The following is a 47,008-nucleotide window of genomic DNA, read 5'->3' on the forward strand; positions in this document are numbered from 1 at the left end:
GTGGTGGGCCGTGCTGGATTCGAACCAGCGACCAATTGATTAAAAGTCAACTGCTCTACCAACTGAGCTAACGGCCCCTCTAAACATACTGCATATTGCCTAAATCTCTGACAGCGTTAGCCGTTTGGAGTTGTCTGGGCAACGGCGGCATATATTACTTATTTAACTTTTCAGTGCAACTTTAATTTTCAGAAAGAGTGCTAACTGATGGCGTTTCACACACTCAAGCCCAGAAAATGCACGATATGTACATTTTCCAGACCTGAATGAGGAACTACTTTGCAGATAAACGTTTTTGAGCTTGTTTTGCCGCATCGGTATTTGGGTACTGTTTTACAACCTGCGCGAAGACGGCTTTGGCTTTATCAGCCTGACCTTTCTCCTGCATGATCACCCCAACCTTGAACATCGCGTCAGAACTTTTTGGAGACTTAGGATAGTTTTTGACCACGACTGCAAAATAATACGCAGCGTCGTCTTTTTTACCCTTGTTGTAATACAACTGTCCTAACCAGTAGTTGGCGTTAGGCTGATAAGTTGAATCAGGATATTTTTTTACGAAACTCTGAAAGGCAACAATCGCCTCATCATACTGTTTCTTTTCCAGCGCCAGTGAAACCGCAGCATTGTAATCGCTGTTCACGTCACCGGTGCTTGCAGGCGCTTGTGCAGCACCCGCGTCCGGCGTTGCGGCAGCAGAACCGGATGCGTCACCGGTGGCTGCTGCAGCGCCCGTACTGGCGGCTCCGGCATTGCCCTGGCTTAAGCTGTCCAGTTGATTAAAAATTTGCTTCTGGCGATCACCAAGCTGACTCAACTGATACTGGTTCTCCTGGATTTGACCACGAAGAGTATCCATATCACGTTGGGTATCAGAAAGTTGTTGCTGGAGTTGAGTTAATAGCTGGCTGTGAGCGTTAGAAATACGCTCCAGAGAGGTGACCCGATCTTCTATCGAGCCTGAGCCGACATTACTGATTGGCGCTTGGGCAGTAGCGGCCCATGGGACCGCTACGCCAACCAGTAACGACAGACTCAACAGGTGAGTTCTGAAGTTACTGCTCATACTATTCTCTTAGTAAACCAGTACTGCACGACGGTTTTTAGCGTATGCCGCTTCGTCATGGCCCAGTACAGCTGGTTTTTCTTTACCGTAAGAAACGATAGAGATTTGATCAGCAGAAACGCCTTTGCCTTGCAGGTACATTTTAACAGCAGTAGCACGACGTTCGCCCAGGGCGATGTTGTACTCTGGAGTACCACGTTCGTCAGCATGACCTTCTACAGTCACTTTGTAAGACGGGTTGCTACGCAGGAATGCTGCGTGCGCGTCTAACATCTGAGCGAATTCAGAAGACACATCGTATTTGTCCAGGCCAAAGTAAACGATGTTGTTTTTCTGCAGTTCTTGCATCTGCAGACGAGCTTGCTCTTCTGAAGACATGTTAGCGTTTTCAGTGCTTGCGCCAGAGTTCAGACCCATACCGGATTGGTCGTTGTCTGCGTTCTTGTGAGAACTACAAGCAGCTACTGCCAGTACAGGCAATGCCAGCATCAGCCCTTTCAGCACTTTATTCAGTTGCATCTATTCGATCCTTTTATAATTTTTTGCCATACATAGTTTTTCTATGCATTACAGATACGGCGACCAGGCAGGGAATTTGACCTGTCCATCAGTTGCCGGAAGACGCGCTTTGAAGCGCCCATCAGTCGATACCAACTGCAATACGGAACCCAGACCCTGTGAAGAGCTGTAAATTACCATGGTGCCGTTTGGTGCGAGGCTAGGCGTTTCATCCAGGAACGTGTCCGTCAATGTTTGAACGGCTCCCGTTGCCAGATCTTGTTTAGCGATGTGCTGTGTACCGCTGGCGCTGCTCACCATCACCAGGAACTTACCATCTGCACTTACGTCAGAGTCCTGATTTTGAGAGCCTTCCCAGGTCAGACGCTGAGGCGCACCGCCATTAATATTGACTTTATAAACCTGCGGACGACCGCCCTGATCCGAAGTGAACGCCAGATTCTGGCTGTCCGGGTACCAGGTTGGTTCGGTGTTGTTGCTACGTCCGTTTGTCACCTGGCTAATCTGACCAGAAGACAGATTCATCACGTACAGGTTCAGACTGCCGTCTTTCGACAGAGCGAAAGCCAGTTTGCTGCCGTCCGGAGAGAATGCCGGCGCACCGTTGTGACGCGGGAATGAAGCAATCTGTTTGATCGCGCCATTGGCCAATGTCTGAACAACCAGTGCTGAACGACCGCTTTCAAATGTGACATATGCCAGTTTGCTGCCATCCGGAGACCAGGCCGGAGACATCAGCGGCTCGGGTGAACGGTGAACCACGAACTGGTTGTAACCGTCATAATCCGCTACGCGCAGTTCATACGGGAATTTACCGCCGTTGGTCTGCACGATATAGGCGATACGGGTACGGAATGCGCCTTTAACACCGGTCAGTTTTTCGAAAACTTCGTCACTGGCGGTATGGGCGGAATAACGTAACCATTGTTTGGTCACTTTGTACTGGTTTTGTGCCAGCACGGTACCTGGTGCGCCAGAGGTATCAACCAGCTGGTAAGACACCACGTAGCTGCCATCGGCGGCAGGCTGAACCTGACCGATAACAACCGCATCAATGCCCAGCGCAGTCCATGCAGCAGGAGTCACTTCTGCGGCAGAGGTCGGCTGTTGTGGCATACGTGATGCATCAATAGGATTGAATTTGCCGCTGTTACGTAAGTCAGCTGCAACAATACCACCCACATCTTCAGGTGGTGTACCCGGGCCAGCCCATTTGAATGGCACAACGCCAATCGGGCGAGCTGTATCTACCCCTTGGGTAATTTCAATGCGAACTTCTGCATGAACTACAGATGCCCACATCATCAAAAGGCCGAACGCTACTCGAAATGCCTGCTTCATTGTATCTCCCTTATCTGGACGTATCTGCCCGCGATAATTTAGCAGAATTTTAACAAACCAACGCATACAAAACTAGAATTACACCCTGCAATCTATCGTAAAATTCAGAAAAGAAATTATTTTCGTCTTTTACTGTGGTCTGAATGTCATTGGTGCATTTTTGAAGACTTCATACACTTCCTGACTTGGTGGCTTAGGAATGCGCGCCTGCTTCGCTGCCGTTATCGCAGCCTGACAAAGTGCCGGATCACCACCTTCAGGGGTTACACTAATCAGCATACCGTCGGGTGCCAACTTGATACGAAGGTCGCATTTGCGCCCCGCATACAAACCACTGTCATAGAATTTACTCTGGATAGCCGCTGTGACCTGACCAAGGTATCCATTAATCTCAGCCCCCGACGCTCCACTTTTCTTACTAGTCCCCTTCCCTGCCGGAGCAGAAGCGCCCCCCCCCGTTGCCCCTTTCGGTGCATTTTTGGAGTCAGCAAGGCCATCAAATAAATTATTGGCATCCGCGGCTTCTTTCGCAGCGGCGGCAGCGGCGGCTTTTTTATCAGCCGCGGCTTTCTTCGATGCTGCGGCAGCTTCCGCTTTTTCCTCAGCGGCAGCAGCAGCTTTCGCATCGGATGCGGCTTTTGCATCGGCATCAGCCTGTGCTTTTGCATCGGCTGCGGCCTGCGCTTTCGCTTCGGCAGCAGCTTGTTTTTTAGCTTCTGCTGCCGCTTCTTTCTTCGCGTCAGCTTCTGCTTGTTTCTTCGCCGCGGCAGCAGCGGCGGTGGCTTCAGCCTCTGCTTTTTTCTGAGCATCAGCAGTGGCTTTTTTCTGCGCGTCAGCTTGCGCTTTAGCCGCTTCTTTGGCGGCATCCGCTTTGGCTTGTGCAGCCGCTTTTGCTGCTTCGGACTTCGCCTGTGCAGCAGCAGCTTCAGCCTGCTTCTGTTGTTCCTTCGCCTGTTCCGCGGCTTGCTCAGCTTGTTTTTGCTGCTGAGCCTGATCCTGAGCCTGCTGCTTCGCATCTTCCTGCGCTTGCAGACGCTCTTTCTCGAGTTCTTTCAGGCGCTGTTGTTCTGCGGCCTGTTTCTGCTGAAGCTCTTCAGCCTGTTGTTCTGATTTTTTCTGACGCGCTGCGGCAGCACGTTGGGAATCAGCCTGTTGCTGCTGCTGACGATTGTATTGATCGACCACAGCACTGGGATCAACCATTACGGCAGAGATATCACTGCCGCCACCGCCACCACTCATGCTGGTATCTTCGTCCAGCGATCCCAAAATCAGCAGGCCTATAATGATGATATGCAGAACGACCGAAACAATAACGGCGCGTTTGAGCTTATCGTTTTGTTCAGTTGCAGTTGCCTTTACCAAAATAGATTTCCCAAGACAGGATTACTAAAAACCCGGTTTCCTGTACTGCCTGTCATACTTTTAACAAGCCAGAGAATGCCGGGTTTCAAATAAGTGTTACAAATTACCTATCCTCAGATAGGTTGTGTCATCAATCCGACAGACTTCACGCCAGCCTGATGCAGCATATTCAGCGCCTTGATGATTTCATCATAAGGCACATCTTTAGCGCCGCCGATCAGGAATACCGTCTTCGGATTGGCCTGAATACGGCTGGTCGCTTCCGCGATAACCTGCTGTTCAGGCAATTGCTCCATACGCTGATGATCCACCACAATGGTGTACTGACCCACGCCGGAGACTTCGACAATCACTGGCGGGTTATCATCGCTGGATACCGCTTTAGAATCTGTCGCGTCTGGCAGATCGACTTCCACGCTCTGGGTAATGATGGGGGCTGTTGCCATAAAAATCAGTAACAGAACCAGCAATACGTCCAGCAGCGGAACAATGTTGATCTCCGACTTACCTTCGCGACGGTTACGACGACCTCGTGAACGAGCCATACTCTCCCCCTTTAGTTACTGCTGGTTTCGCGAGAGAAAGCCTGACGGTGCAGGATGGCCGTAAATTCTTCCATGAAGTTATCGTAGTTTTGCTCAAGCTTGTTCACACGCTGGTTCAGGCGGTTATACGCCATAACCGCAGGGATAGCAGCAAACAAACCAATCGCGGTGGCGATCAGTGCTTCTGCGATACCTGGCGCAACCATTTGCAGGGTGGCTTGTTTGACAGAACCTAAACCGATAAAGGCGTGCATGATCCCCCAGACCGTACCGAACAGGCCGATATACGGGCTGATGGAACCGACTGTGCCAAGGAATGGAATGTGCATTTCAAGGGATTCGAGTTCACGGTTAAAGGAAATACGCATCGCACGTGAAGAACCTTCAATCACAGACTCTGGCGCATGACTGTTAGCACGATGAAGACGCGCAAACTCTTTAAAACCGGAATGGAAGATTTGCTCTGCCCCGCTCAGGGTTTCGCGACGGCCCTGGCTTTCCTGATACAAACGGGAAAGCTCAATACCGGACCAGAATTTATCTTCAAACGCTTCTGCCTCACGGGTGGCGGCATTCAGCACTTTCGTGCGTTGAATGATAATCGCCCAGGACGCGACAGAGAAGCACACCAGGATAAGCATAATCAGCTTAACCAGGATGCTGGCCTTTAAAAATAAATCAAGCATGTTCATGTCAGTCACTGCTTAAACTCCGCGACAATAGACTTAGGAAGCGCACGTGGCTTCATTTGGTGTGGGTCAATGCATGCAATTAACACTTCTGCAGAACTCAGAAGGTTTCCATGCGAATCAAGAATTCGTTGTGCAAAAGTAAGAGAAGCTCCGCGAATGGACGTAATCTCACTCTGAACATCCAGCAGGTCATCTAGGCGAGCTGGTGCAAAGTATTCGACCGTCATGCGGCGGACAGCAAAAGCGACATGTTCTCCCAGCAGTTGTTGCTGGTGAAAATTGCGTTGGCGCAACATCTCTGTGCGAGCCCTTTCAAAAAAGGCGACGTATCGGGCATGGTAGACCACACCTCCCGCGTCTGTGTCTTCGTAATAGACACGAACCGGCCATCGGAACAACGAATTACTCACTCTACATCCCGTAATGCAATTTGACGGCACTACTATACTCAAGTGAGTTGGGGTTGGGAATGGGTTGCATTGCTGGAACGAAAATAATTATGGGCCTGAGCGGCCCATGGGAAGAATAGTGTAAATTTGTCTTTTATTTCAGCAAAGAATCAGCTGAAAAAGTAAAAAAGTCCTGCGGCCAGCGCAATCATGGCAAGTATCGGAGAGAAGAACGCCTTCCATACCGATTTATATGGACGAAAGCCCAGACCGTGAACCACACCGGCGCAGACTGCCCATATCAGGATGATCCCGTGCCAGACTTCCAACTGACTGGTTGACGAGGCAAACATGCCCGGCTTCCAGAAGACGCAGCCGGCAAGCACCAGTGACATCACAAGCGAAAGGGCCCGCAAGGGGCCCTTGTCTGTGATGGCGTAGAGTTTATCCACGATCACACTCATTATTACTTCTCTTCTTTAGCCGCTTTATTGGCTTCGCTGTGTTCAAACGCCAGCGCGGTAATAATACCGAATGAGCAAGCCAGTAAGGTGCCGAGGATCCAGGCAAAATACCACATGGTGTTCTCCTTAATACAACGAATGCTTGTTGTTCTCGATGTAGTGCTTATCAAGGCGACCGAACATCTTGTAATACGCCCATGAGGTGTAAATCAGGATGATCGGTACAAAGATACAGGCAACAACGGTCATCACTCTGAGCGTCAGCAAGGTGGATGTCGCATCCCACATAGTTAGGCTGGCGTTCGGCTCAGTGATTGACGGCATCACGAACGGGAACATAGTGATACCCGCAGTCAGGATCACACAGGCGATAGTCAGTGAGTTACTGATGAATGCCAGCGCCGCTTTGTTCAGGCGAGAGAACAAAATGGTCAGCAGTGGCAGAATCACACCCAGTGCAGGAATTGCCCACAGGCCAGGGGTCTTGTTGAAGTTGGCCAGCCATGCACCTGCTTCATGAGACACCGTTTTGCGCAGCGGGTTAGACGGGCCAGCATGGTCCATCACAGACGTCACGGTGAAACCATCAATCCCTTTCACTAACCAGATACCTGCCAGCAGGAAGCACACCATCATCACCAGCGCAGAAATCTGCGACGCAGTGCGGGTACGCAGGTGCAGTTCACCCACAGTACGCATTTGCAGATAGGTAGCACCTTGCGTGATAAGCATGGTCAGGCTGACCAGACCGGCCAGAATGCCATACGGATTCAGCAGGCCCAGCAGATTACCGGTATAGAACAGACGCAGATCGTTGTCGATATGGAACGGAACACCCAGCAGCAGGTTACCGAACGCCACACCGAACACCAGTGCAGGCACGAAGCTACCGATAAAGATGCCCCAGTCCCACATGCCACGCCAGCGCGGGCTCTCGAGTTTTGAACGATAGTCAAAGCCCAGCGGACGGAAGAACAAGGCGCACAGCACCAGCACCATCGCCGCATAGAAGCCGGAGAATGCCGCTGCGTACACCATCGGCCATGCAGCGAATAATGCACCACCGGCCGTGATCAGCCAGACCTGGTTACCGTCCCAGTGCGGGGCGATGGCGTTGATCATCACGCGGCGATCAGTATCGGTTTTACCGATAATGCGCACCAGGATCCCTACGCCCATATCAAATCCATCGGTGACTGCGAAGCCGATAAACAGCACGCCAATCAGCACCCACCAGATGAACCGTAAAGTTTCATAATCAAACATAAGTGGACTCCCTATTACCGAGCTTGCTCAAGTGGCGCTGAAGTTTGTTCATAATGATAACGGCCAGTTTTCAGGCTGCTTGGGCCCAGGCGCGCATATTTGAACATCAGGAACATTTCAGCGATCAGGAACAGGGTGTACAGGCCACAGATAAGGATCATCGAGGAGAGTACATCACCCACCGTCAGGGAAGAGTGTGCAACCGCAGTCGGTAACACCTCACCAATCGCCCAGGGCTGACGGCCATATTCGGCCACGAACCAGCCCGCTTCGACAGCAATCCACGGCAGCGGAAGACCGATGAATATCGCGCGGTGTAACCAGCGTTTCTGACCAATCTTGCCGCGCAATACGGTGTAGAAGGCAAGCGCAATCAGCACGAACATCAGGATGCCGCAGGCAACCATGATGCGGAATGCGAAGTAAAGTGGCAGAACGCGCGGGATAGAATCTTTCGTCGCTTTCTGAATCTGTGCGTCAGTCGCGCCCGCCGGGTTGTCGGTATAGCGTTTAAGCAACATACCGTAGCCCAGATCCTGCTTAGCATTTTCGAAATCGCTGCGCACTTTCGGGTCAGTGTTGCCCGAACGCAGTTCTTCCAGCAGGGTGTACGCTTTCATACCATTGCGGATACGCACTTCGTGTTGCGCCATCAGGTCTTTCAGACCAGTGACCGGCGTATCAACAGAACGCGTCGCAATCAGACCGAGCAGGTATGGGATCTGAATAGAATATTCGTTTTCCATTTTGTCCTGATTCGGCATACCAAACAGCGTGAAGCTGGCCGGTGCAGGTTGGGTGTCCCACTCTGCTTCGATAGCCGCCAGTTTGGTTTTCTGCACGTCACCCATTTCGTAACCGGATTCATCACCCAGTACGATAACGGAAAGTACGGCAGCCAGACCAAAGCTTGCAGCAATCGCAAATGAGCGTTTCGCGAAACCGACGTCACGACCTTTAAGCAGGTAGTAAGAGCTGATAGCCAGAATGAACATCGCGCCAGTCACATAACCGGACGCTACGGTGTGAACGAATTTAACCTGCGCAACCGGGTTCAGGACCAGCTCAGAGAAGCTGACCATTTCCATACGCATGGTTTCGTAATTGAAGGTGGAAGCAATCGGGTTTTGCATCCAGCCGTTCGCCACCAGGATCCACAAGGCAGACAAGTTTGAGCCAAGAGCCACAAACCAGGTCACTGTCATGTGTTGAACTTTAGAAAGACGATCCCAACCGAAGAAGAACAGGCCGACTAAAGTGGATTCCAGGAAGAACGCCATCAAACCTTCGATTGCCAGAGGCGCACCGAAGATATCACCGACGTAATGTGAGAAATATGACCAGTTAGTACCGAACTGGAATTCCATGGTTAAACCGGTTGCAACGCCCAGTGCAAAGTTAATTGCAAAGAGTTTGCCCCAGAATTTGGTCATATCTTTATAGATTTGTTTGCCAGAAAGCACATAAACCGTTTCCATAATTGCCAGTAAAAACGCCATACCCAGCGTTAATGGGACAAATAGGAAATGGTACATGGCTGTTAAAGCAAACTGTAAACGCGACAGTTCAACGATATCAAACATCTTGACCCCTTGCTCCTCGGAGGAAGACCCCAAATTGCGATCTTTGACGAACCGGTTGCCGGAACGCCTCATGACTACCAGTATTCAAATGTGTGTAGAACAGAAATGCCAGCGGCAGGCATTCTGAACCCGGAATGCGCAAGGACAGTAAGCCTCTAACAGGCTGATGAACGGGCGAAATCGCGGGGAAAGTAAACATACATAAATCTGATGTTACAGGCCCAATATGTTACGCCAGTAATCCCACACATTAAATAGGTTTTTTAGTGACCCAAAGCGGATTCCCGTGTACAGGTCAATTTAAGAACAAAACAGTAAAAAACCCTGTAATTGATCTGCCGCAATTTAAGCCTATCTCCTTGTTTATTTCTATATTATCCGCATCAATTTCAAAAAAATATTTCAAAATGTTAACTATTAGTTTCATTGAGCTTTAACGGTGGTTTTAATGTTAATTAATTGTACTTTTATAGTTGCTGCAAATATCTATTTAGCTACCTATTGAGCCCTAATTATTAACCTTTTATTTCCAATGGACGTATCGTGCTGTGTTAATAAATATAGCTCAATTCGGCGAATGTTAAATATTTCACCTAAAATAAAAAAAGGCCACCCGAAGGCGGCCAACATGTCGAATCTGTTTCTTATATAAATCGACTTAAATCGCACCGGAATTTTGTTCCGGCGCGACCGGTAATGCTTATTGTGGCAGAAGAGATTTCACGGCTTCGCCGATGTCTGCCAGGCTGCGTACGGTTTTAACGCCGGCCGCTTCCAGTGCTGCAAATTTCTCGTCTGCGGTGCCTTTACCACCGGCAATGATGGCGCCTGCGTGGCCCATACGTTTGCCTTTAGGCGCAGTCACACCCGCGATGTAGCCCACAACCGGTTTGGTCACGTGTGCTTTGATGTACGCGGCAGCCTCTTCTTCTGCGTTACCACCGATTTCACCGATCATAACGATCACTTCAGTCTGTGGGTCTTCCTGGAACAGTTTCAGGATATCGATGAAGTTAGAGCCCGGGATCGGGTCACCGCCGATACCGACGCAGGTAGACTGGCCGTAACCGTAATCAGTGGTCTGTTTAACGGCTTCATAGGTCAGAGTACCGGAGCGGGAAACGATGCCCACTTTGCCTGGTAAGTGAATATGGCCAGGCATGATGCCGATTTTGCATTCGCCAGGAGTGATAACACCTGGGCAGTTTGGCCCGATCATCACTGCATCGCTTTGATCCAGTTTCACTTTAATCACCAGCATATCCAGCGTCGGGATACCTTCAGTGATACAGATGATCAGTTTGATGCCTGCATCCAGCGCTTCCAGAATGGAATCTTTACAGAACGGGGCCGGAACATAAATCACAGACGCGGTGGCGCCGGTGGTTTCTACCGCTTCACGCACGGTGTTGAACACTGGCAGACCCAGATGCTCGGTGCCGCCTTTGCCTGGCGTTACGCCGCCAACCATTTTTGTGCCGTAAGCGATGGCTTGTTCGGAGTGGAAAGTCCCCTGGCTACCGGTGAAACCCTGGCAGATAACTTTGGTGTTCTTGTTGATTAAAATCGACATTATTTCCCCTCCACTGCCGCGACAACTTGTTGAGCCGCATTCGTCAGGCTGGTCGCTGCAATGATGTTCAAACCGCTGTCTGCCAGTTTTTTGGCACCCAGCTCGGCATTGTTACCTTCAAGACGTACCACAACCGGTACGCTGACGCCCACTTCTTCCACCGCACCGATGATACCGTCGGCGATCAGGTCGCAACGTACGATACCGCCGAATATGTTAACGAAGACGGCTTTCACTTTTTCATCGGACAGGATGATTTTGAAGGCTTCGGTCACGCGTTCTTTGGTTGCACCACCGCCAACATCCAGGAAGTTAGCCGGATCGCCGCCGTGCAGTTTCACGATATCCATGGTACCCATTGCCAGACCGGCACCGTTCACCATGCAACCGATGTTGCCGTCGAGCGCAACGTAGTTCAGTTCCCACTGCGCTGCCTGAGATTCACGGGCATCTTCCTGGCTGTAATCGCGCATTTCACGCAATTCTGGCTGACGGAACAAGGCGTTACCGTCCGCACCCAGTTTGCCGTCGAGGCAGATCAGGTCACCAGCGGTCGTTACGACCAGCGGGTTAATTTCGATAAGCGCCAGGTCGCGCTCTAAGAAGATGTTCGCCAGACCCATGAAGATCTTGGTGAACTGCTGAACCTGCTTACCGGTAAGACCCAGTTTGAAGGCCAGTTCGCGACCCTGATAAGGCTGCGGACCTGCCAGCGGATCCAGTGCAACTTTATGGATCAGATGAGGCGTTTCTTCAGCCACTTTCTCAATTTCCACGCCGCCTTCAGTAGACGCCATGAACACTACGCGACGGGAGCTGCGATCGACTACCGCACCGAGGTACAGTTCCTGATCGATATCCGTTGCTGCTTCAACCAGGATCTGGTTAACCGGCTGACCGCTGGCGTCTGTCTGGTAAGTGACCAGACGTTTACCCAGCCAGTGCTCAGCAAAAGCGCGAATTTCTTCTTTGCTTTTAACCACTTTCACGCCGCCCGCTTTACCGCGGCCACCGGCATGAACCTGACATTTCACCACCCACGGACCGGCACCGATTTTCGATGCTGCCTCTTCCGCTTCACGCGGGGTGGAACAGGCGAAGCCTGATGGTGCTGGCAGGCCGTAGCGCAGGAACAGCTGTTTCGCCTGATACTCGTGTAAATTCATGATGTTCTATCCATTCTTAGTAGGAAGGCTTATCAGGGCACAGCGAACCGTGCCGCAGATTTTTCGATCTCTAATCTTTCGCTGTGCCGGGACTAAACGTCCAGCAGCAGGCGAGCCGGATCTTCCAGCATTTCTTTAATGGTCACCAGGAAGCCGACCGATTCACGGCCGTCCACCAGACGGTGATCGTAGGACAATGCCAGATACATCATTGGCAAAATCACTACCTGACCATTAACCGCCATAGGACGATCTTTAATGGCATGCATGCCCAGGATCGCACTCTGTGGTGGGTTGATGATTGGCGTGGACATCAGGGAGCCGAAGACGCCGCCGTTGGTCACGGTAAAGTTACCGCCGGTCAGTTCTTCCACTTTCAGTTTGCCGTCACGGCCTTTAATCGCCAGCTCTTTGATTTGCTTCTCGATATCAGCCATGCCCAGGGTATCTACGTCACGCAGAACCGGTGTTACCAGGCCACGTGGAGTCGATACAGCAATGCTGACGTCGAAGTAGTTGTGGTAAACCACATCTTCGCCATCAATAGACGCGTTCACTTCCGGATAACGTTTCAGCGCTTCAACAACGGCTTTCAGATAGAAAGACATGAAGCCCAGACGCACACCGTGACGTTTTTCGAAACCATCACCGTACTGCTTACGCAAGTCCATGATTGGCTTCATGTTGATTTCGTTGAAGGTCGTCAGCATCGCAGTGCTGTTCTTCGCTTCAAGCAGACGCTCAGCAACACGCTTACGCAGACGGGTCATAGGCACACGTTTTTCGCTACGTGAACCCAGAGCCGGAGCGGCGCTGGTGGCTGCCGGAGCTGCGGCTGCTGGTTTAGCATCTTTGGCTTTCGCCAGGTGCTGTTCGATGTCTTCACGGGTCAGACGACCGCCGACACCGCTGCCTTTAATGGCGCTGGCATCCAGAGAATGTTCAGCAATCAGACGACGGATAGCCGGGCTGAGTGCGTCATTGTTCTCTTCTTCCAGTGCTGCCGTGTGGCGTGCCGCAGGAGTCGCTTCTTTATCGGAGCTTTTCTCAGTGCTTGGCTTGCCAGTGCTGTTCCCCGGACGAATGCGCGCCAGGATCTGGCGGGAAATCACGGTGGCGCCTTCGTCTTCGATAATGCTGTCCAGAATACCGGCTTCACTTGCCGGGACTTCCAGAACCACTTTATCGGTTTCAATTTCTACCAGTACATCGTCACGCTCAACACTGTCGCCCGGCTTTTTGTGCCAGGTGGCAACCGTCGCATCCGCCACGGATTCAGGAAGGTCAGGGACCAGAATATCTACGCTACTCATTATAAATCCTTCTTATGTTCCATAGTGTTAACTCACACCAACGCGTTATTTAACGTTAAGCGCATCGTTAACCAGATCTTGCTGTTGCTTCTGGTGAACGGACATATAGCCGACTGCCGGAGAGGCAGAAGCAGGACGTCCGGCGTAACGTAAAGAAGCCCCGAAAGGAATCACTTCACGGAAATTGTGCTGGCTGCAATACCACGCGCCCTGGTTCAGCGGCTCTTCCTGACACCAGACGAAATCATGGACGTGTGAGAATTTCTCAAGCACTTCCTGAATCGCTTTGTGCGGGAATGGATACAGCTGCTCGATGCGGACAATCGCCACATCGGTTTGCTCGTTTTTGCGACGTTGTTCCAGCAGGTCGTAGTAAACCTTACCGGAGCACATCACCACGCGCTTAACCTGTTTTGAATCAAGTTCGTCAACTTCACCAATCGCTGGCAGGAAGCTGCCGTCGGCCAGTTCTTCCAGCGTAGAAACCGCCAGAGGATGACGCAACAGTGACTTCGGTGACATCACGATCAGCGGACGGCGCATACCGCGCAGTGCCTGACGACGGATCATGTGGTACACCTGCGCCGGGGTAGACGGGATACACACCTGCATGTTTTGCTCAGCACAAAGTTGCAGATAGCGTTCCAGACGCGCGGAGGAGTGCTCCGGCCCCTGCCCTTCGTAGCCGTGCGGCAGCAGCATCACCAGACCACACATGCGGCCCCATTTCTGTTCGCCGGAACTGATGAACTGGTCGATAACCACCTGCGCACCATTGGCGAAGTCACCGAACTGCGCTTCCCAGATGGTCAGGGTGCGGGGTTCAGCCGTGGCATAACCGTATTCAAACGCCAGTACCGCTTCTTCGGAAAGCACAGAATCCCAGACGTTGAACTCACCCTGGCTGTTATGGATATTAGCCAGCGGCACATACACGGAACCGTTTTTCTGATTGTGGACAACAGCATGACGGTGGAAGAAGGTGCCGCGACCGGTATCTTCACCGGAAAGACGAATCGGAATACCTTCGTCCACCAGCGTAGCGTACGCCAGATTTTCTGCGCCGCCCCAGTCGAATTTCTTATTACCTTCGGCCATCTCGTTACGGTCGCCATAAATCTTGGCAACGCGCGACTGCATTTCAATCGCATCCGGCACATGGCTGACGCGACGCGCCAGTTCCTGCAGACGTTTATGCTCAACCTTATTCGGATAAGGCTCGTCCCACTCATGATTCAGATACGGTGACCAGGTGAAAGTGTGCATGTCATTCTGACGCCACTCTTCCACTACGCACTCACCGGCATCCAGCGCATCACGGTACAGATTGACCATTTCCGTCGCATCTTCGAGGCTGGCAACATTCTGCTCAGTCAGGACGTCAGCGTAGATTTTGCGTGGCGTCGGGTGTTTCTTGATCTTGGTGTACATCAGCGGCTGGGTTGCGCTAGGTTCGTCGGCCTCGTTATGGCCGTGGCGACGGTAGCAAACCAGGTCGATCATGACGTCACGCTTAAAGGTATTGCGGAAATCCAGTGCCAGGCGGGTGACGAAAGCGACCGCTTCCGGATCATCAGCATTGACGTGGAAAATCGGGGCCTGCACCATTTTCGCGATATCGGTACAGTAATCGGTGGAACGCGCATCTTTTGGATTCGAGGTGGTGAAGCCCACCTGGTTATTGATGACGATACGCACAGTACCGCCCACTTCATAACCGCGTGCCAGCGACATGTTCAGGGTTTCCTGAACCACACCCTGACCGGTAATTGCCGCGTCACCGTGAATGGTGATAGGCAGAACCATGTTGCTGCGCGCTTCGTCCAGACGATCACGACGGGCACGAACAGAACCGATAACCACCGGGCTGACGATTTCCAGGTGCGACGGGTTAAACGCCAGCGCCAGGTGAACCATGCCGCCTTCGGTTTCCACATCAGACGAATAGCCCATGTGGTATTTCACGTCACCGGTACCCAGGTGTTCTTTATGCTTGCCGGAGAATTCGTCGAACAGGTCCTGAGGTTTTTTCCCCAGCACGTTGATCAGCACGTTCAGACGACCACGGTGCGCCATACCCAGCACCACTTCGCGAGTTCCGTTTTTGCCGGCATGACGGATCATGTCTTTAAGCATAGGAACCAGCGCGTCGCCACCTTCGAGAGAGAAGCGTTTTGCACCCGGGAATTTCGCCCCCAGATAACGCTCCAGACCTTCAGCTGCGGTCAGTTCTTTCAGGAAGGTTTTCTTCTCATCATTGGTGAAATTCGCACGACCTGCGACAGATTCGATACGCTGTTGGATCCAGCGTTTCTCTTCTGTGTTGGTGATGTGCATATATTCCGCACCAATGGATCCGCAATAGGTTTGCTTCAGGGCTTTATACAGCTCGCCGAGCTGCATGGTTTCCTTGCCAATGGCAAATGAACCGACGTTGAAGGTCTCCTGGAAATCAGCTTCAGTCAGATGATGGAACGCAGGATCCAGGTCAGGAACGTCGTCGAGTTTCCAAAGACCAAGGGGATCAAGGTTCGCGTTCTGATGGCCACGGAAGCGGAAGGCGTTAATTAACTGCAGCACCTTGACTTGCTTGGCATCCGTTTGCGGATCGCTGATGGAGGAGTTATAACGTGACGTGTCTTTCGCCAGGCGGCGGAAGTAGTCCCGTGTTTGAGAATGGAGTTGCTCTGGTTTCACACCCACTGTTGGTAGCTGTTTAAAAATCGAACGCCAGCTATCGTCAACGGAACCAGGATCGGTTAAGTAGTCTTCATAGAGTTGTTCTATGTAAGACTGGTTTGCACCCGCCAGATAGGAGGAATCCAGCCAGGCCTTCATTGCGCCGTTCTGCATCGTGATCCCTTAAGCTTTGAAGCTTTAGTTTTCGCCGTGGTTAATAATATTGACCGTGATACACCGCGGTAAAACGGTTTTCCTTACTAAAACAGTTCGCTGGTTGAGCGTTTGGCTCTTCAAGGAACCTTCAAAAATCATCCATCTGGCTGAGTGATTTTTGAAGTTGCCCTGCTTTTTCTTCCCTTCTTTTTACTGCCCCTTCATCTCCCTGATTTTGACCCGGCTATCTTACTCCAGTCAGGCGCAACTTTGTTGCACTTGTTGCTACTTTGTTATTAAAAAATTACTTATTTGCTATCCTCGCCTCAGTTACCGCATTTGTAACTAAAGAAAGTGCATAACAGTGGGTAACTAAATAACAGCGGGAACCTGAGTTCCCGCTGAATGCGTTACCTAAACCACTCAGGCACCACGCTGTAGAAGCATGGATTTGATATGGCCGATCGCCTTGGTCGGGTTCAGCCCCTTCGGACACACACTTACACAGTTCATGATGCTGTGGCAGCGGAATACGCTGAAAGCATCGTTCAGGTCGTCAAGGCGCGATTGTGTTTCAGTATCGCGGCTGTCGATCAGGAAGCGGTAAGCGGCCAGAAGACCTGCCGGACCGACAAATTTGTCCGGATTCCACCAGAACGAAGGACAGGACGTCGAGCAGCAGGCGCAGAGAATACATTCATATAATCCGTCCAGCTTTTCACGCTCATCCGGCATCTGTAAATGTTCACGCGCCGGAGGATTCTTCCCATCATTCAACAGGTAAGGCTTAATCTTCTCATACTGCTTATAGAATTGCCCCATGTCCACAACAAGGTCGCGAACAACTGGCAACCCCGGCAACGGACGGATAACAATTTTCTTGCTACCGTTACGCAGCGTCGATACCGGCGTGATACACGCCAGACCGTTTTTACCGTTCATGTTGACGCCGTCAGACCCGCAAACGCCTTCACGGCATGAGCGGCGGAAAGCCAGCGTCGGATCCTGTTCTTTCAGCAAAATCAGCGCGTCGAGCAACATCATGTCGCGTCCGTCTTTGGCTTCCAGCACGTAATCTTTCATGTACGGAACGTCATCAACGTCCGGGTTATAGCGATAAATCGAAAATTCAATTTTCATAGTTGTCTCCGCTTAGCCCTAGTAAGTACGCGCTTTCGGCGGGAACGCCGCGCGAAGCTTAGGCTGCATGTTCACCTCACGGCGGGTCATGCTTTCCGTTTCCGGCTGATACAGCGTATGGCACAACCAGTTCGCATCATCACGTTCAGGGAAGTCGAAGCGGCTGTGCGCGCCACGGCTTTCTGTACGGTAGTTTGCGGAGACGGCAGTAGAGAACGCAGTTTCCATCAGGTTATCCAGCTCCAGACACTCGACGCGCTGGGTGTTGAATTCTGAAGAAGTATCATCCAGACGCGCTGATTTCAGACGCTCGCGGATCACTTTCAGTTCTTCCAGACCTTTCGCCATCGCATCACCTTCGCGGAAGACCGAGAAGTTGTTCTGCATGCACGATTGCAGGTCTTTACGGATTGCCACCGGATCTTCACCAGAACGGGTGTTGTTCCAGCGGTTCAGACGTTCCAGAGACACATCGATATCATCCTGAGATGCATCGCGGCTTTCGCCCTGCTCGGTAATAGATTCCTGCAGATGCATGCCCGCTGCGCGACCAAACACCACCAGATCCAGCAGTGAGTTACCGCCCAGACGGTTCGCGCCGTGAACCGACACGCAGGCAATTTCGCCGACTGCGAACAGCCCGGGGATCACTTCATCCTGACCCTGTGCGTTTACACGCAGCGCCTGACCGGTCACTTTGGTCGGGATCCCGCCCATCATGTAGTGGCAGGTAGGGATAACAGGGATTGGCTCTTTCACCGGATCGACGTGTGCAAAGGTACGCGACAGTTCGAGGATACCCGGCAGGCGGGATTCCAGAACGTCTTTACCCAGATGATCAAGTTTGAGTTTAGCGTGCGGGCCCCACGGACCTTCACAGCCACGGCCTTCACGGATTTCGATCATGATGGAACGCGCCACCACATCACGACCCGCCAGGTCTTTCGCATTCGGCGCATAACGTTCCATGAAACGTTCGCCATCTTTATTAAGCAGATAACCGCCTTCACCACGACAGCCTTCTGTCACCAGAACCCCGGCACCGGCAATACCGGTCGGGTGGAACTGCCACATTTCCATGTCCTGTACCGGCACGCCTGCACGCAGCGCCATGCCGACACCGTCACCGGTATTAATGTGGGCGTTGGTAGTGGACTGATAAATCCGGCCCGCACCGCCGGTTGCCAGCACGGTCGCTTTGGCTTTGAAGTACACCACTTCACCGGTTTCGATACAGATAGCAGTACAGCCGACGATGGCGCCGTCCTGGTTTTTCACTAAATCCAGTGAATACCATTCGGAGAAAATCGTGGTGCCATTTTTCAGGTTCTGCTGATACAGCGTGTGCAGTAAGGCGTGACCGGTACGGTCAGCGGCTGCCGCAGTACGTGCCGCCTGCTCGCCGCCGAAGTTCTTCGACTGGCCGCCAAACGGACGCTGATAAATACGGCCGTCTTCAAGACGGGAGAAAGGCAGCCCCATGTGTTCCAGTTCCAGAATCGCTTCCGGGCCGGTCTTACACATATATTCAATGGCGTCCTGGTCACCGATATAGTCGGAACCTTTTACGGTGTCGTACATATGCCATTCCCAGTCATCCTCATGGGTGTTACCCAGCGCGACGGTAATACCGCCCTGCGCTGACACCGTATGGGAGCGGGTCGGGAAGACTTTAGAAATCAGGGCGCAAGACAGCCCCATTTGTGAAATTTGTAACGCGGCACGCATACCGGCGCCACCTGCGCCGATAACGACAGCATCAAACTCTCTGACTGGCAGATTCATTTACTACGCTCCCCAAACAACAATTGTTCCATAAAGTAGGTAAACCACCAGCGTCACGACAATGGCCAGTTGCAGCACAAGCCGGACAGCGACCGGTTTCACATAGTCCGTTAACACCTGCCACATGCCGATCCACGCGTGGATCAGAATCGACAGCAGCGCCAGCAGTGTGAATACTTTGGTGATGGAGGAAGAGAAGAAGCCATGCCAGACATCAAATGTCAGTTCCTGAGCCAGAACCACGAAGCCCAGAATATAGAGGATGTACAGGGTGAGGATAATTGCGGAAGCACGCAGTAACAGCCAGTCGTGCACACCATTGCGCCCTAACGCAGAAACGTTGCTTACCATACGAGGACTCCAGCCAGAATTGACAGCACGACGGTAAGACCGATTGCCACCTGGGCAGAACGGGTACCGGCAGCCAAACTCTCTTCGATAAAGCCAAAATCCATCAGCAAATGGCGAATGCCACCGCAAACGTGATAGGCCAGCGCAGTGAGTATTCCCCAAAAGATGAATTTGACGAAGAAGCTATTCATGATGGCGGCAGCATGTGCAAACCCTTCAGGAGAAGAGAGAGACAGGCCTAGTAGCCAGAGGAGGATACCGACGGCGACGAAGGTAATTACGCCAGAGACTCGGTGTAAGATGGACGCTATCGCAGTAACAGGAAACCGGATCGTTTGCAGATCCAGATTGACAGGTCTTTGTTTTTTCACGGTTTTGCCCACACAGCTCTTATTATTTTACTTCCTCCGGGCCCGGAGCAGTGTCAGACAGCATCTATCCTGCATTCTTTGCGCCGCTGGTGCGTTGGCTGCACTCATTCACCCTAATCACTGACGTGTGTCAGCTCATAGGGACTCACTCGCTTGCCGCCTTCCCGCAACGCAAATTACTTGGATATATCAGAGCTAAAGCTCAACTTTTCCCGCGCTCAAACAACGACATCCGATGTGCTCAAACGGCGCGATAGTCAATTTTCAAAGCCCTAAATGAGGGGCGAAGAAAATGATGCTGGGTGCTCCTACTTCGGATTGTCCGGAGACCTTGTAGGAGTATAGGTTGATCACATTCTTATTACAATTGCCCTACAAATGCTTTATTCACATTTCTTTGAAACAGTGAATTAGCTCTCACTTTTCATAAAAGGCACAAAATAAATTATCTGGTTTGACAATTGATCAACATTTCTATTACAAATGAGTTATTCCTACAGGACTGTGATACTGAGCACATACCGGCTTTCGCCTGACGCACCAAAATGGTGAAAGTTTCTGAAGAATCAGTGGATCACACAATCGCAACGACGGGTCTTCCCTGATGGCTCAAGTTATGCAAAAGTGGTGATTGTGTAAATCCTCATGCTTCTCACAGGTACTGAGTGACAGAACAGTAATGATTTACCGAATCTTTAACAACGATGAAACGCCGCTTGTTTGTCACAGAGCAGTCTGAGACTGCAATTCGACTCAGCTCTCCGTTCCCTTTTTTATTCGATCGAAGAGCTAAGGCTGACAATAATAATGACCTTACAAGGCGTCGCTTCCAGGCATTTCTGTTGTTAGGGATTTTTAAAAATAAGGCGCTAAGGAGACTGTAAATGGCTGATAAGAAAGCGACACTTACCCTACAAGGTCACGACCCGATCGAACTAGACGTGCTATCCGGCACACTGGGACAGGATGAAATTGATATCCGCCCGTTAGGCGCGAAAGGTTTTTTCACCTATGACCCCGGTTTTACGTCTACCGCATCTTGCGAATCTAAAATCACCTTTATCGACGGTGACGAAGGGATCCTGTTACATCGCGGCTTCCCGATTGATCAACTGGCGCAAGAATCCACTTTCCTGGAAGTGAGCTATCTGCTGCTCAACGGCGAAACCCCGACGCCAGAACAGTACGAAGAATTCAAAACCAATGTGACCCGTCACACGATGGTTCACGAGCAAATCACCCGCCTGTTCCACGGTTTCCGTCGTGACTCTCACCCGATGGCTGTGCTGTGCGGCGTGACCGGCGCGCTGGCCGCGTTTTATCACGACTCGATTGACGTCGAAAATGAACGTCACCGTGAAATCGCTGCTTACCGCCTGCTGTCCAAAATGCCGACCGTGGCAGCCATGTGTTACAAATACTCTATCGGCCAGCCGTTTGTGTATCCGCGCAACGACCTTTCGTATGCCGGTAACTTCCTGCACATGATGTTCTCCACGCCGTGCGAAGAATACAAAGTGAACCCGATTCTGGAACGCGCGATGGATCGTATTCTGATCCTGCACGCTGACCACGAGCAAAATGCCTCGACTTCTACCGTGCGTACCGCCGGTTCTTCTGGCGCTAACCCGTTCGCCTGTATCGCTGCGGGTATCGCTTCCCTGTGGGGACCGGCTCACGGCGGCGCCAACGAAGCTGCGCTGAAAATGCTGGAAGAGATCAGCAGCGTTGATCACATTCCTGAGTTCGTCAGGCGTGCGAAAGACAAAAATGATTCATTCCGCCTGATGGGCTTCGGTCACCGTGTTTACAAAAACTATGACCCGCGCGCCACCGTGATGCGTGAAACCTGTCATGAAGTGCTCAAAGAGCTGGATCTGAAAGACAACCTGCTGGAAGTGGCGATGGAACTTGAGCACATTGCGCTCAACGACCCGTACTTCATCGAGAAGAAACTGTACCCGAACGTCGATTTCTACTCCGGCATCATCCTGAAAGCGATGGGTATTCCGTCTTCCATGTTTACCGTTATCTTCGCGATGGCGCGTACTGTTGGCTGGATTGCTCACTGGAGCGAAATGCATCAGGAAGGCATCAAAATCGCCCGTCCTCGTCAGTTATACACCGGCTATGACAAACGTGATTTCCACTCTCAGCTTAAAAAATAATCTTTATTGATCAGACTGACAAAAAGGCTCCCGCGGGAGCCTTTTTCATTTCTGCGCTTCGGCTAAACCTGACAAACCGGACACCAGAAAAACGGTCGCGATGACACGCTGGTTTTCACGATCGGATCACCGCAGCGCTCGCAGGGTTGCCCTGTCCGGCCAAACACCTTAAAACGGAACAGTGCGCCGTGATGCACATTCTCATCCAGGGTCCCACGCGTCGCGTAAGACAGCCGGGCAACCGACAAACAGGCATCCGCCAGTGCATTGAGCTCCGTTTCGTTCAGCCCTTTGGGTTTATTATCCGGCAGCAGTTTCGCCAGCCAGAGAATTTCCGCGCGCAGATAGTTTCCCAGTCCCGCCAGAAATGCCTGATCCAGCAACATTCCGCCTAACTGACGTTTGCAGAATTTTGGCGAAAGTAACCGCTCACGTACCTGCGCGACCGTCAGCCGATCATCCAGAACATCCGGCCCGATACGTTGCAAAAACGGATGATTTTCTATTTCTGCCGTATCGTAAATACTGATTTCGGACGCGCTGTACAGCAGGATTGCGGCTTCTGTGGTTTCCAGTTTTACCCGCAGGGACCGTTTGGTTTCCTTCGCCACTTCACCGGCGTTGACCACCCGCCAGACTCCGTACAGCTGGTTGTGGCTGTAGAGCGTCAGACCATTGGAAAAGTGCGTCAGCAGCGCTTTGCCGCGCGTTTCAATGGAAGTGATTTTGGTGCCACGCAGTGCGGACTGATAAGGCTTGAGGGATCCAAACGCAAACCAGACATCCGTGAGTGGCTTATTAACGACCGCCGCCGCCAGTAAATCGGCGGCGCGGCGGATTTCAGGACCTTCAGGCATCAGTGAGTCGCACCCCCGGCAATTTTCAAATCCTGTTCGGTGTGCAGCGCAATCGCGATAGTCAGCTCAAGGGCGTTCAGGACAGTGTGTACTGACATACTTGGCGCGCCGGGATGTTTTGCCGCCTGCTCTGGCAGATACGGAATATGGATAAAACCGCCCTTCACCACTTTGCATGAAGGTTGCGCCAGCCGGTGCATCAGACCATACATCACGTGATTGCAGACATAGGTTCCGGCGGTTTGCGATACGCACGCAGGAATGCCGGATTCGCGTAATCCGCTGACAATCGTTTTGATCGGCAGTGAGGAAAAATAGGCCGCAGGTCCCCCGGCCACAATGGTTTCGTCCACCGGCTGATTGCCTTCGTTATCAGGAATTCGCGCATCATCGACATTGATCGCCACACGTTCGAGGCTGAAATCCACGCGTCCGCCCGCCTGTCCGACGCAAATCACCATTTCGGGCAGGATCTCGTCAATTGCCGCATTCAGCGTATCAATGGCTTTGCCAAACACGCACGGCAACTGGCGCACCACAATCTGCGCGCCGGACAATTCCAGGTCGCCCAGCTGTTTCACCACTTCCCATGACGGATTCACGCGTTCGCCGCCAAAAGGCTCAAAACCGGTTACCAGAACTTTACGCATCGATATTCCCTAAGATCAGCCCGCGCTGATCTGAATTTGTTGCTCACCAAACGCTTCCCGCAACCGGCGGGCGAAAGTTAGTGCGTGCTCACCGTCGCCGTGAAGGCAGACAGTATCCGCGCTGACCGCCACCCAGACGCCTTCGCGGCTGAGAACTTTACCCTGCTGGACCATCGCCAGCGTCTGGTCCAGCGCCAGCTCGTCGCTTTCAATCATCGCATCCGGCTGACTGCGCGGGACCAGCGTGCCGTCACTTTGATACCGCCGGTCAGCAAACACTTCCTGACGCGTTTGCAGCCCGAGCCGCTCACCCGCACGGATTAATTCACTGCCCGCCAGACCGACCAGACGCAGCGCCGGGTCGATAGTATGTACCGCACGGGCAATCGCATCAGCCAGAATAGCGTCAGTCGCCGCCTGGTTGTAAAGCATACCGTGTGGCTTCACGTGAACCATTTTCCCGCCTTCCGCACGGGTGATGGCGGCCAGCGCACCGAGCTGATACACCACCTGTGCGAACACCGTTTCAGGAGGCAGCCGCATCGCGGTGCGGCCAAAGTTTTCACGGTCGGGGAAGCCCGGATGCGCGCCAATCGCCACGCCGTATTTCAGCGCCCAGCGCACGGACTGGCGCATGGTTTGTGCGTCACCGGCATGAAATCCGCAGGCAATATTGGCGGAACTGACCAGTTGCAACAGCGCCTCATCGTTGGCGCAGCCTTCGCCTAAATCCGCATTGAGATCAACGATCATGCAGCCCCCTTTTGACCTGTTCTATAAACAGCGTCTGTTCGCGCAGCGCTTTCTGCGCCTCTGCCGGTGTGCATTGAATAAAATGCACCGGTTCACCCAGACGGATTTGCGCCAGATTATATAAATCCGCTTCAATTACACAGGCGATACGCGGATAGCCGCCAGTGGTTTGCGCATCGGCCATCAGCACAATCGGCTGCCCGCCGTGCGGCACCTGCACCACGCCCGGCAACAGGCCGTGCGATAACATTTCGCGGTCAGTTTCTCGCTTGAGTACATGCCCGTGCAGGCGATAGCCCATACGGTTACTTTGCGGACTGAGCTGCCACGAGGCACGCCAGAACTCTTCTCGCGACTGCGCGCTGAACTCCTGATATTCCGGCCCCGGCAAGGCACGAAGGCGGTTGCCGAACAGCAGTTGTTTAATGCCACCGGAATGTTTCGGCTGCTGGTATGAGTCACCAATAGGCAACTGATCGCCATCCTGCAACTGACGCCCCTGAAAACCGCCGAATTGGGCTTTCAAATCCGTACTGCGCGACCCCATGACTTGTGGCACATCAATCCCGCCGGAAATCGCCAGATAGCTGCGCATACCGCGCGTGGGCATTTTCATCGTCAGAATCTGCCCCGGTTTCACCGGATAGTTCCAGCCGGTCCAGATGTCTTTGTCATCAAGCTGCGCATGACAGCCCGCGCCGGTCAGCGCAATCCATCCTTCGCGATGGAACTGTGCGCTAAACTGGCCGAGTGTAATTTCCAGACCGGCGGCATTCTCATCATTGCCGACCAGCAGATTAGCAATCCGCAACGCCGGTGCATCCAGCGCACCGGACTGGCTGACGCCCTGCTGGCGGTAACCGTTACGCCCTGAATCCTGAACGGTGGTAAACATCCCTGCGCGTAAAACCTTCAGCATATGCCCTCCTTTTGTGGCACGAAGCGCACGCTGTCACCCGGCAGAAGTAATGTCGGTACTTCACGCAGCGGATCAAACATCGCCAGAGGCGTTTGCCCGATAAGCTGCCAGCCACCCGGCGTGGCCAGCGGATAAATGCCGGTCTGACTGCCGCCGATACCGACCGAGCCTGCGGGTACCGAAAGACGCGGTTCTCCGTGACGCGGTGTAGTCAGTTTCTCTGACATGCCGCCCAGATAAGGGAAACCTGGCTGGAAACCGAGAAAATAGACGGTGTAATCGATACCCGAATGGCATTCGACCACCTGACGCGGCGTCATACCGGTATGCTGCGCCACATGCTCTAAATCCGGCCCTTGCGCGCCGCCGTAAATCACCGGAATTTCAATCAGCCGGGAAGCAGGCTCAATCGCTTCGCTCTCTTCCCACCAGGTTTGCAGACGTTCAATCGCGTCCAGCGCCGAACTTTGCGCGTCGGTGAGTAACACTGTCAGATTATTCATACCGGGTATGACTTCGCGGACACCGGGATACATTGCCCGGTCCTGTAAACGCTGAGCCAGTCCCCAGATACGTTGCTGGCTCGCCAGCGAAACCGGGGGTTCCAGTTCCAGCACTACCGCGCGTTCACCCAGCAGGTAACATCGTGCTCGTTGCACTCAGGCACTCCTCAAAGAAGGGTTGTGGATCATCAGGTTATTCACTAAATCATTCGTGTGAGATTTGTTATCAGTTATGCGTGAAATCGAGTGGTGATGTCAACTTATCTGCCCGATTGCGCCGGACACTAAGGTTTCGCCCGCCGTCCGCAACTGGTACTCTCATAAGAGTTGCTGTTTTTTTTAGCGTTTGGATAACGCCTTCGTTACACAATAGGGATGGCCTGTGAGAAAACCATTAGCACTCTTTTTTCCGCTCTACACCACGACATTACTGATGCTGCTGGGCTCCGGCCTGCTGACCACCTACATTTCCCTGCGTCTGTCCGCTATCCACGTCAGCGGCGCGATGATCGGGGCGATTATCGCCGCTAACTACATCGGGCTGGTGATCGGCGGCAAAGTCGGCCATATCCTGATCGCCCGCGTCGGGCATATTCGCGCTTACGTCTCCTGTTCCGGCATCATTACCGCCGCAGTGCTCGGTCACGGCCTGACCGACATTATTCCGGTCTGGGTGGTGCTGCGCCTGATCATCGGCTTGTGCATGATGGTGCAATATATGGTGCTGGAAAGCTGGCTCAACGATCAGGCTGAAGCTAACCAGCGCGGCGTAGTGTTCGGCTTTTATATGGTGGCGTCTTATCTCGGGATGGCGCTCGGTCAGGTGGTGCTGATGCTCAACAGCGATTTAGGCGTCAGTACGCTTATCGTTATCGCGCTGTGTTTCGCGCTCTGTCTGGTGCCCATTGCCCTGACGACGCGCACCAACGTCGGCCATATGTCACCGGCACCGATGGAGCTGAAATTCTTTATCGGCGCGATCCCCAAAGTGCTGGCCATCACGCTGCTGATTGGCATGGTCGTCGGTTCGTTTTACGGACTGGCACCGATTTACACCAGCCAGCAATCGCTGAGCACACAACAAACCGGCCTGTTTATGGCGCTGGCGATTTTCGCCGGATTACTGGCGCAGTTCCCGCTGAGCTGGCTGTCCGATCACTATAACCGCAACATGCTGATGCGCATCAACGCCATTTTGCTGGCAGTGGCGGCATTGCCACTGGCGCTGCTGACGCATATTTCCTTCCCGCTGCTGCTCGGCATTGGTTTTATCGTCAGCCTGATGCAGTTCACGCTTTACCCGCTGGTCGTCGCGCTGGCTAATGACATGATTGAGCCGGAGCGTCGTGTTTCGCTTTCAGCCTGTCTGCTGATGGCGTTTGGCGTGGGGGCGTGTATTGGCCCGCTGGCGGTTGGCGCGCTGATAGAACCGCTCGGCGGTAATATTCTCTACGCCTTTTTTGCCCTGTGCGGCGGCGGAATTGTGGCGCTGAGCCGGACATCGAAAAAAGAAGAAGAAACGCAGATGGCGGTCGATGCGCCGGTTCCGCACATCGCCATGCCGGACAGTCTGAGCAGTTCGCCACTCTCTCCTGCGCTGAATCCGGCGTTTGATGAGCAGATGATTCAGGACACCATGCCAGCACCGGAAAACGTCGTCGAACCCCGGGTTGAGGAAAGCGAAACCGCAGAAGAACAGGAAGAGGAAAGCAAGTATCCCCCGCAGGGCGCAGACCCCGAAGTGGATACCGGATTACAGCGGGCGTTTACCCTGCTCGAAGACAGCGTTTCGGATGAGACGGCGGATAAAACGACACCCAAGTGAGGGGCGTCATCGTTGCAGGCAGTTGGGATTTGGCCAGCGCGCAGGGACAGGAGCGGACAATGCGTACGTGACTGTCACGAGCACTGCCGGGATCCAAAATGGCCAATAAGATAGCCTCTAAGCCGGGTTATCGATGTCGATAAACATGACATCCAGATTGTGTTCCGCTGCCAGCCATTCGCCCAGCGCTTTCACGCCGTAACGTTCTGTGGCGTGATGGCCGGCAGCATAGAAATGGATCCCCATTTCACGCGCAATATGGATAGTTTGTTCTGACACTTCGCCGCTGATAAAGGCATCCACGCCAAATTCTGCCGCCTGCTGGATAAAGCCCTGGCCGCCGCCGGAACACCAGGCGACACGACGGATTTCAGCCGGGCCGCCCTGCGAGCTGTGCAGCACATTGCGGTCAAGGGTCACTTCTATACGCTGACGCAGTTCTTCACCGGTCAGCGGCTTGTCAAATTCGCCGTAAGGCACCAGCGGCATCACTTCACCCAGCACGTTAATCCCGAACAGTTTCGCCAGTTGCGCGTTGTTTCCCAGTTCCGGATGCGCATCCAGCGGCAGATGGTAACCGTATAAATTGGTATCACTGACCAGCAGAGTTTTCAGACGATTGCGCTTCATTCCGCGAACCACCGCTGGTTCATTTTTCCAAAAATAACCGTGATGAACCAGAATGGCGTCAGCTTCTACGGCAATGGCGGCATCCAGCAGATCCTGAGACGCGGTCACACCGGTCACCACGCGCTGCACGTTACGGCGGCCTTCTACCTGTAAACCATTGGGTGCGTAATCGTGGAAATTACCGACGTCCAGTTTCTGGTTGATCAGCATTTCGAGCTGGAGATTATTCATGGTGTTTCTCTTATTGGTAGATTGTCTATTTGACCGCTAATTTATCACCCTGCGCCATTCTGACAAACTTCACACCCAGATTATTGCCTTTCTCCAGTTGCGCCATGATCTCTTTTTCAGGATCAGCACCCGCTTTCAGGCTTGGTTTGACGTGGCTGATAATGACCGTGAGATCTTTCAGTGAGCCCTCACCCCCCGCATATTGTTGCAAATGCCCCAGTTCTTTCAGCAGCCACTCTGGTGTCAGATGCCCGAACAGTTTGCTGTCTGGCACACCATCGGGATAAGAGGTTTCGATGATGATGCCTTTGAGCCGTTTCGCCTTGACCTCATCACCCAGCACGCGCCAGATAGTATCCAGGTTCTTCGATTTTTCCACTTCATCAGGGCCGGTATCACCGAAGAAGGCGAACGACTCTTTGTCACGGCTCACCAGAATCATGCTCGACGGCGTGCCACCGTGGCTGAGCGGATAGATAGTGCCATCCAGACCGGTTAGGCCGAGGGAAAAACGTTGCGCCGGACGTTGCTGATTCAGGCGATAAGTGCCAATGCGCAAACCACTGCCGGAGTCGGTGAAATTCGGCCAGACGCGGCCATTGAAATAGTGCTGACGCAGCGTGCCGACGGTATCCGCCGTACCATAAATCGGTTTTTTAGTGTCTTCCGGCGAACTGATAATCAGCCCCGCCAGATGGTCGAGATGACCGTGGCTGATAAAGTATCCGCCGATGAGGTTGCGGAAAACCGCACCCTGCGGGGTCAGCGGCGCGGCATTTTCAGCGGTCACCTGCGGGAAGCTCCCCTTATCCAGCGCCTTGCGGATGCCCGGCAAAACAGAACCTGCATCCAGGCCAAGATAAAGTTTTTGATCGTCACTTCTGACAAGGTACGAGGTGAGATTACCTTCTTCGACGCCGCCGTTCACGCCCAGCGCCACCACGTCAAATCCCGCGGTGGCCTGTCCAGCCCAGCATGCCAGCATCAGTGCCAGCAGGTGTTTTTTCATCACATCGCTCCTTGTCGTGGTGAGAGAGTCAGGTCAGTCAGACCGGTTTTTTGCCGCCTCAAACGCCGCGAGGGTGTCTTTTCTCGCCCGCGCGTGATCAATAACCGGCAGCGGATAGTCTAGCACGCGATGATGTTTCTCCGCCCAGCGATGCGGTTGATGAATGTCTCTTTCTGGCACATCCGCCAGCTCAGGCACCCAGGCTTTGATAAAGCGTCCGGCTTTGTCAAAACGTTCGCCCTGCGTGGTCGGATTGAAAATGCGGAAATACGGCGCGGCGTCGGTGCCGGTAGACGCGCCCCACTGCCAGCCGCCATTGTTGGCTGCCAGATCGCCGTCGAGCAGTTGTGACATGAAATACCGCTCGCCTTCGCGCCAGTTGATCAGCAAATCTTTCACCAGAAAACTGGCGACAATCATACGCAGGCGGTTATGCATCCAGCCTGTCGCATTCAGCTGACGCATGGCCGCATCGACAATCGGGTAACCGGTTTTGCCGTCTTTCCACGCCTGCAAATCTTCCGGCGCATGACGCCAGCGCACATTGTCGGTCCATTCGACGAACGGCTGATGTTTGCAAAGCTTCGGCCAGGCGACGATCAGATGACGGTAAAACTCACGCCACACCAGTTCATTCAGCCAGCCGAACGCGCCGCCGTCTGTTTTCTCCAGCACGTCCGGGCATTCGGTGCGCAGACGGTTCAGACACTGGCGCGGTGAAAGCACGCCAATCGCCAGATATGGCGACAGCGAACTGGTGCCATCGACCGCAGGTAAATCGCGCTGTACGAGATAATCCTGTACCTGTTCGCGACAAAAACTGCGCAGCTGGTTACGGGCGGCTTCCTCGCCGATCGCAAAATTTTCACCAATATCGGCCAGCGGATAATCGAACGGCATCAGCCGGTGCATCACCACTTTTCCGGCATTTTCGCGGGCGGGCGGCGCAGGTAAAGAACGGCTGTCGGACTCGGTCAGGCGGGATAAAAACGCCCGGCGAAAAGGCGTATACACCTTGTACATCTCATTGTTGCCGGTCGTGACCGAACCCGGCGGCAACAGCAGGCTGTCATCAAATGCGTGGCAGATGACTGATTCACTGACTGCTTTTTCCAGCGCCACATCACGCTGACGCTCGTTGATTTCATACTGTTTGTTGTAAAACAGCGCATCCACCTTTTCGGCTTTACAGAACTCTTTCAGCCAGTCCACGCTGTCGGCAAAATCATCACACTGATGGTAATGCAGCCCGATGCCGCGTTCCGCCAGCGCATGTTGCAGCGACTGCAAATGTTGATAAATAAACATCGCCTGGCGCGGCGCCATTTCATGCTGTTTCCACTGTTCCGGCGTGGCAATAAAAAGGGCTATCACATGCGCCTGCGGATCCTCACAGGCGGCGTGCAACGCGCGGTTATCGGTTATCCGCAGATCATTACGGAACCAGACTAAATGCGTGGTCATAACACTCCTTTTAATGTCCGTATCGAAGTTTTAAAGCTTCCGGGTAGGGCTCGAAATAACGCTGGTCAGCCAGATAAGCGTCCGGATATTCCGACATGTAATGTTTGAGCAAAGTGATGGGCGCCAGCAGCGGTTGCATGCCCTGACGGTAACGGTCGATAAGCCCGGCCAGTTCCTGACGTTGCGGCGAACTCAGCTGTTTGCGGAAATATCCCTGAACGTGCATCAGCACGTTGGTGTGATTGCGGCGCGTGGCTTTGTGGCTCAGCAGATTCATCAGCCGCAGACGGTATTCGTCAAAGTATTTATCGAGGGAATCCCACCCGGCCATCGCAGCGACAAAGCGCCCCAGTTCGCGGTATTCCGGCTGAGAATGGGCCAGCAAAATGAGTTTATAACGGCTATGGAAAGCCATCAGCTTGCCGCGCGTCAGACCGCTTTCACGCAGCTGATTGAGCTCAAAAAGCGTAAAAATGCGCTCGACGAAATTCTCGCGCAGCACGGGATCATTCAGCCGGCCGTCTTCTTCCACCGGCAGCCACGGATGCTGTTTCATCAGCTCGGCGGTATAAATCCCCACACCGGATTTTTTAGCATCTTTGCCGTTGGCGCTGTAAACCCGCACGCGCTCCATCCCGCAGCTGGGAGATTTTGCGCAGACGATATAGCCGCAAAGATGCTCAAGTGGCGCGACGCGTTTCTCGGCGTAGGCCTGCATTTTCTCGGTGATATCGGTGGTTTCGTCGTTGCTGAAACGCATGATCACGCCATCGTCACTTTTAATCAGACGCAGCGCCGCGCGGGGTGACGGTAAGCCGATGGCCATTTCCGGGCAAATCGACTCAAAGCGCACATAAGGCGACAACTGCTCGACCGCAAACGCCAGGCGTTTATGACCACCATCAAAACGGACGTTGTCACCCAACAGACATGCACTGATGCCAACTGGAATTGTTTTCGCCATGGTCAGCTCCCGGAATTAAGTAAAAGAGGGGTGCCTGAACTTCATCACCTGCATGTATAACTTTAGCACAAGTTATACATAAAAATAATGTTGTACAGGTTTATCGACGGGCAATAAAAAACCCCGTCGGGGAAACGGGGTTTTTGGCCCCTCCCCTGCGAAGGGGGAGGATGGGAGGGGATTTAGCAGACCGAACAACGGCTTACGCAGACTTCAAATCGGGTGTTTGACCTTAATACCCCACCCCAACCCTCACCTTCGCAGGGGAGGGGGCTAAATTAATAAAAATCTTGTGTTGCCATCTCAGCATGACTCAGCCATACCGGCTTATCGCTGGTTTTCATCCAGACGCGGTGTAAATAGCTGTAAAAACGGGCGCGGTCAGCGCGGAACAGCATAACCGGCAGGGCCAGAACACCAGCTGCGATAACAAAAGCGCGGCGGGCCAGTATGCGGGTCATTGTGTACGGGGTGTAATCGTTCATAGCGTTGCTCCTGTCATATTTTTCGGAAACTGTAAGTTGCGAAAAATATACCGCAATTGATGAAATTTTACTACTCATCTGACCACTTTGAAGTGTAAATTTTCGCCAATTTTGCCCAATCGCTGTAATTGAGTTACAGAATGGTTAAATAAATACACAATTAAAGTTAATCGCGATTACTAAGTCATTGGCGTTACAGCAAGGCATCAGGCGAAAGCATCCCGATGAGCTGACTCAGGTCAGTGATTTGGGTTATTGAGCGCAGATAACGCCGCTGTGGCTTCAGGGATGAAGGAATTTTTATACTTTTTTTACACGCCCGTGCTGTTTCTTTTCAGGATCTTTTCCTGCCTTTCCTTATTCTCGCCACAACATAAAAACACACCTGTGGAGGTGGATTGTGAGTGTTGGCGTAATCTGCGGCGCATTACTGGTTCTTCTGCTGCTCGGCTATCTGGTTTATGCCCTGCTGAATGCGGAGGATTTTTAAATGGCCGCAACCGGATTCTTACTGATTGCCAGTTTTATGCTGGTGCTTTTGCTGCTGGCAAAACCACTGGGACACTTTATTGCTCAACTGATCGAAGGACAGCCCGGCGCATTTATTCAGCGCATAGAAAACGGTGTTTTACGCACGTCTGGCAGCAGTCATGCTGAAATGAACTGGTGGCAGTACGCGCTGGCGATCATGGTGTTCAACATTCTGGGCATCATGGTGCTGATGACGATGCTGATGGCACAGGGCGTGTTGCCGATGAACCCGCAGCATTTTGGCGGGCTGTCATGGGATCTGGCTTTCAACACTTCGGTGAGTTTCGTCACCAACACTAACTGGCAGGCTTACAGCGGCGAAAGCACGCTGAGCTATCTCAGTCAGATGGTCGGGCTGACCGTCCAGAACTTCCTCTCTGCTGCAACCGGTATCGCCGTGGCGTTCGCCCTGATCCGAGCCTTTGCGCGCCCTTCAGCGCAAACCATCGGTAACGCCTGGACGGATTTATGGCGCATCACGCTGTATCTGCTGTTGCCGGTGTCCTTCCTGCTGGCGTTGTTTTTCGTCAGTCAGGGCGTGCTGCAAAACTTCGAAGCGTATCAGCACATCACTACGCTGGAAGGTCTGCAACAGACATTGCCGATGGGGCCGGTGGCTTCGCAGGAAGCGATCAAAATGCTCGGCACCAACGGTGGCGGCTTCTTTGGTGCTAACTCCGCGCATCCGTTTGAGAACCCGACAGCGCTGAGCAACATGGTGCAGATGCTGGCGATTTTCATTATCCCCTGCGCGTTGTGCTTCGCATTTGGCCGTGTGGTCGGCGATAACCGTCAGGGCCATGCACTGGTCTGGGCGATGTCGGTGATTTTCGTGGTTTCCGTCGTCGTGGTGATGTACGCCGAACTCAAAGGCAATCCGCACTTCAGGATGCTGGGCGCTAACAGCAACTTCAATATGGAAGGTAAGGAAAGCCGCTTCGGTATTCTGGCTTCCAGTTTGTATGCAGTGGTGACGACGGCGGCGTCGTGCGGTGCGGTCAACGCCATGCACGATTCCTTTACCGCACTCGGCGGCATGGTACCGATGTGGCTGATGCAGATTGGTGAAGTGGTATTCGGCGGCGTGGGTTCTGGTCTGTACGGCATGCTGCTGTTCGTGCTGCTAACGGTGTTTATCGCCGGGCTGATGATTGGCCGCACACCGGAATACCTCGGTAAGAAAATCGACGTTTACGACATGAAGATGACTGCGTTGGCAATCCTGGTCACACCGACGCTGGTCCTGCTCGGCACCGCGCTGGCGCTGGTCACCGATGCCGGTCGTGCGGGGATTTTAAACCCCGGCGCACACGGTTTCAGTGAGGTGCTGTACGCGGTGTCTTCCGCCGCCAACAACAACGGCAGCGCGTTTGCCGGGCTGAGCGTTAACACTCCGTTCTACAACTTGTTGCTGGCAGCCTGCATGTTCTTCGGCCGCTTCGGGGTGATTATTCCTGTGCTGGCGATTGCCGGTTCACTGGTGGCGAAAAAGCGCCAGCAGGCAGGCAACGGCACCCTGCCGACCTCCGGCCCGCTGTTTATCGGCCTGCTGGTCGGCACCGTGTTGTTAGTCGGCGCACTGACCTTTATTCCGGCGCTGGCGCTGGGGCCGGTCGCGGAGCATTTGCAGGTCTGGTCAGCACAGTAATGCTGCGTAACTCGTTGAACTGATGAATATAGAGACTAAAAAGATGAGTCGTAAACAACGTGCGTTATTTGAACCCCGTCTGATCCGCACTGCCCTGCTGGATTCGGTGAAAAAACTGGATCCTCGCGTTCAGTGGCGCAATCCGGTGATGTTCGTGGTGTATCTGGGCAGCATTCTGACCACGCTTATCTGGCTGGCGATTTTGCTGCACCGTACCGACGGCAGCGCGGCCTTTACCGGCAGCGTGTCGCTGTGGCTGTGGTTCACGGTGCTGTTTGCCAACTTCGCCGAAGCGCTGGCGGAAGGCCGCAGCAAGGCGCAGGCGCAGAGCCTTAAAGGCGTGCAGAAAACCAGCTGGGCGAAAAAGATTTATGAACCGCGCCCTGAATCTCCGGTGATTAAAGTTGCCGCTGATACGCTGCGCAAAGGCGATTACGTACTGATCGAGGCAGGCGATACCGTGCCGTGCGACGGTGAAGTGCTGGTCGGCGGCGCGTCGGTGGATGAAAGCGCCATTACCGGTGAATCCGCACCGGTGATCCGCGAATCCGGCGGTGACTTCTCGTCTGTTACCGGCGGGACGCGCGTCTTATCCGACTGGCTGGTGGTCGAGTGCTCGGCGAACCCCGGCGATACCTTCCTCGACCGCATGATTGCGATGGTCGAAGGCGCGAAACGTCGCAAAACGCCAAACGAAGTGGCGCTGACCATTTTGCTGGTGGCGCTGACGCTGGTGTTCGTGCTGGCGACGGCCACGCTCTATCCGTTCTCACTGTTTAGCGTGGGCGCCAGTCACGCCGGTATTCCGGTGACTATCACCGTGCTGGTGGCGCTGCTGGTGTGTCTGATCCCGACCACCATCGGTGGCTTGTTGTCAGCCATCGGCGTGGCAGGTATGAGCCGCATGCTGGAAGCAAACGTGATTGCCACCAGTGGCCGTGCGGTGGAAGCCGCCGGTGACGTAGATGTGTTGCTGCTGGATAAAACCGGCACCATCACGCTCGGTAACCGCCAGGCATCGCAGTTCCTGCCCGCGCCTCAGGTGACGGAACAGGAACTGGCCGATGCCGCGCAGTTATCGTCTCTGGCCGATGAAACGCCGGAAGGTCGCAGTATCGTGGTGCTGGCGAAGCAGCGCTTTAACCTGCGCGAACGCGACATTCATTCACTGAATGCGACTTTCGTGCCCTTCTCCGCGCAAACCCGCATGAGTGGCGTTAACGTCGGTGAGCGCAGCATCCGTAAAGGTGCGGTGGATGCGATTCGTCGTCACGTGGAATCCAACGGCGGCACCTTCCCGAAAGCCGTCGATGGGCTGGTGGAAAACGTGGCGCGTAAAGGCGGTACGCCGCTGGTGGTAGCAGAAGGTGCGAAAGTGCTGGGCGTGGTCGAGCTGAAAGATATCGTCAAAGGCGGCATCAAAGAGCGTTTCGCCGAGCTGCGCAAAATGGGCATCAAAACGGTGATGATCACCGGGGATAACCGTCTGACTGCCGCCGCAATTGCCGCTGAAGCCGGTGTCGACGATTTTCTGGCAGAAGCCACGCCGGAAGCCAAACTGGCCTTGATTCGTCAGTATCAGTCGGAAGGTCGCTTAGTCGCCATGACCGGAGATGGTACCAACGATGCCCCTGCACTGGCGCAGGCTGATGTGGCAGTGGCGATGAACTCAGGGACGCAGGCGGCGAAAGAAGCCGGGAACATGGTCGATCTCGATTCCAACCCGACCAAGCTGATTGAAGTGGTGCATATCGGTAAACAGATGCTGATGACCCGTGGTTCGCTGACCACATTCAGTATCGCCAACGACGTGGCGAAGTATTTCGCCATTATTCCGGCGGCGTTTGCGGCGACGTATCCGCAGCTGAATGCGCTGAACGTGATGCACCTGACGTCGCCGTCTTCGGCCATTATGTCGGCGGTTATTTTCAACGCCCTGGTGATTGTATTTCTGATCCCCCTGGCGCTGAAAGGCGTGAGCTATAAAGCCATGAGTGCCGCCGCGCTGCTGCGCCGAAACCTGTGGATTTATGGCGTCGGCGGGCTGCTGGTGCCGTTCGCCGGTATCAAACTGATTGACGTGATCCTGACCGTTTTACATCTGAGCTGATTTTTGAGGAAGACTATTATGTCCGTTAAAAGAATGTCCTATGTCGGCCCGGCTCTGGTGATGACGGTTCTGCTGACCCTGGCGACCGGCGTCGTTTATCCGCTGCTGACCACCGGCGTTTCTGAGCTGGTGTTCCGCCCGCAGGCGATGGGTTCGCTGATTAAAGACAGCGGCAATAAAGTGATTGGCTCTGAATTGATCGGCCAGAATTTTACCCGTAATGATTATTTCTGGGGACGTCCGTCCGTCACCTCCGACTCGCCGTATAACCCGATGGCTTCCGGCGGGAGCAATCTGGCGGCCAGTAATCCGGCGCTGGATCAGACGGTGAAAGACCGCGTGGCGGCGCTGCGTAAGGCCAATCCGCATAGTCCTGCGGCGGTACCGGTGGATCTGGTAACCGCCAGCGGCAGCGGATTAGATCCGCAGATTTCAGCGGAGGCCGCCCAATGGCAGGCTTCACGCATTGCTGCCGCACGCGGTCTGCCACTGGCGCAAGTGGATAAATTGATTGATGATAATACCTCATCGCCGCTGATTGGTTTCCTCGGCCCCGACGTCGTGAACGTGCTCGGTCTGAACTTAGCCCTGGATGAACTGAAAGCCAATTAATCAACCTGACAGGATGATATGACAGACGATCGCCCCGATCCCGACAGCCTGCTGGCGCTCGCGAATGAGAAGCCACGCGGGCAACTGAAAGTCTTTTTCGGCGCCTGTGCGGGCGTCGGGAAAACGTTCGCCATGTTGCAGGAGGCCCAGCGCCTGCGCGCCACCGGCCTCGACGTGCTGGTTGGCGTGGTGGAAACCCACGGAAGGCAGGAAACACAGGTGTTGTTACCGGGGCTTTCTCTGTTAGCGCCGAAACGCATAAACCATCGCGGTCGTCAGGTGCAGGAGTTTGACCTCGACGCCGCGCTGGCTCGCCGCCCTGCCCTGATCCTGATGGACGAACTGGCGCACAGCAATGCCGCCGGTTCCCGTCATCCAAAGCGCTGGCAGGATGTCGAAGAGTTACTCGATGCCGGAATCGACGTGTTTACCACCGTCAACGTTCAGCATCTGGAAAGCCTGAACGATGTGGTCAGCGGCGTCACCGGCATTATTATTCGCGAAACTGTTCCCGACCGTTTGTTTGATGACGCCAGCGAAGTGGTGCTGGTGGATTTACCTCCCGATTCCCTGCGTCAGCGCCTCAAAGAAGGCAAAGTATATATCCCCGGTCAGGCCGAACGCGCCATCGAACACTTCTTTCGTAAAGGCAATCTGATTGCCCTGCGCGAACTTTCCCTGCGTCGCACCGCCGACCGCGTGGACGATCAGATGCGTGAGTATCGTGACGATCAGGGCGTCAACCGCGTCTGGCATACCCGCGACGCGCTGTTATTGTGCATTGGTCATGGCGGCGGCAATGAAAAACTGGTGCGTGTCGCTTCGCGTATGGCCGCGCGCCTAGGCTGCGTATGGCACGCCGTTTACGTGGAAACCCCGCGTCTGCACCGTTTGCCGGAAGGCCAGCGCCGCGCCATTTTACATTCTCTGAAACTGGCGCAGGAACTGGGCGCGGAAACCGCTACGCTCTCCGATCCGCAGGAAGAACAGGCCATTCTGCGCTACGCCCGCGAGCATCGTCTGGGCAAAATCCTGACCGGCCGCCGCCGCGAAAAACGTTGGAAATTCGGCACCAGCTTTGCCGATAAACTGGCCGATATCGCGCCGGATCTCGATTTAATCGTCGTCGGACTGGAAGATTCTCCACCGAATCCGGCGCGTAAAGAACAGGATCCGCGCACTTTCGCCGACCGTTTCAGCCGCCAGTTGCGGGGCTGCGCCCTCGCCGTGGCGCTGTGTGCGGTGATTACCGTGTTGTCACAATGGCTGGTGCCGACGTTTGACCAGGCCAATCTGGTGATGGTGTATCTGCTTGGCGTGGTCGTGGTAGCGCTGTTCTATGGTCGCTGGCCGTCAGTGCTGGCAGCGGTGATCAACGTCGTCAGTTTTGATTTGTTTTTCGTGCAGCCGCGCGGCTCGCTGGCAGTCACTGACGCACAATATCTGGTGACGTTCGGCGTGATGCTGCTGGTCGGTATTCTGATCGGGAATCTGACTGCCGGTGTGCGTTATCAGGCGCGTATCGCCCGCCACCGTGAAAAACGTGCTCAGCATCTGTATGAAATGTCCAAAGGACTGAGCCAGTCGCTGACGCCGGAAGCCATCGCGCAAACCAGCCGCCATTTTATTTCTTCCAGCCTGAATGCGAAAACCGCCATTTTACTGCCGCAGGAAAACGGTGAACTGGCGCAGCCTGCCGGTGAAATCACGGCGATTGTGGTCGATGACGCCATCGCCCGCTGGAGTTTCGACAAAAAACTGCCTGCCGGTGCGGGCACTGATACCCTGCCCGGCGTGCCTTATCAGCTTTTACCGCTGATTGCTTCCGGCGAATCGCGTGGTCTGCTGGCAGTTGAACCGCCGAATATCCGCCAGCTGTTAGTGCCGGAACAGCAACGCCTGTTGCAGACCTTTACCGTGCTGATTGCTAATGCGCTCGAACGACTGCATCTGGCGGCCAGCGCGGAAACGGCGCGGCTGGAAACCGAACGTGAGCAACTGCGCAACTCGCTGCTTTCCGCGCTTTCCCACGATTTACGCACGCCGCTGACGGTACTTTTCGGACAGGCCGAAATCCTGACGCTGGATCTGGCATCGGAAGGTTCAAAGCACGCTCCGCAGGCCAGCCAGATCCGCCAGCAGGTGCTGAGCACCACGCGGCTGGTGAATAATCTGCTGGATATGGCACGCATTCAGTCAGGCGGATTTAATCTGCGTAAAGAGTGGCAGTCGGTGGAAGAAATCACCGGCAGCGCGTTGCGGATGCTGGAACCGGTGCTGGCGCACGACCATATCGAAATCGATTTGCCCAAGGAGATGGTGCTGGTTAACTGCGACGCCAGCCTTATTGAACGGGTGCTGATCAATCTGCTGGAAAACGCCCATAAATACGCCGGAACCGGCGCGACCATCGGCATCAAAGCCACGCCGCTGGATGAGTGGCTGGAAATCGAAGTCTGGGATAACGGTCCGGGAATTCCGGCCGGTGCCGAACACGCTATTTTCGAGAAATTCGCCCGTGGAAATAAAGAGTCAGCCATTCCCGGTGTGGGGTTGGGATTAGCGATTTGTCGTGCCATTATTGAAGTGCACGACGGACGAGTCTGGGCTGAGAATGGCCCTGACGGCGGCGCGCGTTTCCGTTTCAGGCTGCCGCTTGAGGCCCTGCCTGAGATGGAAGCGGATATGGACACTGACATCGACGAGGCAACGTGAGCGCATCCCCGGTAAATATTTTAATTGTTGAAGATGAAAAAGAGATCCGCCGCTTTGTGCGCACGGCACTCGAGGCAGAAGGCTTGCGGGTCTTTGAAAGTGAGACGCTGCAACGGGGTCTGATTGAGGCGGGCACGCGTAAACCGGATCTGATTATTCTCGATCTCGGTTTACCGGACGGTGATGGCCTGACCTATATCCGCGATTTGCGCCACTGGAGCGCCATCCCGGTGATTGTGCTGTCGGCACGCACCAGCGAAGAAGATAAGATTGCGGCGCTGGATGCCGGTGCTGATGACTTTCTGACCAAACCGTTTGGCGTCGGTGAACTGCTGGCGCGGGTTCGTGTGGCGTTGCGACGTCATGCGGGCAGTTCGCAGGAAAGCCCGCTGGTGACGTTTGCTGATGTCACAGTGGATTTGATTAACCGCCGCGTGCAGCGTAACGGTGAAGACTGTCACCTGACGCCGATTGAGTTTCGCCTGCTGGCCGAATTGCTGGCAAACAGCGGCAAAGTCATTACTCAGCGTCAGTTGTTGAGCCACGTCTGGGGCCCGAATTACGTCGAACACAGCCATTATCTGCGCATCTACATGGGGCATCTGCGCCAGAAACTGGAGGCCGACGCCACCCGGCCGCGTCATTTACTGACCGAAACCGGCGTGGGCTATCGCTTTATGCCTTAGGTTCGTCAGTTTCCGGTTTTGCTTCGCCAAATTCAGCTTCCAGACTTTCAGCCGCTTTCAGCAAAATCGTACTCACCCGCACCACCTGCTCCGGCGTCAGATCAGAACGCATCATGTTACCGCGCAACGCGTGGCGCAGGCGGTGCATCGATTCATGAATACCTTCTGCCAGATTGTTTTCACGCGGTCGCTGAGCGCCAGCCAGACGGGCAAAAATCACATCCACGGCTGCCTGATGTTGCGCCAGTTCCACTTTTCCGGCTTCGGTTATCTGATAGCTTTTACGGCCATTACCGGTCGCAACAGGCTCGAGGAAATCCTGCTCTTCCAGCAGCGTCAGCGTCGGATAAATCACGCCAGGGCTTGGTACGTAGAGACCGGACGACGCTTCTTCAATCGCCTTGATCAGCTCATAACCGTGGCTCGGTTTTTTCGCCACCAGCGCCAGCAGCACGCGGCGCAAATCACCATGTTCAAACAGACGATGTACACCGCGCTCGCCGCGACCACCGCGACGGCCTTCGCCACGCCCACGGCGTTCACGCCCTTCTTCACCGCGTTCTTCACCACGATGACGGCCATCACGTCGTAACATGTGGCGCTCACTGTGATCGCTGTGTTCTGATTCATGGCGGCAATGACCGCGATGCCCTTCTTCCCGGCAACCGTGACCGCGATGGCGGCCTTCAAACATTTTGCTAAACATAATTTACGTCCCATTTAGATATATCGAATCATTTCGATATATCTAAACTAGATCGAATTTCAGACAGTGGCAAGTTTTATTGCGCATTTAGATATATCTTTTTATGTCTGAATTTCCGGCAAGAAACGCGCAAAAAAAAAGCGCTGAATAATCAGCGCTTTTGGTGAGATGAAGAAAGGGGCCTATTTTGCGTCGGCAAGCACTTTGCTGACGATTTCTACCGCTTCTTTCTCGATTTGTTCACGGTGTTCAGCACCGAGGAAGCTTTCACAATAGATTTTGTACGCTTCTTCTGTACCGGACGGACGTGCCGCGAACCAGCCGTTTTTGGTCATGACTTTCAGACCGCCGATCGACGCGCCGTTACCCGGTGCGTTGGTCAGACGGGCAGTAATCGGGTCACCGGCCAGCGTGTCGGCTTTCACCTGTTCAGGAGAAAGTTTGGACAGCGCAGCTTTCTGCGCGTGAGTCGCAGGTGCCTGAATACGGTTGTAGCTTGGCGCACCAAAGCGTGCCGCCAGCTCGTTGTAATGTTCCTGTGGGTTCTTGCCGGTGACGGCGGTGATTTCCGCGGCCAGCAGGCACATGATGATACCGTCTTTGTCGGTGGACCACGGAGTGCCGTTGAAACGCAGGAAAGAAGCCCCTGCACTTTCTTCGCCACCAAAACCGAAGCTGCCGTCAAACAGACCATCAACGAACCATTTAAAGCCCACTGGCACTTCTACCAGTTTACGGCCCAAATCTTCCACCACGCGGTCGATCATGGCGCTGGACACCAGCGTTTTGCCGACAGCGACATCTTTGCCCCACTGCGGACGATGCTTGAACAGGTACTGAATCGCCACCGCCAGATAATGGTTCGGGTTCATCAGACCGTCTGGCGTCACGATGCCGTGGCGATCGTAGTCAGGGTCATTGGCAAAGGCCAGATCGAATTTATCACGCAGCGCCAGCAGACCGGCCATTGCGGATTCAGACGAACAGTCCATGCGGATCACACCGTCGTGGTCGAGATGCATGAAACGGAAAGTCTGATCGACTTCATCGTTTACCAGCGTCAGATCCAGTTTGTAATGCTCTGCAATGCGCTTCCAGTATTCGATACCGGAACCGCCGAGCGGATCCACGCCCAGTTTCAGACCCGCTTTCTGAATTGCGGCCATATCAACGATGTCGGTCAGGCCTTCGATAAACGGCTGAACCAGATCTTGCGCCACCAGATGACCGCTTTTCCACGCCTGATCCAGAGACTGACGTTTCACGCCGGCAAGCGAGGCCGCCAGCAGTGCGTTAGCGCGTTTCTCAATCACGGAAGTCAGATTAGTATCTGCCGGCCCCCCGTTGGTCGGGTTGTATTTGATGCCGCCATCTTCAGGTGGGTTGTGCGAAGGGGTGATGACGATGCCATCTGCCAGCGCGCCGCCGTTGCGGTTATGGGTCAGGATTGCGTGAGACACTGCCGGAGTTGGCGTGAAACCGTTATCTTCCTGAACAATGACATCCACGCCATTCGCCGTCAGCACTTCCAGCACAGAGATAAACGCCGGTTCAGACAACGCATGCGTGTCTTTACCCACGTAGCACGGGCCGGTGGTGCCCTGCTCTTTACGCACTTCAGCAATTGCCTGAGCAATAGCCAGGATGTGCGCTTCATTAAAGCTGTGACGCAACGAACTACCGCGATGGCCGGACGTGCCGAATTTCACAGCATGCGCTGTGTTAGCCGGATCCGGTTGCAGAACGTAATACTGTGACGTTAACTGCGCCACATTAATCAAATCGCTTTGCTGAGCAGGTTGCCCTGCACGGGGGTGATTAGCCACTGGCGCTTCTCCCTTACGCTGAAATTTAGAGGGTGCCGCACACTTTGTCAGTCAGTTCCGCCGGGAACTGCATGAGTTGCATGATGTGTTCGATCATGCTGCGTTTGCGACCTGTGTTGGTATTCGTAATAACCCAATACGGCGTTCCGGGAACGTGTTTAGGCTTGGTATGAATGCCGTTTTGCAGCAGAGTTTGCTGGTCACCGGCAAAATAGGTACGCGTGCGGCCCGTTAATGACTCGGTCGCAACGGCAAATTCTTTCGGGTTCAGGCCATACAAGGTCGACAGGATCAACATAAAGCGGTTCACCGCTTTGGTCTGCTCTGCGTATTCGTCAGACAGCAAGAGTTCACGGACAGCGCGGACTTTATCACGCGAAGTCGGTGCTGCAGCGGCGGCGACAGGTTTTTCCTGTGCAACAGTGCCGGCGATAACGGAAGTATTCACTGGCGCGGCAGGAGCGGTCTGTCCGGCAGTAAACTTCAACATACGGCGTAAAATATCAGACGCACTTTCACCGATAGCCTGCGTGTGGCTGGCAATGTAGCGGTAGAGTTCTTCGTCAACCTCAATAGTTTTCATCTTTATCCAGTACTGTTTTTCTACTTAATTCAAAAGGATTATACAAATTTCTACACAGTAACAAACAGGGGAATTGTGCCGCGAAGCAAAAACCAGACTACTTCCCGTTTTTGCTGCATGCAGGCTCCGGCCTGTTCTGTTCCTGGTAGTCAAATCCCGTTCAGGCATCTGGCAGAAACTTTCTGTTTTAAAAAAATCATCCGCAACTCATGATAACCTAATGGAATCGTTTATCAGTATGAACTTCGCCATGAAATTACATTATCGCCTGCAAGAACCTGAAGTCGCTGGCAGCCATGCCCTGCCGGTTTTGTTAATCCACGGTCTGTTCGGAACCCTTGATAATCTGGGCGTTCTGGGCCGCGACCTGAAACAACAGCATAGAGTGTTACAGGTGGACTTGCGTAATCACGGCCAGTCCGGGCGTTCTGATGAGATGTCATACGCCGCCATGGCGCAGGATTTAGCAGAAACGCTGGATGAAGTCGGTTTCCAAAAAATCATCGTTATCGGCCATTCGATGGGCGGAAAAGCCGCGATGGCGCTGACTGCGCTTATCCCTGATCGTATCGAAAAGCTCATCGTCATTGATGTCGCGCCGGTCGATTACCGTGTGCGCCGTCACGATGAGATTTTTGCGGCGATTAATGCCGTCACAGCCGCCGGTTTACGCGACCGCACCTCCGCCGCGGCCTGTATGCGTGAGTATATAAAGGAAGACGGCGTGATCCAGTTCCTGCTGAAATCTTTCCAGCAGGAAGAATGGCGCTTCAACGTCCCGGTGCTGCTCAGTGAATATGAAACCATCACCGGCTGGGAAGACGTACCGGCGTGGGATCACCCGGCGCTGTTTATCCGCGGCGGATTGTCGCCGTATGTGCAGGACGCCTACCGTGAAGATATCGCCCGTCAGTTCCCGCAGGCAAAAGCCTATGTGGTCGCCGGAACCGGACATTGGGTTCATGCGGAAAAACCTGAGGCCGTGCTGCGCGCTGTTCACCGTTTCATCGATGTGGACTGAGGTTTAACATCCTGGGGATAAATTGTGCACAAAGTCTGCACAACTTAGAAAGTTATCATGAAATCAGGGCAATCAGGCGTTGTGAACTCCAGGCACGCCAGTGTATGATTGCGCGCTATAATTTTGCCGCCCCGTTTCACTCAGGCTGAGTCGCGGGGGGTAAATGGGGTCAGGGTTTCTTAGCCCGAAATGTGTGAAACGCTCGTCAGGAATCGGCTTGCCGTTTTCCGATGTAAAAACTTCCTGGTTGTACCGCTACCTATGGCAAAAGAACAACTGGATCGCACGACGATTGATCTGTTCGCAGATGACCGCCGTCCGGGGCGTCCAAAAACAAATCCGCTATCCCGTGATGAACAGCTCAGGATCAACAAGCGCAATCAGTTACGCCGCGATAAAGCGAGCGGTCTGCGTCGCGTTGAGCTGAAAATGAATGCTGATGCTGTTGATACACTCAACAAGCTGGCTGAAGAACGTAATATCAGTCGTAGCGAACTGATTGAAGAGATGCTGCTGGCGCATCTTAACGGTCATGAAGGCTGAGTAAAAACGGGTAACCTTTTCAGGCTACCCGTTTGTTTTTCTTCTCTGTCTCTACCCTTGCCTATCCTTTACCCCTCAGAATGTTTCCCAATTTTCCGAGCTTTTCACACTATTCACCGAAAGCAATCCGGTATCCGGGCGTAGCAGCGGAGCAGAAATCGCTTTCGCTGGCCGTCCCTTCACGTTGGTCACGCTGTCCCTGAGTTTGAATGTGGCTACGGCGTTGTTGAGCAATGAAGCCTGTTCTTCCAGAGAAACGGCCGCCTGCGAGGCCTGTTCAACCAGCGAGGCGTTCTGCTGTGTCACGCTGTCCATCTGAGTGATCGCGACCGCTACCTGACCGATACCTTTGCTTTGCTCATCGGATGCAGAAGCGATTTCCGCCATAATATCGGTGACATGCGTAATTGAGCGCACCACTTCGTTCATGGTCAGACCGGCGTTTTCCACCAGTCTGGAGCCGCTGTCGACGCGGGAAACCGATTCACTGATAAGCGATTCGATTTCTTTCGCTGCCTGGGCGCTGCGCTGTGCCAGATTGCGCACTTCACTGGCGACCACTGCAAATCCACGCCCCTGTTCGCCCGCACGTGCGGCTTCAACTGCGGCATTCAGCGCCAGAATATTGGTCTGGAAAGCAATGCTGTTGATGACAGACGTAATTTCAGCAATCTTTTTCGAGCTGCCTGAGATGTCTTTCATGGTGCTGACCACGTCCGCCACAATATTGCCGCCCTTCTGCGCCGTGCCTGAGGCTTCAATCACCAGCTGGCTGGCGTGATGTGCATTATCAGCGTTGTGTTTAACCGTTGCCGTCAGTTCTTCCATGCTGGCTGCGGTTTGTTCCAGAGCAGAAGCCTGTTCTTCCGTTCGCGAAGATAAATCGTTATTGCCCGCTGAAATTTCTGAAGCGCCCTGATAGATGTGGTTCGTACAGTTACGGATAGTTTGCACCGTGTTCACCAGACTCGCCTGCATCACGTTCAGCAGCGGGATCAGTTTACCGGCACAGTTTTTTCCGAACTCTTCCAGATTATGCGTCAGGTCGCCGCTGGCGATCACCGCGAACTGATCGCGGATTTTATCCAGCGGTTTCACCAGCGCCATCACCAGATAACGATCGGTCAGCAATAGCAGGATCAAACCCACTCCGAATGCGCTCAGCTGGATCACTTTGCTCATGTAGGTCAGATGATTGGATTCACTTTGTGCCGCCTGGAAATCAACTGCAATCTGGCTGCTGACTTTTTCCATAGATGAACCAAAATTGCGGCTCAGAGCCGGCACCGTGGTATTGGCTAACTGGTTATAGGTATCGATATTCTTGCTGCTGGCAGCATTGAATAACGGCGTAACGCCCTGAGTCAGCAGGTTTTCCCAGCTGGTGATCAGTTCCTGAACGGCTGAATCCTCTAAACCTGGATGCGCAGCCGTTTTAAAACTGGCCAGCGCCTGTGTCAGTCCATCGAGGGATTGTTTGGCGGTATCAAAAGTCTCACTGCCTTTTGTCGGGTCCGCCTGAAGCTGTGCAACAGCGCGGCTCAGACGTGTCACGGTACGGAAATACTGATCATTACCTTTGCTGATCAGCGTCATGTTGTTGACCAGTTCGGTACTGTTACTGGTGTTTCGCGTCAATGTGCCAAGTGATGTGACGGTATAAATCGAAACACCGGCCCACATGGCGCAAAAGATGCCAAGAATGGTTAATAAAGCGGCCCTGATGGTTAATGCTGGTCACTTAAGGTGACCAGCATTGTTTTTTAAAGGATATTTCGACCTTTTTTCTCTCACTTCCCTTGCAT

43 protein-coding genes and 1 tRNA gene are annotated in these 47,008 nt (G+C 53.7%); 10 read left to right on the top strand and 34 right to left on the bottom strand.

Features of this window, described 5'->3' with window-relative positions; translation table 11 throughout:
- Window position 1: 1 nt before the first annotated feature.
- The 20 genes from D6C13_RS22305 to sdhC form a co-directional block, all read right to left on the bottom strand.
- Window positions 2-77: transfer RNA gene (locus D6C13_RS22305), tRNA-Lys, on the bottom strand.
- A gap of 197 nt (window positions 78-274) precedes the next feature.
- Entirely contained in the window at window positions 275-1,066 is a 792-nt protein-coding gene (cpoB, locus tag D6C13_RS22310; RefSeq protein WP_120134873.1) for a cell division protein CpoB, read from the bottom strand.
- Window positions 1,067-1,075: 9 nt separating this feature from the next.
- Complete coding sequence (pal, locus tag D6C13_RS22315; protein WP_120134874.1) at window positions 1,076-1,585, bottom strand: peptidoglycan-associated lipoprotein Pal; 510 nt, start codon at window positions 1,583-1,585, stop codon at window positions 1,076-1,078.
- A gap of 48 nt (window positions 1,586-1,633) precedes the next feature.
- A complete protein-coding gene (gene tolB / locus D6C13_RS22320) occupies window positions 1,634-2,926 on the bottom strand; it encodes a Tol-Pal system beta propeller repeat protein TolB (RefSeq protein WP_120134875.1) in 1,293 nt (430 codons plus the stop codon).
- Window positions 2,927-3,055: 129 nt separating this feature from the next.
- Window positions 3,056-4,291, bottom strand: coding sequence for a cell envelope integrity protein TolA (gene tolA, locus D6C13_RS22325; RefSeq protein WP_120134876.1), 1,236 nt, complete (start codon window positions 4,289-4,291; stop codon window positions 3,056-3,058).
- Between the two features lie 113 nt (window positions 4,292-4,404).
- Window positions 4,405-4,836, bottom strand: coding sequence for a colicin uptake protein TolR (gene tolR / locus D6C13_RS22330; RefSeq protein WP_112168971.1), 432 nt, complete (start codon window positions 4,834-4,836; stop codon window positions 4,405-4,407).
- 11 nt (window positions 4,837-4,847) lie between these two features.
- Window positions 4,848-5,537, bottom strand: coding sequence for a Tol-Pal system protein TolQ (gene tolQ / locus D6C13_RS22335; RefSeq protein ID WP_056771666.1), 690 nt, complete (start codon window positions 5,535-5,537; stop codon window positions 4,848-4,850).
- A complete protein-coding gene (gene ybgC, locus D6C13_RS22340; RefSeq protein WP_095921211.1) occupies window positions 5,534-5,938 on the bottom strand; it encodes a tol-pal system-associated acyl-CoA thioesterase in 405 nt (134 codons plus the stop codon). Before ybgC ends, tolQ begins: the two co-directional genes overlap by 4 nt.
- Window positions 5,939-6,087: 149 nt before the next feature.
- Window positions 6,088-6,381 (bottom strand): cyd operon protein YbgE, encoded by a 294-nt coding sequence (gene ybgE / locus D6C13_RS22345; protein WP_120134877.1) that lies wholly within the window; start codon window positions 6,379-6,381, stop codon window positions 6,088-6,090.
- A 2-nt stretch (window positions 6,382-6,383) separates the two neighbouring features.
- Window positions 6,384-6,497 carry a cytochrome bd-I oxidase subunit CydX gene (gene cydX / locus D6C13_RS22350; protein WP_013576433.1) on the bottom strand — a complete coding sequence of 38 codons (114 nt, stop codon included), beginning with the start codon at window positions 6,495-6,497 and terminating at the stop codon, window positions 6,384-6,386.
- Between the two features lie 10 nt (window positions 6,498-6,507).
- Complete coding sequence (cydB, locus tag D6C13_RS22355; protein ID WP_120134878.1) at window positions 6,508-7,647, bottom strand: cytochrome d ubiquinol oxidase subunit II; 1,140 nt, start codon at window positions 7,645-7,647, stop codon at window positions 6,508-6,510.
- A 14-nt stretch (window positions 7,648-7,661) separates the two neighbouring features.
- Window positions 7,662-9,230: a cytochrome ubiquinol oxidase subunit I gene (gene cydA / locus D6C13_RS22360; RefSeq protein WP_120134879.1), complete on the bottom strand. Its 1,569-nt coding sequence runs from the start codon at window positions 9,228-9,230 to the stop codon at window positions 7,662-7,664.
- 700 nt (window positions 9,231-9,930) lie between these two features.
- A complete protein-coding gene (gene sucD, locus D6C13_RS22365; RefSeq protein ID WP_120134880.1) occupies window positions 9,931-10,803 on the bottom strand; it encodes a succinate--CoA ligase subunit alpha in 873 nt (290 codons plus the stop codon).
- Window positions 10,803-11,969 carry an ADP-forming succinate--CoA ligase subunit beta gene (gene sucC / locus D6C13_RS22370; RefSeq protein WP_120134881.1) on the bottom strand — a complete coding sequence of 389 codons (1,167 nt, stop codon included), beginning with the start codon at window positions 11,967-11,969 and terminating at the stop codon, window positions 10,803-10,805. Before sucC ends, sucD begins: the two co-directional genes overlap by 1 nt.
- Before the next feature lie 92 nt (window positions 11,970-12,061).
- A complete protein-coding gene (odhB, locus tag D6C13_RS22375) occupies window positions 12,062-13,282 on the bottom strand; it encodes a 2-oxoglutarate dehydrogenase complex dihydrolipoyllysine-residue succinyltransferase (protein WP_120134882.1) in 1,221 nt (406 codons plus the stop codon).
- A 45-nt stretch (window positions 13,283-13,327) separates the two neighbouring features.
- Window positions 13,328-16,135 (bottom strand): 2-oxoglutarate dehydrogenase E1 component, encoded by a 2,808-nt coding sequence (gene sucA / locus D6C13_RS22380; RefSeq protein ID WP_120134883.1) that lies wholly within the window; start codon window positions 16,133-16,135, stop codon window positions 13,328-13,330.
- 405 nt (window positions 16,136-16,540) lie between these two features.
- A complete protein-coding gene (locus tag D6C13_RS22385; RefSeq protein WP_120134884.1) occupies window positions 16,541-17,257 on the bottom strand; it encodes a succinate dehydrogenase iron-sulfur subunit in 717 nt (238 codons plus the stop codon).
- A gap of 18 nt (window positions 17,258-17,275) precedes the next feature.
- Window positions 17,276-19,042, bottom strand: coding sequence for a succinate dehydrogenase flavoprotein subunit (gene sdhA, locus D6C13_RS22390; RefSeq protein ID WP_095921203.1), 1,767 nt, complete (start codon window positions 19,040-19,042; stop codon window positions 17,276-17,278).
- A gap of 3 nt (window positions 19,043-19,045) precedes the next feature.
- Window positions 19,046-19,393 carry a succinate dehydrogenase membrane anchor subunit gene (sdhD, locus tag D6C13_RS22395; RefSeq protein WP_095921202.1) on the bottom strand — a complete coding sequence of 116 codons (348 nt, stop codon included), beginning with the start codon at window positions 19,391-19,393 and terminating at the stop codon, window positions 19,046-19,048.
- Window positions 19,387-19,776: a succinate dehydrogenase cytochrome b556 subunit gene (gene sdhC / locus D6C13_RS22400; RefSeq protein ID WP_120134885.1), complete on the bottom strand. Its 390-nt coding sequence runs from the start codon at window positions 19,774-19,776 to the stop codon at window positions 19,387-19,389. The genes sdhD and sdhC overlap by 7 nt, the downstream gene beginning before the upstream one ends.
- Window positions 19,777-20,648: 872 nt before the next feature.
- Between sdhC and D6C13_RS22405 the strand changes: the two genes are divergently transcribed.
- Window positions 20,649-21,932 carry a citrate synthase gene (locus D6C13_RS22405; RefSeq protein WP_120134886.1) on the top strand — a complete coding sequence of 428 codons (1,284 nt, stop codon included), beginning with the start codon at window positions 20,649-20,651 and terminating at the stop codon, window positions 21,930-21,932.
- Window positions 21,933-21,994: 62 nt separating this feature from the next.
- On the opposite strand, the gene nei is transcribed toward D6C13_RS22405, so the two are convergent.
- Genes nei through pxpB form a run of 5 tightly spaced genes read right to left on the bottom strand, consistent with a single transcriptional unit; the run spans window position 21,995 to window position 25,770 of the window.
- Window positions 21,995-22,789, bottom strand: coding sequence for an endonuclease VIII (nei, locus tag D6C13_RS22410; protein WP_120134887.1), 795 nt, complete (start codon window positions 22,787-22,789; stop codon window positions 21,995-21,997).
- Window positions 22,789-23,439, bottom strand: coding sequence for a pyroglutamyl-peptidase I (gene pcp, locus D6C13_RS22415; protein WP_120134888.1), 651 nt, complete (start codon window positions 23,437-23,439; stop codon window positions 22,789-22,791). Before pcp ends, nei begins: the two co-directional genes overlap by 1 nt.
- 15 nt (window positions 23,440-23,454) lie before the next feature.
- Window positions 23,455-24,192 carry a 5-oxoprolinase subunit PxpA gene (gene pxpA / locus D6C13_RS22420; RefSeq protein WP_120134889.1) on the bottom strand — a complete coding sequence of 246 codons (738 nt, stop codon included), beginning with the start codon at window positions 24,190-24,192 and terminating at the stop codon, window positions 23,455-23,457.
- Window positions 24,182-25,111: a 5-oxoprolinase subunit PxpC gene (gene pxpC, locus D6C13_RS22425; RefSeq protein ID WP_120134890.1), complete on the bottom strand. Its 930-nt coding sequence runs from the start codon at window positions 25,109-25,111 to the stop codon at window positions 24,182-24,184. Before pxpC ends, pxpA begins: the two co-directional genes overlap by 11 nt.
- A complete protein-coding gene (gene pxpB / locus D6C13_RS22430; RefSeq protein ID WP_120134891.1) occupies window positions 25,105-25,770 on the bottom strand; it encodes a 5-oxoprolinase subunit PxpB in 666 nt (221 codons plus the stop codon). The genes pxpC and pxpB overlap by 7 nt, the downstream gene beginning before the upstream one ends.
- A 277-nt stretch (window positions 25,771-26,047) precedes the next feature.
- Between pxpB and D6C13_RS22435 the strand changes: the two genes are divergently transcribed.
- Window positions 26,048-27,439, top strand: a complete 1,392-nt coding sequence (locus tag D6C13_RS22435; RefSeq protein ID WP_425272745.1) for an MFS transporter — start codon at window positions 26,048-26,050, stop codon at window positions 27,437-27,439.
- A 117-nt stretch (window positions 27,440-27,556) separates the two neighbouring features.
- On the opposite strand, the gene D6C13_RS22440 is transcribed toward D6C13_RS22435, so the two are convergent.
- The 5 genes from D6C13_RS22440 to D6C13_RS22460 all read right to left on the bottom strand — a co-directional run bounded on the left by D6C13_RS22440 (window position 27,557) and on the right by D6C13_RS22460 (window position 32,222).
- The gene (locus D6C13_RS22440; RefSeq protein WP_120134893.1) at window positions 27,557-28,300 is read right to left on the bottom strand and encodes a type 2 GTP cyclohydrolase I; all 744 of its coding nucleotides are present in this window, start codon (window positions 28,298-28,300) and stop codon (window positions 27,557-27,559) included.
- 25 nt (window positions 28,301-28,325) lie between these two features.
- Window positions 28,326-29,309 carry an MBL fold metallo-hydrolase gene (locus D6C13_RS22445; protein WP_120134894.1) on the bottom strand — a complete coding sequence of 328 codons (984 nt, stop codon included), beginning with the start codon at window positions 29,307-29,309 and terminating at the stop codon, window positions 28,326-28,328.
- A 33-nt stretch (window positions 29,310-29,342) separates the two neighbouring features.
- Window positions 29,343-30,773 (bottom strand): deoxyribodipyrimidine photo-lyase, encoded by a 1,431-nt coding sequence (gene phrB / locus D6C13_RS22450; RefSeq protein ID WP_120134895.1) that lies wholly within the window; start codon window positions 30,771-30,773, stop codon window positions 29,343-29,345.
- Window positions 30,774-30,783: 10 nt separating this feature from the next.
- Window positions 30,784-31,737 carry a YbgA family protein gene (locus tag D6C13_RS22455; protein WP_120134896.1) on the bottom strand — a complete coding sequence of 318 codons (954 nt, stop codon included), beginning with the start codon at window positions 31,735-31,737 and terminating at the stop codon, window positions 30,784-30,786.
- 278 nt (window positions 31,738-32,015) lie between these two features.
- Window positions 32,016-32,222, bottom strand: coding sequence for a YbfA family protein (locus D6C13_RS22460; protein WP_013576456.1), 207 nt, complete (start codon window positions 32,220-32,222; stop codon window positions 32,016-32,018).
- A gap of 400 nt (window positions 32,223-32,622) precedes the next feature.
- Here D6C13_RS22460 and D6C13_RS22465 point away from each other — a divergent pair, with 400 nt between their 5' ends.
- From D6C13_RS22465 to kdpE, 6 genes are read left to right on the top strand one after another with little or no spacing between them, the layout of a single operon-like run.
- Complete coding sequence (locus tag D6C13_RS22465; protein ID WP_071823630.1) at window positions 32,623-32,712, top strand: K(+)-transporting ATPase subunit F; 90 nt, start codon at window positions 32,623-32,625, stop codon at window positions 32,710-32,712.
- Window positions 32,713-34,401, top strand: coding sequence for a potassium-transporting ATPase subunit KdpA (gene kdpA, locus D6C13_RS22470; protein WP_120134897.1), 1,689 nt, complete (start codon window positions 32,713-32,715; stop codon window positions 34,399-34,401). It abuts the gene before it with no gap.
- A gap of 43 nt (window positions 34,402-34,444) precedes the next feature.
- Complete coding sequence (kdpB, locus tag D6C13_RS22475) at window positions 34,445-36,511, top strand: potassium-transporting ATPase subunit KdpB (RefSeq protein WP_120134898.1); 2,067 nt, start codon at window positions 34,445-34,447, stop codon at window positions 36,509-36,511.
- Between the two features lie 33 nt (window positions 36,512-36,544).
- On the top strand, window positions 36,545-37,123 hold the full coding sequence (gene kdpC, locus D6C13_RS22480) for a potassium-transporting ATPase subunit KdpC (protein ID WP_208642932.1): 579 nt from the start codon (window positions 36,545-36,547) through the stop codon (window positions 37,121-37,123).
- A gap of 18 nt (window positions 37,124-37,141) precedes the next feature.
- The gene (gene kdpD / locus D6C13_RS22485; RefSeq protein WP_120134900.1) at window positions 37,142-39,838 is read left to right on the top strand and encodes a two-component system sensor histidine kinase KdpD; all 2,697 of its coding nucleotides are present in this window, start codon (window positions 37,142-37,144) and stop codon (window positions 39,836-39,838) included.
- On the top strand, window positions 39,835-40,524 hold the full coding sequence (kdpE, locus tag D6C13_RS22490) for a two-component system response regulator KdpE (protein ID WP_112287658.1): 690 nt from the start codon (window positions 39,835-39,837) through the stop codon (window positions 40,522-40,524). The genes kdpD and kdpE overlap by 4 nt, the downstream gene beginning before the upstream one ends.
- On the opposite strand, the gene D6C13_RS22495 is transcribed toward kdpE, so the two are convergent.
- From D6C13_RS22495 to seqA, 3 genes are all read right to left on the bottom strand, one after another.
- The gene (locus tag D6C13_RS22495; RefSeq protein WP_425272746.1) at window positions 40,514-41,218 is read right to left on the bottom strand and encodes a PadR family transcriptional regulator; all 705 of its coding nucleotides are present in this window, start codon (window positions 41,216-41,218) and stop codon (window positions 40,514-40,516) included. The two genes, kdpE and D6C13_RS22495, sit on opposite strands and share 11 nt — an antisense overlap.
- Before the next feature lie 194 nt (window positions 41,219-41,412).
- Window positions 41,413-43,056 (bottom strand): phosphoglucomutase (alpha-D-glucose-1,6-bisphosphate-dependent), encoded by a 1,644-nt coding sequence (gene pgm / locus D6C13_RS22500; RefSeq protein WP_120134902.1) that lies wholly within the window; start codon window positions 43,054-43,056, stop codon window positions 41,413-41,415.
- Between the two features lie 25 nt (window positions 43,057-43,081).
- The gene (seqA, locus tag D6C13_RS22505; protein WP_120134903.1) at window positions 43,082-43,639 is read right to left on the bottom strand and encodes a replication initiation negative regulator SeqA; all 558 of its coding nucleotides are present in this window, start codon (window positions 43,637-43,639) and stop codon (window positions 43,082-43,084) included.
- A 238-nt stretch (window positions 43,640-43,877) separates the two neighbouring features.
- On the opposite strand from seqA, the gene ybfF reads away from it, so the two are divergent.
- Both ybfF and ybfE read left to right on the top strand, forming a co-directional pair.
- Window positions 43,878-44,660: an esterase gene (gene ybfF / locus D6C13_RS22510; RefSeq protein ID WP_120134905.1), complete on the top strand. Its 783-nt coding sequence runs from the start codon at window positions 43,878-43,880 to the stop codon at window positions 44,658-44,660.
- Window positions 44,661-44,921: 261 nt separating this feature from the next.
- Window positions 44,922-45,203, top strand: a complete 282-nt coding sequence (gene ybfE / locus D6C13_RS22515; protein ID WP_056772022.1) for a LexA regulated protein — start codon at window positions 44,922-44,924, stop codon at window positions 45,201-45,203.
- A gap of 75 nt (window positions 45,204-45,278) precedes the next feature.
- Here ybfE and D6C13_RS22520 read toward each other — a convergent pair whose 3' ends face one another.
- Window positions 45,279-46,928, bottom strand: a complete 1,650-nt coding sequence (locus D6C13_RS22520; RefSeq protein ID WP_279630077.1) for a methyl-accepting chemotaxis protein — start codon at window positions 46,926-46,928, stop codon at window positions 45,279-45,281.
- Between the last annotated feature and the right edge of the window lie 80 nt (window positions 46,929-47,008).

The organism is Rahnella woolbedingensis, from assembly GCF_003602095.1.
In the GTDB taxonomy this organism is placed as follows: domain Bacteria; phylum Pseudomonadota; class Gammaproteobacteria; order Enterobacterales; family Enterobacteriaceae; genus Rahnella; species Rahnella woolbedingensis.

Bases quoted from the DNA above. Each gene is read 5' to 3' on its own strand.
- D6C13_RS22440 (WP_120134893.1), bottom strand. From the start codon at position 28,300: ATGAATAATCTCCAGCTCGAAATGCTGATCAACCAGAAACTGGACGTC.
- kdpA (WP_120134897.1), top strand. From the start codon at position 32,713: ATGGCCGCAACCGGATTCTTACTGATTGCCAGTTTTATGCTGGTGCTT.
- odhB (WP_120134882.1), bottom strand. From the start codon at position 13,282: ATGAGTAGCGTAGATATTCTGGTCCCTGACCTTCCTGAATCCGTGGCG.
- D6C13_RS22455 (WP_120134896.1), bottom strand. From the start codon at position 31,737: ATGGCGAAAACAATTCCAGTTGGCATCAGTGCATGTCTGTTGGGTGAC.
- pxpC (WP_120134890.1), bottom strand. From the start codon at position 25,111: ATGCTGAAGGTTTTACGCGCAGGGATGTTTACCACCGTTCAGGATTCA.
- sdhA (WP_095921203.1), bottom strand. From the start codon at position 19,042: ATGAATCTGCCAGTCAGAGAGTTTGATGCTGTCGTTATCGGCGCAGGT.
- ybfE (WP_056772022.1), top strand. From the start codon at position 44,922: ATGGCAAAAGAACAACTGGATCGCACGACGATTGATCTGTTCGCAGAT.
- cydB (WP_120134878.1), bottom strand. From the start codon at position 7,647: ATGTTTGATTATGAAACTTTACGGTTCATCTGGTGGGTGCTGATTGGC.
- D6C13_RS22460 (WP_013576456.1), bottom strand. From the start codon at position 32,222: ATGAACGATTACACCCCGTACACAATGACCCGCATACTGGCCCGCCGC.
- seqA (WP_120134903.1), bottom strand. From the start codon at position 43,639: ATGAAAACTATTGAGGTTGACGAAGAACTCTACCGCTACATTGCCAGC.
- sucD (WP_120134880.1), bottom strand. From the start codon at position 10,803: ATGTCGATTTTAATCAACAAGAACACCAAAGTTATCTGCCAGGGTTTC.
- kdpB (WP_120134898.1), top strand. From the start codon at position 34,445: ATGAGTCGTAAACAACGTGCGTTATTTGAACCCCGTCTGATCCGCACT.
- D6C13_RS22495 (WP_425272746.1), bottom strand. From the start codon at position 41,218: ATGTTTGAAGGCCGCCATCGCGGTCACGGTTGCCGGGAAGAAGGGCAT.
- tolB (WP_120134875.1), bottom strand. From the start codon at position 2,926: ATGAAGCAGGCATTTCGAGTAGCGTTCGGCCTTTTGATGATGTGGGCA.
- sdhD (WP_095921202.1), bottom strand. From the start codon at position 19,393: ATGGTAAGCAACGTTTCTGCGTTAGGGCGCAATGGTGTGCACGACTGG.
- phrB (WP_120134895.1), bottom strand. From the start codon at position 30,773: ATGACCACGCATTTAGTCTGGTTCCGTAATGATCTGCGGATAACCGAT.
- kdpD (WP_120134900.1), top strand. From the start codon at position 37,142: ATGACAGACGATCGCCCCGATCCCGACAGCCTGCTGGCGCTCGCGAAT.
- pxpA (WP_120134889.1), bottom strand. From the start codon at position 24,192: ATGATCGTTGATCTCAATGCGGATTTAGGCGAAGGCTGCGCCAACGAT.
- D6C13_RS22435 (WP_425272745.1), top strand. From the start codon at position 26,048: ATGCTGCTGGGCTCCGGCCTGCTGACCACCTACATTTCCCTGCGTCTG.
- sucA (WP_120134883.1), bottom strand. From the start codon at position 16,135: ATGCAGAACGGCGCAATGAAGGCCTGGCTGGATTCCTCCTATCTGGCG.
- pcp (WP_120134888.1), bottom strand. From the start codon at position 23,439: ATGCGTAAAGTTCTGGTAACCGGTTTTGAGCCTTTTGGCGGCGAACGC.
- cydA (WP_120134879.1), bottom strand. From the start codon at position 9,230: ATGTTTGATATCGTTGAACTGTCGCGTTTACAGTTTGCTTTAACAGCC.
- D6C13_RS22445 (WP_120134894.1), bottom strand. From the start codon at position 29,309: ATGAAAAAACACCTGCTGGCACTGATGCTGGCATGCTGGGCTGGACAG.
- tolR (WP_112168971.1), bottom strand. From the start codon at position 4,836: ATGGCTCGTTCACGAGGTCGTCGTAACCGTCGCGAAGGTAAGTCGGAG.
- D6C13_RS22385 (WP_120134884.1), bottom strand. From the start codon at position 17,257: ATGAAAATTGAATTTTCGATTTATCGCTATAACCCGGACGTTGATGAC.
- ybfF (WP_120134905.1), top strand. From the start codon at position 43,878: ATGAACTTCGCCATGAAATTACATTATCGCCTGCAAGAACCTGAAGTC.
- cydX (WP_013576433.1), bottom strand. From the start codon at position 6,497: ATGTGGTATTTTGCCTGGATCCTCGGCACCTTACTGGCTTGCTCATTC.
- D6C13_RS22405 (WP_120134886.1), top strand. From the start codon at position 20,649: ATGGCTGATAAGAAAGCGACACTTACCCTACAAGGTCACGACCCGATC.
- nei (WP_120134887.1), bottom strand. From the start codon at position 22,789: ATGCCTGAAGGTCCTGAAATCCGCCGCGCCGCCGATTTACTGGCGGCG.
- cpoB (WP_120134873.1), bottom strand. From the start codon at position 1,066: ATGAGCAGTAACTTCAGAACTCACCTGTTGAGTCTGTCGTTACTGGTT.
- ybgE (WP_120134877.1), bottom strand. From the start codon at position 6,381: ATGAGTGTGATCGTGGATAAACTCTACGCCATCACAGACAAGGGCCCC.
- kdpC (WP_208642932.1), top strand. From the start codon at position 36,545: ATGTCCTATGTCGGCCCGGCTCTGGTGATGACGGTTCTGCTGACCCTG.
- pal (WP_120134874.1), bottom strand. From the start codon at position 1,585: ATGCAACTGAATAAAGTGCTGAAAGGGCTGATGCTGGCATTGCCTGTA.
- sucC (WP_120134881.1), bottom strand. From the start codon at position 11,969: ATGAATTTACACGAGTATCAGGCGAAACAGCTGTTCCTGCGCTACGGC.